Below are 57671 nucleotides of genomic sequence, written 5' to 3' on the forward strand. Positions count from 1 at the left end.
GCAGATCTCGCTGAAATGATGCAATGCCCTCCACAGGAACGAGATAATTTCTTTGAACGCCTGTTCTCTGGAAAGAGTAAAGATCAAAAAAGGAATAAAGACGAAAAGAAGAAAAAAGGATTCTTCAAACGTCTATTCGGTAAAAAAGAAAATGATAATTAAAACTCCTTATTAATTGCCATTCTTAATTTACGGGAATAATCCTCTTCCAGCCAGTCTCTGTAATTCTTAGTACTCTTACTTATACAGTAAGAATACTGGCGTATACGGGAAGATATATCATCCTTAAGCTCCTTGGCAAGTATCCTGGCGTCGAATACATCTTCGCTATTCTCTACACACATCTTGACGTGTTGCTCCATAGACCATTCTAAAACAGCCTTAGATTTAAGGCCTTTTTTGATGACTATATCATATGCTGCCTCTACATCAAAGGTAACATCTTCAGTCTTTGAGAATTGCTCACGAACTTCTGGTGGCATCTGGTATTGAAAATCTCTTTCAATTTCCTCGTCACTAAGTAGATTCTCGAAATAAAAGTCTGGTGATCTAAAGATCTGTTTCCAGTCTACAGGAGTACTCCAATGTCCAAACCTGGCCATGTTATTCCCTAGGTCTATTACATTGAATTCGCTTTTATCCTTAAGCACACGAGAACCACGACCAATCATCTGGAAGTAAAGGGTCAGGGACTTAGTAGCACGATTTAGGATTATAGTTTCTACTGTTGGTTCATCAAATCCAGTAGTTAAAATACTTACCGAAGTAACGATAGCATCTGGAGTATGCTTAAACCACTTTAGAATATCTTTACGATCTTGCTTACTTGTTGTATTATCTAAATGTCTAATTGGTAAACCTGCACTTTTAAAAGTGTGATAAACTTCTACGGACGTATTAATTCCATTATTGAATATCAGAGTTTTCTTCCCTCTGGATCTTTCATGATAGGCCAGCAGTAGTTTTTCCTGCATACTATAATTAGAGTAGAGCTCTTCAGAAGACTTTACTGTATAATCCCCATTCATACCTACTTTAAGATTAGTAAGCCCCACATTATAGCTGAAGATATTCGCTTTCGCAAGGAAGCCTTTATCTATTAGAGAATTGATGGAGTCACCTACAATTAGTTCCCTGTAATTATCCTTCATAGGAAGTTTAATATTGGAACTTAAAGGAGTAGCAGTAACTCCAAGAATAAAACATTTTTCGAAAAACTTGAATAATTTTCTAAAGGAATTATAATGAGCCTCATCGATAATGACAAGTCCTATATCTTTAATATCCAGTTTTTCATCGTTTAAACGATTATTCAGGGTCTCTACCATGGCAACGAAGCACATGTATTCATCCTGATCTGGTAGTTCCTTTACTTTACTATTAATGATCTTGTTACGAACACCAAAGCCTGATAGCATTTTAGACGTTTGCTTACATAGCTCTATCCTATGGGTTAGGATTAGCACTTTTTTATTGGTCCTCTGGATATATTCTCTCGTCATTTGAGAAAATATCACGGTTTTCCCACCTCCTGTAGGTAGCTGATAAAGAAGATTGTAGTTCTCGGGATGCTCTTCTATAACCCCGAAAATTTTATTTATGTCTTTCTGCTGATAGTCATATAACTTCTTGTCTACTTTCTTCTTTTCAATACCAAATGTTTCTAACGCCATAGATTCCTTTATAAGTAAGCAATTTTGCAAAAATAAGGCATTTGAAGCTTTACTCAAAAATTAATTAAGGAATAAGAAGCATTAAAAATAAATTAGTTTCCTTTAAAATATTGTAATTTTGAAATTATCATTTTTACTATTATAATTTTTTCAACTTCTGAAAAAATAGCTGTGTCACATATCCCCCGGTTTTTATTTTAATCCAAAAATCCCGGTGGTTTGATCCCTGCAGAAAACTTATTTTCCAAATACCAGTTGGCATTAAATAATTGCGAATTATTTAATGATCTAAGTGAAACCCAGTGGATTGAATTACTGGAAGATTTTCATGAAGAAAAATGGAGTAAGAATTCCTGTATCATCAATCATCAAAAATTTCTTTTTCATTTCTATATCATTACCTCTGGCAGGATCAAGATGTATAATGTGGACGAATTCAGTGAAAAGGAACATACTTTATTCCTTCTAAAAAAATCTGATGTTTTTGATCTTTTCTGTTTGTTTGATGGCTCTAAACATCGGGTATATTATGAGTGCCTGGATAATATTAATGTTCTGGCTATACCTATGGATAAACTACGGGAGTGGTTAAATAAAAATCCGCATCAATATCAACATTTCCTTTCTTATGCCGGTAAGATGATGCGAGCCTTAGAATCAAATGTCTCACAACTAATATTTACAAACATTTCTACACGTCTACTAAAACTGCTTCTGGAAAATGTGAATAGTAAATCTAAAAAACTGGAACTTATTAATGATTTACCTAACAAAGAGATAGCTAACCTTATTGGCTCCACCAGAGCCGTAGTTAATAGACATCTTCAAATACTTAAGCAGAGTGGATCAATCGATATGGCCCGAAATCAGCTTGAAATAAGGGATATATCACTATTAATTAAAGAATTAGAAAAACAAAACAGAAACAATAAATAACAATACTGTGCTACGTAAGTAGTTTGTGTTCAGTCTTTTAAGAAGTACATTGTAAGCTCATTCCAAAAATTTTCATTCATTTAATCTTAAAAGTCATGAGAAAAATCATCACATTAATTTTAGTACTAAGCTGGGTATTCACCGCTAACTCCCAGAATGTAATTCAACTAGAGGAAACTCAGGTAAATTTTGAACCCACCGGTGAAATTGTATTCGAAAACTATGCAAATGGGATTATCAAGGTAAAGGAAAATTACCAAAGGCAGTTTCAGTCTAATGCAATCGCCTTCATCCATGAAAATTTTGATTTAAACAGATTTCGAAAAGAGTCTGGAAACGAAGATGGTAATATACATATAACTGTTACCAGCTCAAACGGACAATTAAGTGCAGTTTACAATGAAGATAATGAACTAATGAAAACCTATCAAAAATTTCATAATGTGCCATTACCTTTTGATGTAAGAAATCAAGTCTATGCAGGTTATAAAGGTTGGACTATTACCAAAGATAAATATATCGCTTACGGTAAGGAATCTAATATAGATCACGAGAAGTATGTTGTTTATTTGGAAAAAGACAATAAACGTGAAAAAATTAAGATTACTCCTGCACGTAGTTCTGTAACCGGAGTAGCGACTATAGAGAAGTTTTAAATTTTGAGGCTGTACGAAACTTTAGCGCTGTCTAGATCTCATAAGACAGAATGTTAAAATGTAATAATAGTAGTTAATAAATGGTTGATCTCTCAGATCACTAAATCACACAGAGTTAACGCTAATCTTTCGAACAGCCTTTTTATTATTCAAATAATTCTGAAGACAGATACCGGTCTCCCCTATCACAAATAATACTTACTACCAGTCCAGATTCTAATTTATTACATAATCTAATCGCAGCAGCTGCAGCTCCTCCACTACTCATGCCGGCAAAGATACCTTCTTCTTCAGCAAGTCGTCTGCTCATTTTTATTGCTTCTTTCTCGCTAACTTCAATAACCTTATCAACTTTCTCAGGCTTAAAAATCTTTGGCAAATAAGCTTCTGGCCATTTTCTTATTCCTGGTATGCGAGAATCATCTGTAGGTTGCACCCCTACGATCTGGATATCCTTATTTTTCTCTTTTAAAAATGTACTTGTTCCCATTATAGTCCCGGTAGTTCCCATAGAAGAAACAAAATGGGTGATCTTTTTATCTGTATCATTCCAGATTTCGGGACCAGTAGTTTTGTAATGGGCTCTCCAGTTATCATCATTCCCGAATTGATTCAGCATAAAATAGTCCCCAGACTTCATTTTATCTTCAGCATAATCTCTGGATCCTTCTATTCCATCATCTGCACTGGTTAAGATAACCTTAGCTCCATAGGCTTTCATTGTTTGTACTCGTTCTATAGTAGAATTCTCTGGCATTACCAATTCTATATCAAGTCCAAAAATACCTGCGATCATAGCCAGGGCTATACCGGTATTACCACTAGTAGCTTCGATAAGTTTTGTTTTCTTATCTATATCACCACGGTCCAGCGCACTTTTAATCATATTATAGGCAGCCCTGTCTTTTACACTTCCTCCAGGATTCTGGCCTTCAAGTTTAAAGTATAGATCTACTCCTGGTTTATTAAATACTCGTGTTGCTTTAACCAGCGGAGTATTCCCTACTAAATCTAATATTGAATCGTTCATTTGTCTATGGCATTTTTGATACTTATTTGAGGCGTATGAGAAACCATGGAATTTTCAGGAACAGACTTTGTTAACCAGACGTTCCCGCCAATAACACTATTTTCTCCAATTATTGTTTCACCTCCTAGAATTGTAGCATTTGCGTAAATAGTAACATTGCTTTTAATAGTTGGGTGTCGCTTTATATTTCTCAATGTCCGGTTCACAGTTAGCGCTCCTAAAGTAACTCCCTGATATATTTTCACATTATCTTCTATCACCGCTGTTTCTCCTATCACCACTCCTGTTGCGTGATCTATAAAAAAGGAATTACCAATTGTTGCACCTGGATTTATATCTGTACCTGTTGTGCTATGAGCACATTCGGTCATAAGACGGGGCACAAGTGGTAAACCAAATTTATATAATTCATGGCTTAGCCTATATGTAGCAATAGCATAAAAACCAGGATACGATAGATACACTTCCTCTACAGAATTCGCTGCCGGGTCGCTCTTTGCGATAGCCTGTGCATCTAAATTAAGTTTTTCCAGAATACCTGGAAGCATTTGCAGATATTCACTCCAAATATCCTGACATGGTGAACCGGGTTCCCAGCAAACTAATTTTGCGAGAACTTCAAAATCCATTCCCAATTCCATGAGATTGTCCTTCACAGGAGTTTGTTTATCAAATAGGGTATAAAAAAGTTTGTGAGTAAATGCTTCGGTTTTACTTTTAATACTCAAATTGAGATTAGGAAGGGTCTTCTGATTCTCGATCTGAGCAATTATTTTTTCCATTTCCATTGCAACATAATTAGACCTTCAAATTTACTCATTTAGAATGAACCCAAAAATTCTATGACCACAGTTAAATAAAGGAATTCTCAACGATTAGTTTTTATAGTTAAAAATTTATTAAGGTGAAAATCAGCTGATGTTTTCTGAAGTAAATTAGTGTACTAAATCATTATAAAATGGCACAGGAAAAAAGTCCTAAAAAAGATTCAAAGAGCCCGCAAAAGCAAGCTCCAAAATCGAAACCACAAGCCAAACCAAAGAAGTAATTCTTGTTTAAAAACTGGTTTGTTTGCAGGCCATCTCTCAAGGATGGCTTTATTATTTAAAAGATTATCTAATTAAGCTGAAATGACCCGTTTTATCATTGAAACCTTTGATTTTAATTCGATACCAGTAATCATCAGCTGGTAGGTTCATTCCATTTAATCTGCCTTCCCAATTGAAACTGCTTCCTTCACCGGATTTTATAAGTTTGCCGTAGCGATTGAAGATCTGAATTTCTGAACTTTCGAAAAATTCAATTCCTTTTAGTTCAAACCTGTCATTATAACCATCATTGTTCGGGGTGATCATTTCTGGGATCACAACATGTGCAAATTCTAAGATGTCTATCTTGCAATCTTCAGAATCTTTGATATAAGCCAAATAAATTCCTCCAGGTACCGAAAAGAAAATTGGAGATTGCTGATAATTGATCCCATCCAGAGAATATTGAAAAACTCCTTCTGCCCTTGCCACTATTTCTACGTTACTGCCATTAGATACAACCTCTTCTATTTCTGCATTTTCAACCAAAGAAACAGTGAATTTTTTAGTTGCAATACAAGCCTGTTCTGAAATGACATCTACTGAATAATTGCCTGGTGAATTGATAGCAATAGTTTCTGTTGTTTCACCGCTACTCCATACATAATCATATCCATCTACACCAGCACTTAAATTCAAATTAGAATCTGGACAAATGCTTAAGTTTTCATCCTGTAGAGTAGGTATCCTATTTATAGTTAGTGTAACCGAAGTTCGAGGTCCAGGATTACAATTTAAGTCTGTATTCACAGCTTCGGCATAGTAAGTGCCGCCAACTTGCGGTAAATAAGTACTGCTGTTCTCTACAAGTAAATTACCCCCTGTCTCCTCATCATACCAGTTCACTGTTTCATTACTGGCAACGGTAACCCTTAGAACAGGCGCAGGATCATTCTGGCAAATTGTTAGATCTCCATTGCTTTGAGGTGCATCTGGAGTTTTAATAATATCAACCTTGAACGGTTCAGAAGCAGAGCTGCATACATTACTGGTAAGATTAATTACATCCTCAGCCACTTTCACTCTAAAATAAACTGATTCGTCTATTAGAGAAGTTTGATAGGTACTGGTATTGGCTCCTGGAATATCGTCCCAGTTCTCAGAATTCGTACTTATCTGCCACTGGTAAAATTGTTGATCATAGACAGAACTATCTGCATTAGCTTCTAATTCCAGTCTTATGGGGGTGTTCTCTTCACATACCTTAAAAATATTCCCTGAATTTCCCTCTGTGGAAATTGTTGTAAGATCTCCACAGGACCTGAATATAATATCATCTATAGCCAGATCATTTCCGCAGCCTCCATCACCATTGTTGAACATTTTTAGTATCACCGCACCCTGTCCTGGCTCAGATCTAAAAGTAAGGGCAAATTGTTTCCATTCTGGATTAGACGTAGACGGGATAGAAGGTGTGTCACCTTCTTTTATTAAAAATGAATCGGTTTCATCCCAAATTTCAAAACGAACATTATTTGGTATTCCTCCTCCTTCGCATACATTACTGTCGCGATCATATATATTCATTAAAAAGGCTGAAAACTCGTAGGTCGTGTTTTCGCAAAGGCCTGCAACCTCTTTCCTGTAAAATCTACCAGCTGTAAAATCGGCATTTACAATAAGTGCCTTTCCTCCGGAAATGTTAGTGGCTGGTAAATCTCGATGCCATGAAGTAATTTGATTTCCTATTGTATTAGAAATGGTATATTCACCATCATGCGGATCCTGCCTAACAAAATTATAATTAGTAATTCCTGGTGCAAGTTGGCTTCCGGTTCCAGAGCCCTGACCAAAATCCTCGTGAAAAATGGGATCTCCTTTACTTCCTTCACAAAAACCCAGTTGAGCATGAATGGAGCTAAAGAGAAAAAAGAATATCAAGGCAAAAAAATACTTCATTCTAAATTTTAAAGGAAACGGTCGTTTAATTGATCAAATTGATAAAAATTGCTCCACTTCTGTTCCTCTGTTTCCTCCGTAATTTTATGAATTCTGTTTATGAAATCGGCAGAAATTCCTTTATCAATCACGAAATTTACAGCCTGTTCAAAAGATTTAAAAATACTTTTTTGAAACGACTCCGTAATATTCTCTTTATCTCTGGAATAAGTTTGAGCTATCTCTATATTATAGAACATAACATCTGCCAGGGAATGAGATTCCACCTCTAACTTCAAAAAGTGTTTTATTAGCTTGTGAGCTACAGATCTTCTAGTTTTTGGTCTCCTATTGTTAGGAGGAAAATATTCCTTGGATATTTTAAATTTCGCTTCTTTAACCAGTTTGTCTTCATTAGGATTGAATACGAAGTTGTAGAAGGTCTTGACATCATCAAAACGGGTATAAAGATCCAGGATTTGCTCTTCCAGATCTTCCTTTTCTAAAGATCCTATATATTTCTTTAATGCTCGTTTACTCATTTACGGCTTATTTAATTTGCTCACATTTACCTGAAGTTTTTCAGATATATCCAGCAACCATTCCAGCTGTCCGCTAACCAGATGTGCTTCCTGTAACTTAAACCTCATATCTTTATCTATCTGATTTTTTCCTGCCTTTATCTCCAAATCCCTCTGCTGCGCAAGTTTATAAAATTTCTCATGAAGTGACTTAGCGGCCAGGGAAATTTCCTTAGATGTATTCTCAATCAATTCTTTATTTTCCAGAAGGTTAACGCAGTTTTGAAGATTTAAAATTATACCATTAGTATAAACCTCAAAATCATTTGATGCACTGGTGGTTGGATGAGTTCTAATATAAGTTCCCAAAGAGGCCAGAGCAGATAAAAATGTATGATTTAATCCTACGATCTCATAGATAAGCCCCAGTTGTTTTTGTTTGGATTTAGGTTCCTGGGTCATACGTTGAAAAGCACCACTCAAAGCTCCCATATCTAAAAATGCTTTTTTCCTGGATAGCTTATACGAAACTGGTAATGAATTCTTTTCATGGTAATAACTATCTATTTCTTCCAGGTAGTTAATATTTGCCTTGATTGATTCTGCTATAACATTTTTAAGGTTTTGAGATTCCCATTTTGGCCATAATAATAAATTTCCGAAGGCAGCTAAACCTGCTCCAATCAAAGTGTCTACGATCCTGAATTGAATCACGTTTAGGACTTCAGGTTGTAATAAGGCATAAATAAAAATGATACTTAGAGTAATAAATATGGCAGCGGTAGTGTAGTTCCTTTGGATCAATGAAAAAGCCAGGGTCAAGGACAAAATTCCTAAAACCGCATAAACGGTGGTGTTTTGTGTTATAAAAACAATACCAACTGCTATTGCACCGCCAATAAGAGTACCTACAATACGCTTCCTGGTGCGCTGTTTGGTTAAACCATAATTAGGTCTCATTATAACAACTATAGTCAGTAATATCCAGTATGAATTTTGAACAGAAAAATAGTTCCCAATGATATAACCAACTAGTACTACTATGGCCAGCCTTAATGAATGTCTGAAGATAGCAGATGCAGAATTCAGGTTATTGATGAGCGCTTTAAAGCTATATTCCTGCTGGGTGATAAATTTCTGAACCTCTTTTTCTTTTACAAAAAGTTTTCTTTTGCCCTCAATATTCCTTAAGATCCTATCGATATTATTGATCTTTTGAGCCTGTTTTGTCTGGTAATCGTAGAGATTTCGCAGCATGATCATTTCTTCACGCCTCTGCCCCATATTTATATTATTCCTAAAGTTCTTTAAAGCCTCATCTATAGAAGCGATAGCTTTTGGAATTTTGTTTTCAGGAATTTCTGAGTTCTTAAGTAGAGAAAGTGCAATAATTTCTAATTGAGACGCCATTTTTAAACTAAAATCTGCGAATACTTTTAAAACATCTTTATCCTCTTTAAAATTCGATTCCAGGTTTTTATGATCTATAGGGTTTGCCATGGCCAACTCAAGCATATCTACCAGATCGATAAAGATCAAAAGTCTCTTTCTTCCATATCCTGAGCTTCCAGAAGATTGTCTGGAAGAAATAAGTATCTCTCTTAAGCTTTCATGATGCTCATTTAGATCACTTTGCTTCTGAAAAAGTTCTTTCTGAATTTCCTTTACATCAGATTCAGGTTTAAATAATTGAACCCTAAGTCTGAGGTAATCTGCCGTTAACTCCATGGTTTCGGCAATTAATTGTTCGGTAGCTCTTTCAGGCTTTAGTAAATACCAGCCAATACTAACAATTAAATACCAGATTCCTCCTGCTCCAATTAATAAGGATTTTTGCCAGATCTCTAATTCAGAAGATAAATTCGCGAAACTCAGAACAACCGCAAGTAAACCTGAAAAAGTCACCAAAGAAGCCCTGAATCCATATACCGACAAGTATGAAATTGAAAACATCATTATACCCAACATAGGTATGATTGTCCATATACTTTTTTCAGAATACCCGGCTATACAAAATGAAACAGCTCCCAGTAGAGCCGCAGAAAGAATTCCATATATTTTATGCTTGAAGCTACCCGGCACATCGCTGGGAGAAGACAGTAAACAACCCATAGCCAGGCTAACCCCGATTTCAAGGGTTCCAAACTTTGAAAATATACCAATAGGAATAACGATCGCAATAGTTAACACGATGGCCTTTGAGAAATCTGTACTTCTCAAAAACTTTATAAAATCATTACGGTATTTGCCTAATTTAATTGTCAATTCGTGTTCGTTTCAGGCCTTGAAAATAAAGCTTTATGTCCAGATTAAGGTAGCATTCCTTCTATTATCAGGAGTTATAATAAATAAAAAAGGTCCGGAAAAGCCGGACCTTCAATTTTAGACATCAATTTTTTATTGTTGTTGCTCAGTTGGCATGATATAAACATCATTGATATTCGCTCTTTTTGGTTGAGACATAGAATAAAAAATAGCTTCCGCAATATCCTCAGCCTCTAGCGGTGTCATTTCTTTGAAGTTAGAAAGTAGTCCTTCCTTGATCTCCTCATCTGTGATCGTATCGGTAAGTGCCGTATCAACAAAACCGGGTTCTATAGAGGTCACATTTATATTGAAATTAGGAGCAAGTTCCTGTCTTAGGCCTTCAGAAAACATTCTCACCGCAGATTTTGTAGCACAATATACAGCGCCACCGGGATACATTTTTCTACCTGCACTAGAGGAAATATTTATAATATTACCACTCTTTTGTTCCATCATCGTTGGAAGAACTGCCGCAACTCCATTTAGCACACCTTTTATATTGACATCTACCATTTTATCCCATTCATCTGTATGTAGATTCTTTACATAAGATAATGGCATTAATCCTGCATTGTTCACTAGACCATCGATGCTACCAAATTCTTCCCTGGTTTTTTCAGCAACTTTTTTCAGATCTTCTTTTTTGGTTACATCAGCTGGAACTACAATCGCTTTACCACCATTTTCTTTTTCGATCTTCGACTGAAGTTTATTCAATTCATCTTCACTTCTTGCAGTAAGTACCACATTTGCACCTTCCTTTGCAAGTTTCATTGCGGTAGCTTCACCAATACCACTTGATGCGCCAGTAATAATTACCGTTTTCCCTTTCAAACTCATATCAATTTTATTTTTGGTTCAGCTCTAAAATACTCCAAAAACCTCTTAGAACGATAGCAGATAAAGGCTTTGTCATGAATTTAACCCTATTATAGCATAGCTGTTAATTTTTTAATTATTGTATAGAATAAAAAAAGCCGATCCATTACGAATCGGCCATCATTAATATAAAATTCAATTTTATTTCTTTGGAGGTTTTGAAGGTCTCACTTCAATTTTACTTGGAAGCGTTCTTGGATTCATTTTTAAAAGGTCTCCAACCAGTTCTCCAATATCCTCGATCTGGATCTTCCAGGCATCAGCTTCAGAAGGTTCGTGATCATTGAAATATGTTGCTACAGATCCCGGCATAATCGTACTCACTTTAACGCCTTTGTCTCTTAGGTCCAGCATAACAGCTTGAGTGAATCCAGTCACACCAAATTTACTCGCATTATAAGCTGCTCCACCAGCGAAGAAGTTTGTGCCCGCTAAACTGGAAATTGTAATGATATATCCTTCAGATTTCTTAAGAGCATCTACACTTGCTTTTATACTGAAAAATACCCCGGTTAAATTAGTATCTATTGTATCCTTCCATTCTTCAACAGTTAGATCTTCCACTGAACCGAAATTTCCAATACCGGCATTAGCCACTAGTACATCTAATTGACCCCACTTATCCAGTAGTTTATCCACTGCCTTCTTCTGGCTATCAAAACTTCTAACGTCTGCCTCCAGGCCAATAACCTCACCATGTCCTGATAATTTTTCGGCGGCCTTTTCAGCTGCACCAAGAGATCTACTTGTTACAGCAACTTTATAGCCCATCTGTAAAAGTGTTTTCGCTACACCATATCCTATACCTTTACTACCTCCGGTTACCAAAGCTGTTTTATTTTCTTTACTCATAATTATTTTTTTGATAATTAAAGCTACTAAAGACGCTTATACCTCTGAAATTAAAACCTGTAAGATTGTGTTAATTTTAAAGGTTAAATACTTTATAAAACCTTATAAAAGACTTTTATAGAATCGTAAAAAAACTAACTTTGTCAACGGAAAAAATTCTATGGTTTAGAATTGTAATTTCACAAAGTCAATACTAACATAAATTAATAAAGACACCTTGGAAAATATAAAAGCACAGAAGTTACTCAATAAAATTCAGCGCGATCTTATGCGTAATGGAATTATAACAAATACGCTAGTTGAGGACCTTAAGGAATTGAGGAAATTTGTGGTTGAGGAAAACATTCCATTGCTTGCCAAGGTAACCAGATTAACATATGAGCATGTTGGTGAACATGAAGATTTTCTTATAGCTATCCCAGATGATGAACCTATTGAGTTAGATGAGGACTCTGAAGAGACTGAAGAAACTACAACCCTGAAAACCGAGGAAGTAAAAGGTCAGGAAAGTTTGGAGTACATGTTATCACTTATGGCAGAGCATGATAACAAACTTAATGAAATGGAACTTCGTGAATATGTCAAGGCCTTAAAAGAGCACGCAGGGGAAGACTATTAATTTTTCCTGGTGCCCAACTACCCTACTTCCACAGAAGGATTTCTAAATTGCTATAAATAGAAAGGAAATTAATGAAAGAGAAAGCGAAATCTAAAAAGAAGTCGCGGATACGCTTGTTGCATCAATATTACAATTATACTGGCTTTTACTCTTTTGTATGGAAGAGTGTCAAGAAAGCCGTTTTGCCTATTGTACTTTTTATTGGAGCTTTATGGGCTGTAGATCATTATCTTCTGGATATTGAAGATATGCTGGTGACCATTACTGAGACTTACGCTCCTTTCGAAGTTCTTGCTATTTTCTTCCTATCTGAATCTCTTTTAGGACTGGTTCCTCCGGAATTGTTCATTGCCTGGGCGGGCAAATCTGCAAGTCCGTTTTTATATTTATCATTTTTGGCGACAGCCTCCTATCTTGGCGGAATTGTTTCATATTACATTGGTGTTGGGATCACTAAAATTCCAGCTGTACATGAAGCCATGGAGCTAAGAATGGCAAAACATATCAAGAACACCAGAAAATGGGGTGGCTTCTTGATCATCGTTGGAGCCTTACTCCCAATTCCATTTGCAATGACTAGTATTGCGGCAGGTATAATCAAGTTCCCTTTCTCCAGTTATCTTATTTTTGGATTATTGAGGTTCGCAAGATTTTATCTCTACGCCCTGGTGATCTTCGAAATGGTTTAACGCTTTCCTTATAATTACATTAAACTTTTCATAAGGCACAAGGTGTTCCCTATGGCACACCGTATCTTGGTTTAAAATTTAAATACCAGGGCTTTAGGCCTTCGTTTTTTTATAATTATTAACCAATTAAAATTAAAATATGTCTTTACTAACAATTATTTTAAACATTCTATTACCTCCATTAGCGGTATTTATGAAACATGGACTTGGAGTTACCTTTTTAATAAGTTTACTTTTAACCGCTCTTGGTTGGGTACCTGGAGTTATACATGCTTTTTTGGTTAACGGAACGAAATAATAGATGTTATACAATCAAAAAAAAGACCGGCAATTGCCGGTCTTTTTTTATTATAATTTATAAACTTATTTAATTCTCTTCCTCTTCTCTTTTCTCAACCACCTTCTGCCATTTCCAGGCGCTTTGTAGAGCATCATCTAAAGATCTGTTCGCTTTCCATCCTAGTTCTTCATTCGCCTTCGTGGTATCGGCATAGGCAGCTGTTATATCCCCTTCTCTTCTGTCTACTATTTTATAGGGTAAGTTTTGCTCAGATACTTTTTCAAAAGACCTGATCACTTCAAGAACAGAATTTCCTTTACCTGTCCCTAAATTGAAAACTTCATAATTATTTTTCTCCTTTCCATTGATCAGCCTTGATAAAGCAGTCACATGAGCTTCAGCAAGGTCCATCACGTGAATATAATCTCTTATTGCAGTACCATCATTTGTAGGATAATCATTACCAAAAACCGATAATTCCTCGCGTTTACCTATCGCTGTTTGAGTAATATATGGTATTAGGTTTTGAGGAGTTCCTATTGGCAATTCACCAATTTCGGCTGTAGGATGTGCCCCAATCGGATTAAAATATCTCAGTGCAATTGCTTTGAAATCTACATTGATTTTGCAGGTGTCATTAATGATCTCCTCTCCTATCTGTTTTGTGTTACCGTAAGGAGATTCAGCCTTCTTAACAGGAGCATTTTCTGTAATAGGCAATTCATCTGCCTGTCCATATACCGTACAGGATGAGCTGAAAATAAATTTTGCACTAGGTTTTTTATTCAATTCATGTAATATATAAACCAGGGTGGAGATATTATTCTCATAATAAAGCAAAGGATTTAAAACGCTTTCCCCAACAGCTTTTGAGGCTGCAAAGTGAATAACATCTTCTATGTCCTCATATTTTTCAAAAAAGTCCTTAACTGCTGTTTTATCTCGTAGATCTATATTTTCAAATTCCGGAGTATTACCGGTAATCTGAGTGATCCCTCCCAATACATCTAGAGAAGAATTAGAAAGGTTATCTATAATTACTACCTCGAATCCTTCCTGCTGAAGGGCGACTACCGTATGCGACCCAATAAATCCCAGGCCTCCGGTAACCAATACTCTTTTAGAACTCATAATTTTATTTTACGCCCGCAAATTAATAAAAATGAAATGAGGAATACCCCTCAAGAATATTAAAAACCTCCTAAAGGTTAAGTCAGCTTGTCAATGTCATGTCTAAGTAAACAATTATATTTGCAAAAGTTTAATATTTTATTATGTCCCTTAAAAATCAAGTGAAGCTATTTAAATGGATAAGCATTCTTGAAGGAATATCATTTCTTTTGCTTTTATTCATTGCGATGCCTTTAAAATATATTTTTGAAATGCCTGAGATGGTTAAACAGGTAGGCATGGCTCATGGTGTGCTTTTTATAGCTTATGTCCTGGGCGGAATATTGCTGATAAGGCCAATGAACTGGAGTCTGAGCCAGATAGGGATCATTCTTGGCTGCTCTGTGCTTCCTTTTGGTCCTTTTTATGTTGAAAAGAAATATCTTTAATACATGAATATTCAAGAAGGACTTGTTGACCTGATCTGCTTTTTTGAAGAGTTTTTCGTAGCACATGGAATGAACGCTACCTTTGCTCAATATCTAAATCTCCTAATTAATCTTGTGGTATTGACTCTGATCATCTTCGGAATCAATTATATGATCAAACATTTTATTATTGAAACCTTTAAACTCTTCACTAATAAAACAAAAACAACCTTCGATGATTTTCTTATCAAAAGTAATTTCCCTAGATATATAGGTAGGTTTTTGCCATTATTCGTGATCTACGAGCTCTTTCCTTTGATCTTTTCAGAATTTCCAGATGTTCTCAAAATATTTTATAGACTGGTAGACATATACATAATTATTCTTATCGTCTGGATTTGTAGAAGTATGCTGCGGTCTACAAGGAATTATCTCAATACTCGAACAGAATTTAACGATAAGCCTTTAGAAAGTTTCAGCCAGATCATCATGATCTTTATCTGGATCATAGGTTTCATGTTTATATTCTCTGAACTTACAGATAGATCTGTTATAGGATTTATATATACCCTTGGAGCAGCTTCTGCAGTGATCTTATTGATCTTTAAAGATACCATCCTGGGGCTGGTAGCATCTATCCAGGTTTCAGTAAATGATATTGTTAGAATAGGCGACTGGATTACTTTTGAAACTTATGGAGCAGATGGTACGGTTACCGAGATCAACCTGGCCACTGTAAGAGTGCAAAACTGGGACAACACTTATACTACTATCCCAACTTACAGCTTGATCTCAGATTCATTCCAGAACTGGAGAGGAATGCAGGAATCTCCCGGTAGAAGGATCAAAAGATCTGTTTTTATTAAGCAGAATTCGGTCAAGTTTCTTAGTCATGATGATATTGAGAAATTAAAAAAAATACATTTAATAGCTCCATATTTAGAAAATCGCCAGTCTGAAATTGATAAATTCAACGAAAGCAACAATATTGATAAGAGCTTATTGATAAATGGCCGAAATCAGACCAACTTAGGTATTTTTCGGAAATATGCCGATTCCTACCTACAGGAGCACTCGGCAGTACATAAGGAGATGTACTTAATGGTAAGACATCTTGCGCCTACTCCTAATGGAATTCCGCTGGAAATACTTTGTTTCAGTAGAGATAAACGCTGGGAAAATTATGAGTATATTTCGGCTGATATTTTTGACCATCTAATAGCGGCTATCCCCTATTTTGATCTTAAACTATTTGAAGCACCATCAGGTGATGATATTCGTAGTTTTCTGGGAGAGAAGTCAGAATCCTAACCAAATTAAACTATGAAATTAAAACCATTTCTACAGGGCTTCGGTATCCTGGCAATTGTAATCACTCTTATACCATTAATAGCCGCAGATTACTGGTGGATAAGAATGTTTGATTATCCGCATATTCAGTTGACCTTACTAACTTTAACTGCAATTGCAGCCTATTTCTTCAGGTTTGAAATAAAATCGTGGAGAGACTATACTTTTATGGCGGTACTCTTAGCCTGTTTTATTTATCAATTCGCGAAAATATACCCTTATACTCCTTTTGCTCCATACGATGTAGCTAAACCTACAGAAAATGTGAATAAGGAAACAGGTTTCATGCTTTTAACTTCGAATGTTTTACAGAAGAATAAGGAAACAGGTTTATTGATTGAAGAGATTAAAAAACTAAATCCAGATGTCGCAGTATTTACAGAAACCGATGTAAAATGGAATGATGCGATAAAATCTGGTTTGGGTTCAGATTACCCGTATAAGGTTGAAGTTCCATTAGATAACACTTACGGAATGATCCTTTACTCTAAGCTGAAATTGATCAAACCTCAGGTGAAATATATAGTTGATGACAGCATTCCTTCTATACATTCTGAAATTGAACTTAGGTCTGGAGATAAGATCCAATTACATGCTATTCATCCTACACCTCCAATGCCTCAGCATAATCCTTCCTCTTCAGACAGAGATGCAGAGATGATGAAAATCGCACTGGAATCTATGGACTCCGAGCTCCCGGTAGTAGTAATTGGAGATTTTAATGATGTTGCCTGGTCTAATACGGTAAGCATGATGCAATCTATTGGAGAACTTCTGGACGTAAGAAAAGGTAGAAGCTTTTACAACACCTTTAATGCGAAAAGCCTTATAATGAGGTGGTCTTTAGATCATATATTCGTTTCAGAAGAATTCAGGGTTGAAAATATAGACGTTGGCAATGATATAAAATCTGACCACTTTCCTTTTTATGCTCAACTATACCTTCAGCCAGAACTTGCCGAGGAACAAAAACCTGAACCTGCAAGTGAAGATGATATAAAAGATGCAAAAAAGCAGATCAAGGAAGAAGAACAGGAGAATACTGAGAAAGGCCAGAATGGCTCTAGTAATCAATAAATCCTAACATTTCCTTGTGACACTCTCACTTCTCTAATTTATATTTTTAGAGAAAAATTTAGAATGCAGGATTCAAAATTAGATGGAAATGAAACTCTAGCAGACTCATTTCAGGAATTCTATATAAATTTTATCGATCAACTTCCCGGCATAGGTCTAGGTTTACTTATCATAATTCTTGGAGTTCTAATTGGCATCTGGATGGGAAAATTTTTCACCAGAAGAATATCTGCGAGAACTTCAGATCCATTGATGAGTCGATTCCTGGGTAAGGCGATTAGATTTCTGGTTATCATAACCGCGATCATGCTAGCTCTTAAAGCTGCGGGTCTTGGAGGAGTTGCCACCGGAATTCTAACCGCGGCAGGTGCAAGTGCTGTTGTACTGGGTTTTGCCTTTAAAGATATTGGAGAGAATTTCATAGCCGGGATCATACTTGCCTTTAACAGGCCCTTCGATGTAAATGATACTGTAGAGATTGGTGAAAACTTCGGAAAAGTAAAAGCTCTTGAATTTCGATATACCAAATTAAAAACCTTCGATGGTAAAGATGTCTATATCCCGAACAGTGATGTACTCACAGAACCGGTAACGAATTACACCGAAGATGGCTTTTACAGGTGGAGTTTTATTATAGGTATTGCCTATGAAGATAATATAGATGGCGCCAAGAAAACAGTAATGGAAGCTTTAAGAAAAGACCCGATGGTTATTGAGGATGAGGATCATCAAAATTTTGTGATCGAAGATGAACTCGCTACAAGCACGGTGAATTTAAAAGTCTTTTTCTGGGTTGACACTAAAGATTTCCGGATGCAGGCTATGATTACAAAAGGTAACGTGGTAAGAGTTGTAAAAGAAGCTCTAGAAGATAATGGATATTATATGCCGGCAGACATACAGGAGATCAAATTATATGGAGGAGAAAAAGAATTTCCAGTAAGACTTGCTCCTAATACTGACACCTCTCCAAAAAATAATTAGAAATTATTTTAGCCTGTCCTTAACGAACTCGATTTCGGTCTTACCATGAGGTTTTGACTTTCCATTCTCATCCAGCGCAACCATTACGATCTTATCTATACTAATAATAGTTTCCCTGGTCATTTTATTTCGCACCTCGCATTTAAGCGTTAGTGAGGCTGTACCGAATTTCTCGACCTGAATACCAATTTCAACAATATCACCTTGATGAGCAGAGCTTTTAAAGTCTATCTCACTCATATATTTAGTTACCGTCTTCGGGTTTTCTAACTGAACGATACTATATAACGCACATTCTTCGTCTATCCATTCTAATAATCTACCTCCAAAGAGAGTTCCGTTTGGGTTTAGATCCTGAGGCTTTATCCATTTTCTAGTGTGAAATCTCATGTTTTTTATTTCGAATTTAAACAGAAATTCCCTGTAATTAAAAGCGCTTTCATAGATTTATTAAATTCTCAAAGAGAATAAATGAATTTGATCTAGTCGGAAATTTAAATAGTTTAAAATAAGATTATAAGAATTGCTGAGCTACGTTTATGATCTCGTCATGATCAAATGCAAGTTCCATATCCATGATTTTCTCCACGTCTATCCATTTGGCATCCTTCGCATCATCTGATGGGTCTAGCTCTTCTTCACAAAAGATCCTACTTAGAAAGGCAATCGAGATCGTATGACCTCTTGGATCTCTTCCTGGTTTCCCAAAGGCCTGGATCTGTTCCATTGTTTGCACTACTACCCCCGTCTCTTCTACGAGCTCTCGCTTTGCCGCGGTTTCCAGGTCTTCTCCTTCATTTACAAAACCCCCAGGTAGCGCCCACATATCCATGAAGGGCTCTTTCTTGCGCTGGATTAGTAGAACTTTGAACTTATTATCCAGTTTGCAGAATACTACACTATCTACCGTAACAGCTATCTTATTTCCCATATTTTTTAATTTTTAAAATATTCTAATTTCAATTTTTATTCATTTATTAATCGGACCGATGAAATAGATCACCTTATTTAAAGTATACAGTTTTCTTATTTACGAATTCTCGTATACCATCTGCTGAAAGTTCTCTCCCGTATCCTGATATTTTAGTACCACCAAACGGCAATCTTGGATCACTTTTAACCAGTTCATTTACGAATACGGCTCCATCTTCAAACTCAGGCACTATCTTTTCTGCGAAATCCATATTCTCAGTGAAAATAGATACTCCCAGGCCAAATTCTGATAGATTTACCAGCTCTATAGCTTCCTGATCTGTTTTAAAAGTAGTCACCCCTATGGCGGGTCCAAAGGTCTCTTCCCTGAACATACTCATTTCTGAAGTGACTCCAGTAAGCACAGTAGGTTCCAGGTAAGCTTTATCTCTCTTACCACCAAGAACGATCTTAGCGCCGGCCTTAACAGAATCCTGAATTTGTTTCTCCAGATCTTCAGCCAGATCTACTCTGGCCAGAGTTCCGATAAAGGTATCTTCGTCTAAAGGATCGCCGCTTTTTAATTCTCTTACTTTCTTTACAAATCCTTCTACAAATTCATCGACTATATTTTCATGAAGAATTAATCTTTTCCCGGCTATACAACTCTGTCCTGTATTCTGAAACCTAGCCATCACGCAGGTCTCAATACTTTCTTCGATATTCGCATCTTTAAAAACCACTAAAGCATTACTACCTCCTAATTCCAGCACCGACTTCTTAATTTCACTTCCTGCTGTAGAAGCTACTGCAGCACCTGCAGGTTTACTCCCCGTTAGTGTAACCGCTTTAATGCGCTTATCTTTTATGATATCTTCTATTTTACTACTTCCTAATACTAAATTTTGAAAACAGTCATCAGGAAATCCAGCGCGTTCAAAAACCTTCTGAATATTATTAGCAGATCGCATCACATTACTGGCATGTTTTAAAACTCCAATATTTCCCGCCATCAAAGCTGGAGCGGCAAATCTAAAGACTTGCCAGAATGGATAATTCCACGGCATTACTGCTAATACTACCCCGATAGGTTCGTAGGAAACGTAGCTTTTAGAAGCATCAGTTTTAATCTTTTTGGGAGCTAAATGATTTTCAGCATTTTCAGCATAATATTCACAAACCCAGGCGCACTTTTCAATTTCGGCAATGGCCTGGGTAATTGGTTTCCCCATTTCCAGACTAATATCTCTGGCGTATTCCTCTTTATTCTTTTTTAATTCCTGCGCAGCCTTATTCATAAGTTCAGCGCGCTCCTTAAAACTGGTTTTTCTCCATTTTTTAAACCTATTACTGGCCTTATCTAGTGCCTTATCTATTTCTGATTTGGTAAGTTCTTTAAACTTTTCAATCAACTCACCGGTATAAGGATTCTTAGATTCAATCATATATAATTTATCTTTAGCTTTTATTTTAAATATAATAAGATGAAAAGGAGATTAGAGACCGATTAAGACAGATTTAACTCGTTTTTGTTTATAACCGGTTTACAAGTCTAATTAAGGCACAGTAAATGCAGTTTAAATATTAATTATATTTAAGAAACAATACTTGCCATGAATCCACGAGACATTAACCTATTGGACCTCAGGCCTGAGATCCCTTCAGCAAGAATTACCGAAAACATGAGTCCAGACGAAAGATTTCAAAATGAAACTCTTCGTCCTATCGCGAAACTTCAGGATTCCCTCCTATTAGCAGCTTTTAGAAATTACATTACCAAGCACAAAAACAAATTCTACGAGCTTAAACTGGAGAAGAGACTGGAGTATATTGAAAATGCGATTCAAAGGGACATCAAGTTCAGAAACAGCTTAAAAGGAATGATCATAGGCCAGTTCACTCTTGATGAGTACGATAAGTATATCCAAAACTCTTCATCACTTAACAAAAGGATGATGAATATTGTAAAAGAAAGAATTCAAAGCAATATTCAACTTTTAGAATATGACATAGCGTACTAAAAAGCCAATTAGAATTGTAATGGTAAAGCTCATAAGAGTACCTATGAGCACATATTCGGTTTGCTTTCTGGCACCAGTTTCAGATTTATCACTAAAGCGCAGTATAGATTTTGCTGCGATAAGAAAACCTATTGCAGAAAAGTTAGTTGTTAGAATAAAGGTTAAAACCAGTATTCTTTCAAATATTCCAATATATCTACCTGCAGCATCCAGGCTATTTTTTTTCAGATCATCCTCTACTTCATTTTGCCATCTTTTAGTAGCTTTTCCAATAAGGAATCCTGTCGGAAAAATCACAAGGAGGTACCCAATGATAATCGCTAATGTAATTTCTGAAGTAATTAATTCTGAAAAGAACGGTAGGACCTCAGAAAAATTTGCAGTTAAGTATAACCAGGCGATGAGGATTACTAATAAATGTAAAGCCTGGTCTGAAACAAACATTTTCAGGTTATCTTTTTTATACTGAAGTTTCCAAAGATCTATGAAGAAATGAGTGACCCCTATGAAGACTGCTATATACCACCATTCAAGTCGCAATAAGAATACAAAAGTTAGAAAACCTGCAATAAATGCATGTACATATAAATATGTAGATCTAACCTTATTCTCTCGTTTATGATTCACCCATTTAGTAGGCTGTATCACAAAATCTGTAATTATATGTGCTAATAATAACTGAAGTAGAATAAGGAGGCTATTTTCCATTGGAGAAATGTTCAGAGATGACTTTTTGATAACGTAACAATAAAACTTCGATTGCATCCCATCCTGCTGCTTTTTTTCTTTGATTTACTGCAGACTGACTTATATCCAACTCATTTGCTATATCGGTTTCCTTATAACCTTTTAATAGATAATATATAACTTCAGCTGAAGCTGTACTCCATTTATCTGAAAGAGTATCGAATAAGAAGAAAGAGGTATTGAATTCTTCATCAATATTATCGATAGATGTCTTTAATTTTAATTTACGGCCCTCTTTTTTCATCTCATCTAGCGTCCTGCCTGAAAACTGAAACGCTTCCCCGTTAGATTCTAAAATCGATTCTCTTTTAAAATCATATGTTCCAATTCCAATAGACATCCTAAGGTCTGCTACTCGTTTAAAAGCTCTGTTTGTATCGCTTTCATTCAAATGCAACCTGTTTATTGCCGTCTTAAACTGAAGAGCTAATAATAGCGCTCCAGAAGGATCATGTACCACTCCTTGAAAACTATCTCCTCTGAAGATCTTGAACCCAGCATCTAATTTTGATCTTTTCTGAAAAATTTCGAACTCCCGGTTTAAGGTACTGAGAACCTTCTCAAGCAAAGCCTTTGGGTAGCCAGAGGATGAAAGTAAATCTGCTGATAATACTGCAATCATATTCAAATATATAAAAAATAAGCTTAAAAGCTTATAAAATCATAAAATAAGGTTATAAACTTATACAAATAGATTATAAGGTTAGAGGCTAGAACTGGATTTTGATATTAAATATTTCCTAAATCTTCGATCAGGAATTAAAGCTTACCTAATTTTAGGTTTATTAAAAAATAAAATATCATGGTAGCTAATAAAGAAGAATTATTCTATAAGTGTCTTGATACGGTAAACCGCCAGATCGAGAAATATCAGAAAGAGATGGATCAGATCAGAGAATCCATGGAAAATAATGATGCGCATACAGATTATGACGAGGATGACACTAAGGGTCAGTTATTAGGAGATTTTGAGAAATATGCAGAATACCTAGATAATTCCCGTAAGATGAAGGAAAAACTAAGTCGAATAGATAAAAAGCATTATACAGAGCAAATAGACTTTGGTAGTATCGTAGAAACCTCTGAAAGTTATTATTTTATCTCGGCCGCATTGGGGAAAATAGTTCTTGAAGAAGGGAGCAGTGTTTACGCAATTTCAACAGAGGCTCCTATATACCAGGAAATGAAAGGCAAGAAAGCTGGCGATAGCTTTAGTTTTAATGGCACAGATCATAAAATCCTGAATGTTCATTAGTCATTCAGGATACTCTATACGCAGATGGTAAATATTCTTAAGTTTTCGCTTAAGAATTTTTTTCACCATCTGTATTTCCTTGAATGTAATATTAGAATTTAAAAACTGCCCCTCCTCCATTTGTTTATTAATGATCTTCTCAACGAAATTATCTATCAATACAGATGTTGGTTCCTTTAAACTTTTACTGGCCGCTTCAACACTATCACACATCATTAGAATAGCGGTTTCCTTGCTAAAAGGAATTGGCCCTGGATATCTAAAATCTTCTGGTGAAGTATTCTCATTTGCCTCTTTCTCTTTCTTAAAGAAATAATACACTGTACTGGTCCCGTGATGAGTCCTAATGAAATCTATCACCCTATCTGGAAGATTGTTCTTTTTAGCGATCTCTATACCTTTGATCACATGCTCGATAATAATTTGTGCACTTTCTCTGGGTGATAATTCATCATGGGAATTAACTGAGGTCGTTTGATTTTCGGTAAAATAAGTAGGGTTATGCATTTTACCAATATCATGATATAGAGCTCCCACCCTGGCTAACATGGCATTTGCATTAATTTCATTTGCAGCTGCTTCAGCCAGGTTGGCCACATTTAAACTATGATGAAAAGTACCCGGAGCCTTTTCCGCCAGCTCTTTTAATAATTTCGAATTAGTATCAGATAACTCTAAAAGAGACATATCACTAACCATCCCGAAGATCTTTTCATATACATAGATCAAAGGCTGTACAAACAATGTTGCCAGACCTCCAAGTAAAAAGGTTAGAAATACTTCAGGCTTCATATCATCTATATTCCCTTCCTGAATTACTGTGAAAGCGAAATAAGCAATTATATATACTAGAGTAATCTGGCCTACCGAAATAAATAAGTTTGCCCTTTTATAAAGCTCACTTACAGTTAGTATAGTAACGATCCCGGCAATGATCTGTAAAAACATATATTCGTAGCTATTAGGTACTATAAAACCTAACAACAGAACCGTAATTACGTGGGTAAACAAACCAAGCCTGGCATCGAAAAAAGCTTTTAAAGTTAGTGGAAGTATACATAATGGAACCACGTAAACATAATCGATATTGAAATTAACCACTAACGTAGTTAACATTACCATAAAGATGATATTGAAGAAAATGAAGGTGACTTTTACATTATTCTCGAAAATCGCAATCCGGTATTTACGCATGAAAAGCAATAGCATAAGTAACGCTAAAGCCACAAGACCACTGTACCCCACAATGATCCAGTTATAATTAGACTGGCTCCAAACCTGAGACTCATATTCGGCCTTTAGAGATCTTAGAATATTGTATTTATTCCCCTCTACAACTTCCCCTTTGGCAATGATCCTACTGCCCTGTTCGATAATTCCGCGGGTATAAGAGATATTATTAAGCTTACTCTGCAGTTCCTTCTGAGTAAGATCATTATTAAAAGTGACGTTGGGTTCAATAGAATTAAAGAAAACCTCAAGTAATTCTGTTTTGAATGAAGAAAATCCACCATTGGATATCTCATCGCTGATAAAGCTTCTTATTTCACCCTGCTTTAGAATACGTCTGTATGCAATTTCAGAAGCTTCATTTCCTTTTAAAAGATAGACTGATTGATCTGATCCTAACCGCTCACTTTCCTGCAGCAATCCAAATTCATAAACCCTGTCTACTGTTTCACCTACAAAATCATCTATGATAGTTTCATAAACATTAAGTGTGGTATCTGGAAAGACATTCTGAACTTCCTGCAAAGCATCCTCCTTAATATTTTCAGGTTTTTCAGTATTAAAATTATAATAAGGGATATGAGATCTCGTTATATCCTGGCGTTCGGCGGCAATCTCCTCATCGGTTTTGAGAATAGCAAAATCAAAAGGAGCATATAAGTTTTCATATTGCCATGGCTTTCCTTTGGGGATATCGTATTTGAATTTACCACCTTTTGGAAGAAGGTAAACGATTAATACAGAGGTAAGCACAAACAGGAAAACTTTATAAAAAAGCGCCTGATTTTTGTACAGCTTATTAATGAAATCGCTCATATATATTCAGGTAATGCTCAAATGTAGTAAAAATAGGTCTGAATAAGCTTAGGTTATTTAATTCCTTATAAAATCACTAACTTCGCAACACTTGAATTAATTAAAATTAAAACATGAATAAAGAAGTAGTTATAGTAAGCGCTGCGAGAACTCCAATAGGAAGTTTTCTTGGTAGTTTATCCAGCATTCCCGCAACAAAATTAGGTTCCATAGCTATAAAAGGCGCCCTGGAAAAGATCAATCTTAAATCAGAATTGGTACAGGAAGTTTTGATGGGTAATGTAGTTCAGGCTGGCGTAGGACAGGCTCCGGCGAGACAAGCTTCTCTAGGTGCCGGGATACCAGATTCTGTTCCGTGTACTACAGTAAATAAAGTATGTGCCAGCGGAATGAAAGCTGTAATGCAGGGCGCTCAATCTATTATGCTAGGAGATACAGATATAGTGGTTGCAGGTGGAATGGAAAACATGAGCCTTATCCCACATTATGTGCATATGAGAAACGGGAAAAAATTTGGTCCTGCAACCCTGGAAGACGGGATGCAAAAAGATGGTCTTGTAGATGCTTATGACCATAATGCTATGGGAGTTTGTGCAGACCTTTGCGCAACTGAACATGGTTTCTCAAGAGAAGATCAGGATAAATTTGCTGTACAGTCTTATGAAAGATCTGCACAGGCGTGGAAAGATGGTAAGTTCGATAATGAGGTGGTCCCTGTGGAAGTTCCGCAAAGAAAAGGAGATCCCTTAGTAGTTAAAGAAGATGAAGAATTCAAGAATGTTCGGATGGACAGGATATCTTCACTTAGACCCGCTTTCTCAAAAGAAGGAACTGTAACCGCTGCGAATGCATCCACTATTAATGATGGTGCCGGTGCCGTAGTTTTAATGAGTAAAGAAAAAGCAGATGAATTAGGTTTAAAACCATTAGCAACCATAAAAAGTTTTGCTGATGCTGCGACAGAACCAAAGTGGTTTACTACTGCCCCATCTAAAGCACTACCAAAGGCGATAGACAAGGCAGGAATAAAAATGGATGAAGTAGATTTCTTTGAATTCAATGAAGCTTTCTCTGTGGTTGGTCTTGCCAATATGAAGATTTTAGGATTAAATGATAAAAATACAAATGTAAATGGTGGAGCCGTTTCTTTAGGACATCCTCTGGGATGTAGTGGTGTTAGAATTCTAATTACATTACTTAGTGTACTAGAACAAAACAACGCTAAGATTGGAGCTGCAGCTATCTGTAATGGTGGCGGTGGTGCTTCAGCAATGGTAATTGAACGTAATTCCTAAAATTGAACAAGATTAATTAATGCAATACGGTATTTGCCATTTAAGTATTGTACCGCTTAGGGCTTCTGCATCTCATGAAAGCGAAATGGTATCCCAGTTATTATATGGGGAGCATTTCAAGATCCTTGAAGAAAGGGTTCATTGGAGCAAAATAAGAAATTCATTTGATGGATTTGAAGCCTGGATAGATAGAAAGCAGTACATGAAAATTGAAGAAGCTGATTATTATTCTCTGGAAGAGAATGATCTTCAGCTTTCATCTGATCTCATTGAATATATTACAGATGAAAGCGGTTTACTTATGCCGGTTGCTCTAGGATCTGTTTTGAATTTTGCTGATAATTTAGGTCATTCCTATGAAGGTGAAAGAACAAAACTTTCAATTTCGAAAAAAGAAAATCTTATCAACACTGCACTTCTCTATTTGAATTCTCCTCATTTATGGGGAGGAAAAAGTCCATTTGGTATAGACTGTAGTGGTTTCACACAAACAGTATACAAGTTAAATGGATTCAAAATTAAGAGGAATGCTGCAGAACAAGCGAAACAAGGTGAAGCTCTAAGTTTTATTGAAGAAAGTGAACCTGGTGATCTGGCTTTTTTTGATGATAATGACGGTGTTATTAACCATGTAGGCTTAATGATGAAGGATAATTATATTATCCACGTTGAGGGTAAAGTTCGGGTTGACCGTATAGATCATTCAGGAATATTTAATGCTGAATTAAGGAGACATACTCACAAACTTAGAGTCATTAAAAAGATAATTTAGGTAATACCTTAAAAATAACGCATAAAAAAACCCACTGAAATTCAGTGGGTTTTTTTTATATGAAGAACTAACTTCTTACATCTTAGCTTTTAACTCAGCAACCTTTTCTTCATTACCAAGGTTTGAATAAAGATTCATTGCAGTTTGAATAATGTCTTTATTTTCTGGATCTACTTCCATCGCTTTTTCAAGATCTGGTAGCACTTCCTTATAAAGTTCTTTTCTCTGAGCATCTAATTCATCATAACGTTCGCTATCTTTTTTACTCATTCCAAGACCATTCATTTCATCAATGATCACTTTTTCCGCAGCTAATTTAGCCGCGATCTTATTAACTCTGGCTTCATTGAATTCAGAATCGATCTCTAAAGCTTTGTTGTAAAATTCAATTGCTTTTTCGTTGTCCTCAATTTCAGCATACATCAATCCAATATTATTGAATGTAGCAGGATCTGAAGGATCTTTATCAGCAACTTCTTCTAGAATTTCTCTGGCTTTATCCTTTTCACCCATCTGGTAGTACATATTCGCTTCAGCTTGAAGTAATCCAATATCATCTGGATTAGTAGCTTTTGCTTTATCCATAGCAGCGATAGCTTTATCATACTGTTGCTGACTGATATAGATTCTTGCAATCAATTGCGCGATATCTCCTTTTTTAGATGGTATTTCCTCCACCTCAGGTTCCTTATACTGATCTGTTTTGATCATTAGATCCAACTCTTGTTTAGATCCAAGATTTTCTCTTTCACCAGTTTCAACATTTACTGCTGTATATGCTTTACCAGATCCATCATAATCTAATTCATTAAGTATTTCCAGGTATTCAACAGCTTTATCATAATCTTTCGCCTGTACCATATTGTTGGCAGCGTAATAAAGGTAAATAGTATCTGTTTTACTTAGCTCATAGCTAGTGTACAACTTATCTGCTGCAGAAGCAAAATCTTCTTTGTTCTGATCTGAGATCGCACTCTGGATAAGGTTATTCTTCAAAGCACTTAGGGCTTCATTAGCTTCATCACTTCCCATTTCAGAAGCTTTTAAGAATGCATTAGCCGCAGTTTTTAAATCTTCACTAGAGGCACTAGTACCATCGCCCATATATGCTTTACCTTTATATAGGTAAAAATTCTCCTGCCATTTATCGTTTAGTTCACTTAGATTAGGCTCCGCAACTTTCAACTGAGCTTTCGCTTCAGCATAATTTCCGTCTTCAAGAGCATCTTCAGCATCTTTTACCTGATCTTTTTGTGCGACTGCTGTCATGGTTAGAAATGACACTGCCGCCGCTGTCAAAATATTAGTTTTCATTGTTGTTTTGGTTTTTAATTTTTATTCTTCACTATCATCTGCAATAGTTGTGCCATTCGCCGATTCTTCACCACCCACAGGCTTTTCAGCGTCTTCCATGTTCTCTACATCATCTTCATCATGAAGCACTTTAGCCACAGCAGCAATAGCATCATTCCCTTTCAGGTTTATAAGCCTTACTCCCTGTGTAGCACGACCCATAACGCGTAGATCCTCTACAGCCATTCTAATCACGATCCCAGATTTATTAATGATCATAAGATCATCTATATCTGAAACATTCTTAATTGCGACAAGTTGTCCGGTCTTTTCGGTAACAGAAATGGTCTTAACTCCTTTTCCGCCCCTGTTTGTGATTCGGTAATCCTCAAGGCTGGATCTTTTTCCATATCCGTTTTCTGATACAACCAAAATATCAGAATCAAAATCATTCACAGAAACCATCCCTACTACTTCGTCATTTTCATCTGCTAAAGTAATACCTCTAACTCCAGATGCATTTCTTCCCATTGGCCTGGTTTTACTTTCTTCAAACCTAATAGCCTTTCCACTCTTTAATCCAAGCATCACCTGGCTATTCCCGGTAGTAAGCTTAGCTTCTAATAATTCATCACCTTCTTTAATAGTAATCGCATTGATACCATTAGTTCTAGGACGAGAATATTTCTCTAATCTTGTTTTCTTAACCTGACCTTTTTTAGTAGCCATGATCACAAAATGATCATTAATATACTTTTCATCTTTAAGATCCTGGGTACAGATAAATGCATTGACCTTATCTTCAGGTTCAATATTTATAAGGTTTTGTATCGCTCTTCCTTTAGAGGCTTTACTACCTTCCGGAATTTCATAAACTCTCATCCAGTAACATTTACCGTTCTGAGTGAAGAACAACATGTACTGGTGATTAGTTCCTACAAAGAGATATTCTAAGAAATCTTCATTTCTGGTATTAGATCCTTTTTGCCCGACTCCTCCTCTATTCTGAGTCTTGTATTCTGTAAGCGAGGTTCTTTTAATATAACCTGCATGAGAGATAGTGATCACTACACTCTCATCTGGAATCATATCTTCTATACTAAGATCACCACCTGCATATTCTATTTGAGAACGTCTTTCGTCACCATACTTCTCTTTAATTTCATATAGCTCATCCTTGATAACTTCCATTCTACGCTCTTCACGCGCAAGAATATCTTCGAGATCTTCTATAGTCTTTAATATTTCGTCATATTCAGCTCTTAGCTTATCCTGTTCAAGACCAGTAAGCTGTCTAAGCCTCATTTCTACAATTGCCTTTGCCTGAACTTCTGATAGCTCAAATCGCTCCATCAACTTAGTACGGGCTTCATCGGCATTTGAACAAGCTCTAATTAAAGCGATAACTTCATCGATGTTATCTGAGGCGATAATTAATCCTTCCAGGATATGAGCACGCTCCTTGGCTTTTCTTAATTCAAATTCAGTTCTACGAACAACAACATCATGTCTGTGTTCAACGAAATGATAAATAAGGTCTTTAAGATTCAGCATTTCTGGTCTACCATTTACAAGTGCAATATTATTTACACTAAATGAAGACTGTAATGCTGTATGTTTAAATAAGGTATTAAGCACGATATTAGGAATCGCATCTCGCTTAAGCTGGTAAACGATACGCATACCATTACGGTCTGATTCATCCCTGATCAAACTAATACCTTCAATTTTCTTGTCATTTACTAGGTCGGCCGTCTTCTTGATCATATCGGCCTTATTCACCTGGTAAGGAATTTCAGTAACCACAAGGTATTCCCTGCCGCCGATTTCTTCCATATGAGACTTGGCGCGCATCACTACTCTACCACGGCCAGTCTTAAATGCTTCCTTAACCCCATCATAACCATAAATAATACCACCGGTAGGAAAATCTGGAGCTTTAATGTACTGGATAAGCTCATCGATCTCAATATCGCGGTTATCTATATAGGCTATAGTTCCATCAATAACTTCAGTAAGGTTGTGAGGTGGCATATTGGTCGCCATACCTACGGCAATACCACTGGCTCCGTTTACCAAAAGGTTTGGAACTCTGGTTGGCATAACTACTGGCTCACTTAAAGAGTCATCAAAGTTAAGTTGGGTATCTACTGTTTCTTTATCTAAATCAGCAAGCATATCTTCACTGATCTTACGCATACGCGCTTCAGTATAACGCATCGCTGCAGGACTATCACCATCAACAGAACCAAAGTTACCCTGACCATCTACAAGCATGTATCTCATGCTCCAGTGCTGGGCCATTCTAACCATGGTATCATACACAGATGAATCACCGTGAGGGTGATACTTACCAAGTACTTCCCCTACGATTCTCGCAGATTTTTTATAGGCTCTGTTTGAAAGAACTCCAAGCTCGTACATACCGTACAATACTCTTCTGTGAACTGGTTTTAATCCATCACGCACATCTGGTAACGCACGTGACACAATGACCGACATCGAGTAATCGATGTAGGCTGATTTCATTTCATCTTCAATGTTGATAGGAATTAGCTTTTCTCCTTCAGCCATACTTAAAAATTTAATTTATCTCAAAAAATCTAAGGGGCAATTTACATATTTTATCCATCTTTAATGGGTAACAACCACTGCGAACACCTTCTTTTTATTAACAAATTTTTATTGTGTTTTGGTTAATAAGTTCACTATTTTACACTTTGATAATTGAAAGTAATTTTGTCAATTAGCTACTAACTCCCTATTAGGTACAGTTTTTGTCCTATTTCGAGTGAAAATAAATTTTGAGAAAGGAAGATAAAATGGATGATAATTTTTCACCAAGAGTAAAAGATGTCATTGCTTACAGTAAAGAGGAAGCATTAAGACTAGGCCACGATTTCATCGGGACAGAACATCTTATGCTTGGTTTATTGAGAGACGGTGACGGTAAGGCCATAGATATATTGAACGCATTAGACGTAGACCTAAGTCATTTAAGGCGTAAGGTTGAAATATTGAGCCCTGCTAATCCAAATACTGTTACAATTAGTAACGAAAAACGAAATTTACATTTAACCAGGCAGGCAGAGCGAGCATTGAAAACAACCTTTTTGGAGGCTAAGTTATTCCAGAGTTCTAATATTAATACTGCACACCTGCTATTATGTATTTTGAGAAACGAAAATGATCCCACAACTAAACTCTTAAACAAATTGAAAATAGATTACGACGGAGTAAAAGATCAGTTTAAATATATGATCGCCAGCGATGAAGATGATTACTCTGACAGCCCGTCTGCAGAATCTTTTTCAGATGATGACGGTGGTGATGAGACAACCAGAGAAAACCCATTTAGCGGAGGTGGAAACACAGGTAAAACTTCTAAAAAATCTAAGACTCCTGTTTTAGATAACTTCGGAAGAGACCTTACGGCATTAGCCGAAGCTGATAAATTAGACCCTGTGGTAGGCCGTGAAAAAGAAATCGAGCGTGTATCACAGATCTTAAGTAGAAGAAAAAAGAACAACCCTTTATTAATAGGAGAACCTGGTGTTGGTAAATCTGCCATAGCTGAAGGTCTTGCTTTGCGTATTGTTAAACGTAAAGTATCCAGAATTCTATTTGATAAAAGAGTAGTTACTCTCGATCTGGCAAGTTTAGTAGCTGGAACAAAGTATCGCGGTCAGTTTGAGGAACGTATGAAGGCGGTAATGAATGAGCTTGAAAAGAATGATGATATCATACTTTTCATAGATGAGATCCATACCATTGTTGGTGCCGGTGGCGCAACAGGTAGTCTTGATGCCAGCAATATGTTCAAACCGGCGTTAGCAAGAGGAGAAATACAATGTATTGGTGCCACTACCCTGGATGAATACAGACAGTACATTGAAAAGGACGGTGCCCTGGAAAGAAGATTTCAGAAGGTTATTGTTGAACCTACAACCGTAGAAGAAACAATAGAGATCCTTAACAATATTAAAGACAAGTATGAAGAGCATCATAACGTTCAATATACAGATGAGGCGATTCAAGCTTGTGTGAAGCTCACCAATAGATATATGACCGAAAGATTCTTACCAGATAAGGCTATTGACGCCCTGGATGAAGCAGGGTCCAGAGTTCATATTACTAATATTGATGTACCTAAACAGATCCTGGAATTAGAAAGAAAACTGGAGGAGGTTAGAGAAAGTAAGAATTCTGTTGTTAAAAAACAGAAATACGAAGAAGCAGCCAAGTTGCGAGACGATGAGAAAAATCTTGAAAAGGAACTTGGAATTGCTCAGGAGAAATGGGAAGAAGAATCAAAAAAGCACAAGGAAATAGTTTCTGAAGATAGTGTAGCCGATGTGGTTTCTATGATGACAGGAATTCCCGTTAATAGAATTGCTCAAACTGAAAGCAATAAACTTGTGGAGCTTCCAAAGGAGATCAAAGGAAAGGTTATTGGTCAGGACGAAGCTGTTGGGAAAGTTGTAAAAGCTATTCAGCGTAATCGCGCCGGACTTAAAGATCCTAACAAACCAATTGGATCATTTATTTTCTTAGGTCAGACCGGAGTTGGTAAAACTCAGTTAGCTAAAGTTTTAGCCCGTGAGTTATTTGATAATGACGATGCGCTAATTCGTATAGACATGAGTGAGTACATGGAAAAATTTGCTGTGTCTCGTTTAATCGGTGCACCTCCAGGATATGTAGGATATGAAGAAGGAGGCCAATTAACTGAAAAAGTTAGAAGAAAGCCTTACGCAGTAATTTTACTGGACGAGGTAGAAAAAGCCCATCCAGATGTATTCAATATGCTGCTACAGGTTCTTGATGATGGTTATTTAACTGATAGTCTTGGTAGAAAAATTGACTTCAGAAATACAATTATCATTATGACCTCTAATATTGGAGCCAGGAAACTTAAAGATTTTGGTCAGGGAGTTGGATTTGGAACTTCTGCTCAAAAATCGCAAGTAGATGATAATGCAAGAAGCGTGATAGAAAACGCGTTGAAAAAAGCATTTGCTCCTGAATTTCTGAATAGAATCGACGATGTTGTAATCTTCAACAGTCTAGAAAGAGAAGACATTCATAAGATCATTGATATCGAACTTGAGAAACTGTTTGATAGAATACATGGTCTTGGTTATGACCTTAATCTTTCAGATAAAGCCAAGGATTTTATTGCTGAAAAAGGATTTGACAAGCAATATGGTGCACGTCCATTAAATAGAGCGATTCAAAAATATATTGAAGATGCCCTGGCTGAAGAAATCATAAGTTCAAAACTTAAAGAGGGAGATAAGATCATAATGGACCTTGATGAGGAGAAAAGTGAATTGACCATAGATATTCAGAAATCGGTTAAAGAAACCGAATCTTAAAATTCAGGATTTATACTATTTAAAGCCACTTCCGTTGAAGTGGCTTTTTTATTTATTTTATTATTTTCACAATTCATATTTTGTGTTAAATTAGCCCAAAAAGCCCCTACTCACCATGCAACCTAAAGAGATAAGTTTAGAATTCGGGACGGTATATATTCATGAAAATATACTAATCGCCAAGCTTAATGAAGGTATTCTCTTCGATCTAGAATCAAACCAGAAACTACTGGATATTGGCTCAGAAGTTTTTCAAAACGAAAATTACGCTTACATATCTCACCGGGTGAATTCTTATGCTGTAGATCCTATGGTGTACATTGAATCTGCAAGTGCGAAAAACCTTAAGGCTATTGCGGTAGTAAGCGAGAATGAAATGACCAGACGCAATGCTGAAGAAGTTGAAAAGAAATTTTATAAGGATAATAATTGCTTTGAAGCATTTCAAACTTTAGAAGAAGCTGTTAGATGGATCGAAACCAGGATCTAGTCTAGAAATTCTTCAATCTCCATATTCTCTAAAAACTGCTTTGCTTTTTTTATGTAAGGAGCCATAGTTCTGTCTTCAGTAAGTACTGGAACTTCCTTTCTAAAATTCGCAATGACTTCCTCTAACTTAACAGATGTTTTAGCTGGTTCTCTAAAATGTATTCCCTGGGAAGCATTGAAAAGCTCAATCGCCAGAACAGTATTTAAATTTTCAACAACCTTAAGCAATTTAGTAGCACTGTTTGCCCCCATGCTTACATGATCTTCCTGACCATTCGAAGAAACAATGGAATCTACAGAAGCAGGAGTAGATAATTGCTTATTCTGACTTACAATACTTGCTGCGGTATACTGCGGGATCATAAATCCGCTATTCAAACCTGGGTTTTCAACCAGGAAATTTGGTAAACCTCTTAAACCTGAAACCAATTGATAGGTTCTTCTTTCAGATATATTAGCTAATTCAGAAAGGGCAATCGCCAGATAATCCAATCCTAAAGCTAATGGCTGACCGTGAAAGTTTCCACCTGAAATGATCTTATCTGCTTCAATAAATATATTAGGATTATCTGTAACCGAATTAATTTCAGTCTTTACCGTTTTGCGCACAAATGCTAAAGTATCTTTTGATGCACCATGTACTTGAGGAATACATCTAAATGAATAAGGATCCTGTACATTATTTTTCTCAGATGCGGCGATCTTACTTCCTTCCAGAAACTGTCTGATTCGTTCAGCTGTTTTAATCTGCCCCCTATGTGGACGCACTAAATGCACCAATTCATCATATGGAGATAGATTACAGTCGAATGCATCTACAGAAATCGCACCGATAAGATCTGCCAGATATGAAAGTTTATACGCTTTTAATAAAGCATACACCCCATGAGCACTCATAAACTGAGTTCCATTTAACAGAGCAAGACCTTCCTTACTTTGTAATTTTACCGGTTCCCAATTCATTTTTTTCAGAAGCTCCTCACCTTGAATAACCGAACCCTCAAAATAAACTTCACCGTCCCCTATTAAAGGAAGAGCCAAATGCGCTAAAGGCGCAAGATCTCCCGAAGCACCAAGCGAACCCTGCTCATAAATTACCGGTAAAATATCATGGTTGTATAACTCAATAAGGCGTTCTACTGTCTCCAGAGCAACGCCGGAGTTTCCATAGCTTAAAGATTGAATTTTCAATAGAAGCATCAATCTAATTACCGGCTTAGATACAGCATCTCCTGTCCCACAAGCATGCGACCTTACCAGGTTCTCCTGTAACTCAGTAAGCTTTTCAGAAGTAATCTTTACATTACATAAAGCTCCAAAACCAGTATTAATTCCATAAACAGGTACATCACTCTGTTTAATCTTGTTATTTAGATAATCTCTGGACTTCTGGATATTTAACCTTGACTCATCACTTAAAGACAGTTTTTTCTTATTTATAAGAATATCATGAATTACTTCAAGATCTAAAACTGCTGAACTTATATAATGATGATCTGGCATATTGTTGAAATGATTTTATGGAGTGCAAAAATCTTACTTCAGAGATAAGATTCCAAATAAATAGAGCTTTAAATAAAGATTATATCAACAATTCTTAAAATTATTCTGAATTCTTTAGTTTTCTACTAAAAAGACCCTGTATAGCTTTTCCAATATTCTTAGCAATATCCCCTGCTAAAACACTCTCGTAACCCAAATTTTCTGCTGCTATATCTCCTGCCCTCCCATGTAGAAAAACTCCAAGTACAGCCGCTGTTACCGGTTCATAAGACTGACCCATGAAAGAAGTGATCACCCCGGAAAGCACGTCTCCACTTCCTGCCGTAGCCATTCCGGGATTTCCGGAGTTATTTACATAAATATCATTACCATCTATCACAAAAGTATGAGCCCCCTTAATGACTATGATCAACTTATATTTTTTGCTAAACGATCTTACCAGCTCCAGTTTATGAAAATCATCCTTCCATTCACCTACCAATCTTTTTAATTCTCCTGGATGAGGTGTTAAGACTGAATTTTCAGGTAAAAGATCCAGCAATTCTTTATTTTCTGACAAGATATTCAGGCCATCAGCATCTATTAAAACAGGCGTTTTTACCGTATTCAGCATATTTTTTAAAGCTTCTCTGGTTTTATTAGCCGTACCCGCTCCCATTCCAAAACATACAACATCGGCCTTGAAATCTTCCGGATACCCACTTAATAGATCATCCTCGACATCTGTCACTACCATAGCTTCAGGCAAGCCAGTTTGGACGGCATGATATCCACATTTAGGAATGTAAAGACTGCATAATCCACTGCCAGTTTTTAATGCCGCGGTAGCCGTTAATAATACACTCCCAATTTTGCCATAACTGCCACCAACGATAAGTGCATGACCATAATCACCTTTATGAGAATTGGCTTTTCTTGGCTTATACAAACTAACTGCCTCTTCTTCTCCAATTAAATGATTTCCAGATTGTAATTTCCCTAAAAATTCTTTATCCAGGCCAATATCCAGGATCTGAAGGTCTCCAACATAGTCCATCGTATCTGGTAAAAAGAAAACCAACTTCGGCGCCTGGAAACTTAAAGTGAAATTTGCTTCTATTACGGCTGCATCCTCAGCCGGTATCTTATCTGAAAATAATCCACTAGGCATATCGATTGCTAGTATAAATGCCTGAGATTTATTGATCAATTTGACCAGATTTGCAACCCAACCTTCAATAGGCCGGTTTAGGCCGATACCAAACATCGCATCAATGATAAAATCACCAATATTGATCTCAGGAAAATTATCCTCGTTTTTTATTAATTGTGGCCAGTCATTGGTTACATCTTTCAGTTTTTCATAATTAGCCAGAAAATCATCAGATCTTTTGTCGCTATAATTAACCACGTAAACTGTCACATGGTATCCATGCTGAATCAAATGCCTGGCAATCACTAATCCGTCACCTCCATTATTTCCAATTCCACAGAAAATTTTGATAGGAATTGGAGCTCCCTGTAAGCGATTATTAATTTCATTAAAAACTAATGTTGCTGCACGCTCCATCAATTCTTCTGAAGTTATTTGCTGCTTTTCGATAGTAATTTTATCCCCTTCTGAAAGCTGTTCAGCAGTGAGTATTTTCATAAAACTGAATTTTGTGGTCTAATCTTTTATAAACTTAAGAATTCATAATTAATATAATTCTATAAAAAGCCCGAATAAATATTGTATTCTATCCGAATTGAATAAATTTGCCCAAATTTTTGAAAATAATGAAAGAAATAGCCCTGTCTGAAAAACATAGAGAATTGAACGCTAAAATGGTTCCGTTTGCTGGATTCAATATGCCTGTATCTTATGAAGGAGTCAATGCTGAGCATGAAACGGTAAGGAAAGACCTCGGTGTTTTTGACGTTTCTCATATGGGTGAGTTTCTAATTTCAGGAGAAAATGCTCTGGAATTAATTCAGAAAATAAGTTCTAACGATGCTTCAAAACTTGTAGACGGTAAAGCACAGTATTCCTGTATGCCTAACGAAGATGGAGGTATTGTTGATGATCTAATTATTTATAGGATAGATTCAGAAAAATATCTATTAGTAGTAAATGCATCGAATATAGAGAAAGACTGGAACTGGATCGCACATCATAATACCATGGATGCTACCATGAGAGATATGAGTGATGAAATGTCTCTACTTGCTATTCAAGGCCCTAAGGCTTCTGAAGCTATGCAATCACTTACAGATATAGATCTTGCGAATATGAAATTCTACACTTTTGAAGTAGGAACTTTCGCAGATGTAGATAAGGTGATCGTATCTGCAACCGGATATACAGGTAGTGGTGGTTTTGAGATCTATTTTAGAAACGAAGATGCTGAGAAGATCTGGGATGCAGTTATGGAAGCCGGGAAAGATTATGGAATTAAACCGATTGGCTTAGCAGCCAGAGATACTTTACGTCTTGAAATGGGTTATTGCCTTTATGGTTACGACATAGATGATACCACTTCACCTATAGAAGCAGGGCTTGGGTGGATCACTAAATTCACTAAAGACTTCATTAATAGTGAAGAATTAAAGGCACAGAAAGAAAATGGCCCTAAGCGCAAACTGGTCGCTTTTGAACTGGATGAAAGAGGAATTCCTCGTCAGGGATACGATATCGTAGACGAGAATGGTAAGAAAATTGGATTGGTTACTTCGGGCACCATGTCCCCTTCCATGGAAAAAGGAATAGGACTGGGATATGTACCTACTGAAATTGCAGGCGCAGGGAAAAAGATATCTATCCAAATACGCAAAAAAGCCGTCACTGCAACTCAGGTAAAACTGCCCTTTTATAAAGGCTAATTTATTTGAAACGAATACTCATTTTAGGAGCTAGCGGATTTATAGGCAATGCCCTGTATAAAGAGCTGTGCTCCTATTTTGATACTCACGGCACCTACCATACCGCCAATGATTTTTTCGAGAGTAATCATCAGTTTCATCATTTTGATATGGAAACTGAGAATATTGAGATCCTTCTCGAAAATTTAAGACCAGATGTCATCATTTCATCATTACGAGGAGATTTTGACGCACAGATCGTCACCCATTTTTCAATAATCAACCATATAATTAAACACGATTCCAAGCTAATTTTCATAAGCTCAGCTAATGTGTTTGATGCCTTTACCAACTACCCTTCCTACGAATACGACAAGACTTTAAGCCAGAGTATTTATGGCAGGTTTAAGATAAAAATAGAGAATGCTTTACTAAGATTGCCAAACCACCAATATAATATAGTAAGGCTACCTATGGTCTTTGGTAAAACCTCACCCCGGATCAAGCAAATAAAAACTATAATAGATCTTGGAGAGCCATTAGAAGTATTCCCGAATGTGGTTATTAACGCTACAGAAATATTAAAAGTCACCCAGCAAATACATTATATAATAAATCGTAACCGGCAGGGAGTTTTTCATCTTGGAAGTACAGACCTTGTACATCAAAGGGATTTTATTGCAGATGTATGTGAAGAAATGGGTTATGAAAATCCATTATTCAAAAATGTTTACGATTCTAATTACGATAGATTCCTGGCTGTACTTCCCAAAGACAATAAACTTCCTAAGAATTTGCAAATAACCATTAGTCAGGTTGTGGAGGCTTCCACAAAGGCTTAGCTGTTAATCTTATAATAAAGAAAAGGATTCTCCTTTCATTTCGATGCTTAATTTCTAACTTTAAGTAAAACCAAAAGATTTAAGCAATGAAAAAACTAACTGACGAAGAGATTCAAGACAGAATAAAAGATTATGATGGTTGGACCTATGCCAAGGGTGCCATTCATACTTCCTTTCAATTTGAAAATTTTAAAGAAGCCTTTACGGTAATGACCCGTATTGCCTTTGAAGCTGAAGATCAGCAACATCATCCCAATTGGGGAAATGTTTATAACCAGCTGGAAATTTCACTATCCACTCACGATGCAGATGGAGTTACCGAAAAAGACTTTAAACTAGCGCGAACTATAGAAGATATTATAGAAGCAACAGGATAATAAAATCTATACAAAACGATCAGCTCCTGATTTTACAATGTGAATTAGGAGCTTTTTTTATATTTTTGCCCGAATCTAATTAAAATCTACGATGGGAAGAGCATTCGAATTTCGCAAAGCACGTAAAATGAAACGTTGGTCTGCAATGTCTAAAGCATTTACCAGAATTGGTAAAGATATAGTAATGGCAGTTAAAGAAGGTGGGCCAGATCCAGACACTAATGCCAAATTGCGTGCGGTTATTCAAAATGCGAAAAGCGTGAATATGCCTAAAGATAATGTTGAACGCGCCATAAAACGCGCTTCAGACAAATCTCAGGGAGATTATAAGATCGTTCTTTTTGAAGGCTACGCTCCACATGGTATTGCTGTCCTGGTAGAAACTGCAACAGATAATAATAACAGAACCGTAGCGAATATACGGTCTCATTTTAATAAGTGCGATGGGAATCTTGGAACTTCCGGTTCTGTAGAATTCATGTTTGATCATACCTGTAATTTTACAATCAATGCTGAAGGTCTGGATCCTGAAGAACTTGAATTGGAATTAATTGATTTTGGTGCAGAAGAAATATTTAAGGATGAAGATGGAATTCACATCTATGCTCCATTTGAATATTTTGGCGCTATACAGAAAGAACTTGAAAATCGTGAAATAGAGATCCTGTCTTCTGGTTTTGAAAGAATCCCACAGGTTACTAAAACTCTGAATGCTGAGCAAACAGCTGATGTAGAGAAATTATTGGAAAAACTTGAAGAAGATGATGATGTACAGAATGTATATCATACTATGGAATCTTCTGAAGAAGAAACGGAAAAATAATTAGAAATTCTCAGGGATCTTTCCCTGAACTCCATCATAATAACTGAAAATTTCAGAATAATCTTTATTAAAATCTCCGGTTGGCCAGTAAGCGTCGGAGATTTTTACTTTTTTAGCAGCATAGTCAAAGGAAACCCTGATAATTGGCACTTCAGCTTTGATAGCGATATAGTAAAATCCAGTTTTCCACTTATCGGTTTTCTGCCTTGTTCCTTCCGGGGACATGGCTAATCTAAAGACTTCTTTTTCCTGAAATATCTTAGCGATAGCATCAACCTTCTTTAGCTTTCCGGTCCTGTCTATAGGTGAACCTCCAACCATTTTAAAATACCATCCAAAAGGAGGTTTGAACAGTTCTTTCTTTCCCACGAAATTGATCTGGACATTCATGATCTTCCTTACCAGTAAACCTATTAGAAAGTCGAAAGAACTGGTATGTGGAGCGACAATTACCACACATCGTTTTATAGCCGGATCAAAATTATTTTCCAGTTTCCAGCCTAGAACTTTAAAAAATATAAATTTAGCCAGTCCCCGCATGTTTTTTATTCGCGGTGGTGTTTTGTAGACTTATCTCCTCTACGTCTTTTCTTTTCTTCTCTTAACAATGAAAGCTCTCTACCGGTCTGGCCTTTTACAGAGGTGTTTTCCTGAGCTCTTCTTAATAGATAAGGCACGACATCTCGAACTGGACCAAATGGCACAAGTTTAACTGCATTATAGCCTTTACGTGCCAGATTATAACTAATATGGTCACTCATCCCGTAAAGCTGGCTGAACCAGATTCGGCTATCTTCCAGAGACAAACCTTTATCCTCCATGATCTGAAGGGCCAGATAGCTACTAACTTCATTATGCGTCCCTATAAATACCGAAATATCTTCAAGATGATTCAGACAGAAAGATAGTGTACTATTAAAATTAACGTCGGTTGCTTCTTTGCTTTCACAAATAGGTGAAGGATATCCCAACTTCTTAGCACGGGCATTTTCCTTTTCCATATAAGCACCACGAACTATTTTAGCACCAATTTTAAAACCATCCTTTTTTCCTTTCTCATGAAGTTGTTTTAAATAATCCAGCCTGTCCCATCTGTAACACTGCAGCGTATTATAAATCAAGACTTTGTCACCGGTGTTATATTTTCTCATCATTTCTTCCATGAGATCATCAGCAGCAGTTTGCATCCAGGTTTCCTCACCATCGGCATATAATCGCACATTTAACTCATGAGCTTTGCTGCAAAGAGTGTTTACTCTATCCTTTACTCGTTCCCATTCTTCCTTTTCATCTTCAGATAAACTGATCTTTTCACTTACTTTTTCCCAAATTTCGAATCTACCAATCCCGGTTGGTTTAAACATCGCAAATGAGATCTCTTCACTTTTACTAGCATATTCAATAAGACTTAGCTTTTTTCTCATCGCCGCATCAAATTCTTCCTCAGTTTCCTTCCCTTCTACCGAATAATCCAGTATGCTATGTAGATTCTCATCATACATTTCATTGGTTACCGGCTTACAGTCTTCTTCGGTAACTCCACCACAAAATTGCTCGAAAATTGTTTTCTTGATAAGGGTCTCTACGGGTAAATGTAGTTTTAATGAAAATTTAGTAAGAGCTGAACCGGCTTTAACTAAAGATGAATAATTCATCATACTGAATAAAAATATCGCTCTATCCAATTCAGAATTAGACTTTAATTTAAATGCAGATTTAGTATTATTGAATATCTTTTTTCTAATCATTTCGAGTTATTAAACGCGCAAATATAATTATTGAAGTTGATTTAATTCATAAATTCTCTTTAATTTCCCCCGCATAAATGCTAATAAAATGAACGATTTAACCGTCCCTTTAAATCCTGTTTTTTACTCTAAAAATGGTTTTGAGAAAATAAATGAATTCCTGAAGGAGGAATCACCTTCAAAAATTTTTATTCTGGTAGATAGTAATACACATACTTATTGCCTTTCTAAATTTCTTCAGAAAATAGAAAGTGATTTTACTACCGAAGTAATTGAAATAGAAGCAGGTGAAGAATATAAAAACCTTCAAACTTGCGAAGGAGTATGGAATGTTCTCTCTGAGCTTGAAGCAGATCGTAAAAGCCTGATGATAAATCTTGGTGGTGGCGTGGTTACTGATCTTGGTGGCTTTGTGGCCTCCACTTTTAAGAGAGGCATCAAATTTATTAATGTCCCTACTACCTTATTATCTATGGTAGATGCTTCGGTAGGGGGAAAAACTGGAGTAGACCTTGGTAACCTTAAAAATCAGATAGGAATTATAATTCAGCCAGAAATGGTGGTTATAGAATCAAATTTTCTAGAAACCCTTTCTGCACAGGAGATGAGAAGCGGCCTGGCAGAAATTCTTAAACACGGGCTCATCGCCAGTGAGGACTACTGGAAAAAAGTAACTAATCTGGCAAATCTTGACCTTACCGACCTCGATGAGATAATTAAGGAATCGGTTAACATAAAAGCTGACATAGTTAAAAAAGATCCTTTTGAAAAAAATATTCGAAAAACCTTAAATTATGGTCATACCCTGGGTCACGCAATCGAGTCTTATTGTCTTACTCATCCTGTAAGAAATAAATTGCTTCACGGTGAAGCCATTGCTGCAGGAATGATCCTGGAAACTTACGTCTCTCAGGAAATAGAGAATTTCCCAAAAGAAAAACTTCAGTATGTAAATGAGACTATAAAAAAGATGTACGGGAAAGAAACTTTTAGTGAAGCTGATATCGTACAAATAAAGGACCTAATGAAATTCGACAAAAAGAATGAAAGAGGCAATATCAATTTTGTTCTACTAAAAGATATAGGAGAGCCTGTTATAGATATTATAGTGCCAGACGCCATAGTAGACAAAGCTTTTGAATTCTATTTAAATAATTGATTTTTAATCATTTAATATTATGAATATTTAAGTATTATGTTTTGCGTGTAATTTGATTTTTTATTTATACTTGCATAAACCAATTACACTATGAAAAGGATAATCGTAGATTATAAAAAACTTACTCCCGAAATTTTGGGCATGTTAGTAGAAAAGTATCCTGATGGCTATGATGATGATCAGGTCATTTCATTCAAGAACGCCAAAAACGAAACTGTAGACGCCGTAGAAGTGCGTACCGAGGATACCGTTTACCTGGTAAAGGTTAGTACTCGCCTGGAAAACACTATGGCCAATTTTGATGAAGACGATTATGAAGATTCAGAATTTAACGATCCTATCGTAGATATTCCAGAAAAGGAAGAGGATACAGAAGAGGATGAAGATAAATAGATTATAAAATGAAATAAAAAGGAGCGCTGATGCGCTCCTTTTTATTTTTAGCAATTTTTAAACTTGTCTTAAGCATGCTGTAAGTCATGCTTACCTTCTTTGATTTCTTCGATCATTTTAGCATTGAATGCTGGCAGATCATCAGGATTTCTACTCGTAACAAATGCTTCATCAACTACAACCTCTTCGTCTACCCATAGAGCTCCTGCGTTTTCAACATCTTTTCTAATAGAATTAAAAGAAGTCATTGTTCTCCCCTTAACTACCTCTGCATTTATTAAAGTCCATGCTGCATGGCATATTGCACCAACCGGCTTGCTTTGTTTAAAAAAGTCTCTAACAAATATTAGAGCCGACTCTTCACGACGCAATTTATCAGGATTAATTACTCCTCCTGGTAATACTAGGGCATTATAATCTTTGGCTGAAACTTCATCAAGACTATAATCCACTTCAAAATCTTTTCCCCAGTTGTCTACGTCCCAGGATTTTATTTTTCCTTTTTCAAGACTAACAATATCAACTTTAAAACCTTCTTTCTCCATTGCACTTTTTGGAGAGGCCAACTCGCTTTCTTCAAATCCGTTTGTGGCCAAAATTGCAATTCTCTTTTCCATAATAAATTTTAATTTTTGGTTCACTCAAAGATAGCAAGCGACCAGGAGAAAAAGTATTAAGAGCCTACTAAAACTGGGGCTCGCTTCGTTAAAGCTTTATTAAGTCTTAGATTTATCTTCTTCTAATTTCTGCTTTTCATCCAGATCCAGGTGAGATTTAAGTTTATCCAGAACTCGTTTCTCATCTTTAATTTCCATTTTACGCTGCTCCAGTTTTTCCAGTTCCTGATAGATCGCAGGTTCTCCAAACCTGTTGGGAACTACTTTCTCCTTTCTAAGCAAGGCATATTGTACGGTGAATTCAGCCCCAAAAAATAAAATGAGGCAGGTAAAATATACCCATAATAAGATTAGAACTACCGAGGATGCTCCGCCATAAACTGAACCCGGAGAGCTTTGGCCAAAATAAAAACCGATTAGCGACTCCCCTATCAAAAATAAAACAGAAGTTAAGGCTGCCCCTACGTAGGTGGTCCTGATCCTGATCTTGATATCTGGAAGTAATTTGAATATTGCAGCAAATAGCGTGGTTATAAAAAGGAAAGAAAGCAGGTAGTTAGCTACTATCACCACAAAATCGGTCACATTTGGAAAGATGTTACCAACCTGACCCGCAATCATTTTTAATAAGGTAGAAACCACCATCGCAATGAGTAAGAGTAAGCCTATTACGAATATCATTCCTAAAGAAATCACCCTATCAAGGACCAACCTCAGGAAATTAGTCTTTTTCGCCGCTACATTCCAGATATTATTCATAGCTATCTTTAACTGAAAGAACACTCCGGTAGCACCGAAAATAAGCATGGAAAGCCCAAATATCACGGTTAAAGTTGAATCCTGATTAAGAGCCGCATTCTCTATCATGGATTCCACAGCATTTGCGGTATCTTTACCAATAAATTCGTCTATTTCAACTGTAATTCGGCCTTGTACAGCTTCCCGCCCATAAAAATACCCTGCAATGCTGACTACTATAATAAGTAAGGAAGGCAGAGAGAACAATGCGTAATAGGCTATGGTGGCGCTTCTAGCATAGGCGCCATTTTTCTCCCAGCTGAAATAGGCTTTTTTTAAAAGCTTGAAGAATATTTTAATGGTATTCCACATTAAAGGTACCTGTTACTTATGATATCCTTATGATGCTTTGCGTGTCCTATCATAATAAAACCAATAGCTCTGGCAGAAGTATTTACATCATTCATGTTCCCAATAATTTTGAGCATCAAATCGGTAAAACTTTTATATAGAAATATGCCAGATTGCCTTACAATTTTAAATTCTTCAATAAGCTCTGAGCCAGGGCGATTATCACCTCCAGAATTCAGAACGTAAAGGTCATGATCAAAACCAGGTAATGGATTTTGCTCATTTCTGGCAAAACATAAGGCACGATATTGAAAGATTCTTTCTGTATCGATTATATGCTGAACCATTTCCTTAATGCTCCATTTCTCAGGTTTATACCTGAAATTCCATTTTTCAGAAGGAATGCCTTTTAAGAACTCAACCATTTCAGAAGTGTTATTCTCAAGACTTGCAATAAGTTCTGCCTCGTCATCTAATCTATCGATATAACCTGAATAAAATTCACCGAATTCACCCTTAGTTAATTGCGCCTTCTTCATTTATGCTGAATTTCTACTGGCGTTAATATTTCCATAAAGTGACCTGGTAACGATCTTCTCATATATTTCCAGCTTCTCTTCTACTCCAGAACCTTTTTTATTAAGCTCCTGAATAGTACGCAAAGCATGTTGCTGAATTGTTAGAAGTGGCAATACTATACGCTCTCTTGCTTCAATAGAGGCCTTACCTGCTGGCTGATTCTGCATTAACTTTTCATAGCCCGTCACTTTAAGTAACATTTTCTTGGTGCGCTCAAATTCTTCGTGAATTATCTGCCAGAACTCTCCAAACTCTTCATCATTCTTCATATATGCAGTTAAAGGAAAAAATGATTTGGTAAGACTCATCATGCTATTTTCCAGTAAGGTTCTAAAGAATTCAGAATTGTCATACAATTCCTTAACCTTATCAAACTGACCATCTTTTTCCAGTTTTTCCATAGCTGTCCCAACACCAAAAAATCCGGGTACATTCTGTTTTAACTGACTCCAGCTACCAACAAAAGGGATAGCACGAAGATCTGAAAGATTCAATTCTGCAGATTTATTACGTTTAGAAGGTCTACTTCCTATATTTGTTTTCGCATAATACTTTAGAGTACTCATTTTCTCGAGATATGGAATAAAACGAGGATGCTTTTTGAAATCTGTATAGGTCTTATAACTAATCTCGGCAAGCTCGGTCATAGTTTCTCTATCCTTGTCGTTCAGGACATTTTTACCATTACTAAAGATCTCATTAGATACTCCTGAACTTAATAATTGTTCCAGGTTATAGGTACATGAATCTTTAGTTCCGAAATTAGAACTTATAGTTTGTCCCTGAACCGTTAACTGGATTTCCTCATTCTCTATGGTAGGACCCAATGAAGCATAGAACTGGTGTGTTTTACCACCTCCTCTGGCAGGCGGTCCTCCTCTACCATCAAAGAAAACAACCTTGATCCCATATTCCCTCGAGACCTTGGTTAATGCTTCTTTCGCTTTAAAGATACTCCAGTTCGCCATAAGGTAACCTCCATCTTTAGTACCATCACTAAAACCAAGCATTATAGTTTGCTTATTACCTCTTCTCTCTAAATGTTCTTTATAAACAGGATGGGTATATAACTTTTCCATTACATTGTGCGCCTCCTGTAGATCTGGAACGGTTTCAAAAAGCGGAATAACATCTACACTAGGTTTTTCCCAGCCAGTCATTCTTATGAAAGCGAAAGGCTGAAGCACACCCTGCACACTGCCGCAGTTACTAATAATATAACGGTTAGCACCTGGCTCTCCACTCTTTTCCTGAATTTCCTGCATTGCATAAATTGAAGATATTGTGGCTTTAGCCATACCTTCTTCAAAATCTTCAGGATCTATTTTTGCCTGAACGCTGCTTAATATTTCAATTTGCTTTTCATCATCCAGTTCATTGAAATCAGCAGGAATTAGCTCAGGCTTCACTTTTATTAGTTCATCTATAACCTCCTGATGTTTACTGGAATCCTGTCTTATATCCAAAGTTGCAAAATGATAACCAAAAAGATTAACCTTATTGATCATATCATCTAACTCATCTATAAATAAAGATTGATGTTTTTCAGAAAGTATCTTCTTGATATTATATAGTTTATGCTTTAAATCTTCAAGTGGAAGTTTAATGGTTCCAGAACGGGAAATAGCAGAATCATAAAGACCTTTTTCAATCTCAGTCATTAGCTCATGAACCTCTCTAAAAGTCAATCTCCGCTTCAATTCACGAATATCACGGTAATAATTAAGCAACACGGTTCTTCTTAACCTCTTTGCTACCCTTAAAGTAATATCTGTCGTTACGAAAGGATTTCCGTCACGATCACCTCCAGGCCAGAAACCTAGATTTATCACCTGATTTCCTACATCTTCTCCGTCAAAAATATTTTGCTGAATATAATTATGAATTCTACTTGCACTTTGGTAGAAAACATTTTCAAAGTACCAGATCAAATTAACCGCTTCATCATAAGGAGTTGGTTTCTCCTTTTTAAAGAATGGCGTCTTACCTAATTGAGCCAGCAACTGCTTGATTTTCACAAGGTCATTTGCACGAATGGCGTTGTCCAGATCTGTAATGATCCCTAGAACGGTACCAGGATAGAATTGTGTTGGATGCGCAGTTAAAGTTGGCCTAACTTTAAAGCGTTTTAGATACTCCTTCAGCTCTTCTACCTTTTGCTTGGCTTCTGCTTCTTCCTTGACACTTCTTAAAGTACCACGGCCATCCATATTATTTACTATAGAAAATGAGGCGTCTTCGATGGCATCAAAAAGAACAACCTGTCTCTCTATATATTGAATAAACCTGAAAAGAAGATCTACTTTTTCTTCCTCTGAAGGGTTTTCTCCATATTTATCAAAAAAGCGGTCTACAATCTCGGTAGGGTTTTTATTCTCTTTAAAACCAGTTTCACAAATTTCCTGAAACAAAGGCAGTAAAGCGCCTGTTTTTTTTATCTCGTCGTATGGCAGGGTTAAAAATATACTATTATAAACCTGATACTTAGCAAGCACGTTATCATTAAATCTATCTAATCTTGGTTCTCTGTGCATAATCAAATTTTAGGGTGGTCAATTGTTTTAAATTTATAAAAAAACCCTTTAAACAAAACAGTCTAAAGGGTCTTTAATATAAGTTTAGGACTGTTTACATATCTTTAAAAATAGAATGCATCAGCCTCTTTTTATCATTAATGCTCTCCTCTAGAGAAATCATAGTTTCTGTTCTATAAACACCTTCGATATCATCTAACTGAAAAATGATCTCTTTTGCATGTTGTGTATTCTTCGCACGAATCTTACAAAACACATTGAATTTGCCTGTGGTAACATGGGCTACAGTTACAAATGGGATTTCATTGATTCTCTCAAGCACAAATTTTGTTTGAGAAGTATTTTTCAGAAAAACACCTACATATGCGATAAAAGCATATCCTAGTTTTTTATAATCCAGGGTTAAGGAAGAACCTATAATTATACCGGCCTCTTCCATTTTTTTTACTCTAACATGGACAGTCCCGGCAGAGATCAATAATTTCTTAGCAATATCGGTAAATGGAGTTCTCGTATTCTCGATTAACATATCGAGGATCTGATGATCTGTTTCGTCTAATTTAAACTTGGCCATTTTCAACGTCTTTTTTTAATGAACTTCAAAATTAATACAAAATCATTGAATTATTGACAATTTTTTTGACAATTACACGTATTTAACCTCTAATTCTGTACCATTTATGACAATTTTATTAACTATAACGTTTTCGCCAAGTTTTGCTTTTTCTGGCAAACTAACCTCCTGTCCAGACGCATCTATTTCTCTATGAGCGAATTTTGATATTTTTTCCTGAATTTTCTCCACCACTGGAATAAATTCTATCGATTCCCCCTTTAAAATTTCTTTAAACTGAATACTAATTTCACACTCCTTTCCATTCAATCTGCCATTCCTGATTATTACATCATTAAATAATTTCTGATTTTCCGGGATATCGAAGTACTTCCTGTAGCCAGCTACATCACCATCGAATTCAGAAATTTGATACAAGCAGGAAACGAGAGCCTGGAACACAAATTTTCTAGTCTCCTCTCTTTGGTAATCTCCCGGGAAGTGCCCGGCCTCAAATAATATAGTTGGAGTATTTAAAAATTGAAAAGTATCCCCGGCACAGTTAATATTGAAAGCATCATCATACCTGCCAATCCTGCCTTTTAAGTCCTCATAGAGATCCTCTGCCATTCCTGCGATCAAAGACATACTTTGCTTTCTAAATTCATCAATGTTGCGCTCCTGGTCTTTAGAAGGAGTCAAAAATGAGAGTGTTGCAGGTTCATTGTTTTCTCCGGCACTAAAAATAGTTCGTTGATCATGAAGATTTAAACAATAATGAGGTTGGATCCTTTTATATTGATCCATCAGGATCCTACTCTCTGGTTGAGACAGATCCTGCATATCGCGATTTAAATCCACTCCATGGAAATTTACCCGGGTATAAGCCTTTGCTCCATCTGGGTTTAAAACAGGAATCACGAAGAGCGTACAGCGTTCTAAAATATCAGATAATATTAATTCATCATCTTTTTGTGTAAAGGCATTCAGCAAATCAAAAACGGCATTCGTAGTGGTTCCTTCATTTCCATGCATTTGAGACCAGGCCAGGATTTTAATTTTTCCGCTACCTAAAATGATCATACTGATAGGTCTTTCCTGAACGGAATTTCCTATTACGTCTATTCTAAATTTATCTGAAAGATCATTTTTAAACAGATCCAGATCCAGATTTGTAACATATCTACCGGTTACTTTTTGAAATTTTATTCGGGAATAATAAGCTTCCTGAAAAAGATTTTTAAGCACTTGATTCTTCATGTTTACAAAATTAAACATTGTATATTTTACAATTGTAAACAACCAAAATTAACTCAATTGTAAACATTTGTAAACAACGGAAGAATACCAGTAAACATGAGCCTTGGAAAAAATCCTATTAAATTAAACATACAATTTAAACTATTGTTTTTTAGTTAGTTAAACTATTTTAATTAAAGTATGTATTCATCAATAATATTAATGTTTACATGTGTAACATTGTATATTTGTAAATATTATTTACATTTGTAAATGTAGTTCACATCTCATTTATGTTACAATGGTAAACACAGAAAAGTTCGCTTCACGATTGAATAAAATCCTGGATTTTTATGACTTATCGGCTGCTTCTTTTGCAGATAAAATTGAAGTTGGCCGCTCTTCTATTTCCCATATTTTATCCGGGAGAAATAAACCTAGTCTGGATTTTGTAATGAAAGTGGTGAAGAATTTTCCGGAAGTTGAGTTGTACTGGTTGCTAAATGGAAAAGGGAAATTTCCTGCCGATTCAGATTCTCCTGCCGAAACAGGAATTAGTATGAAGGACGATAGATCTACTCCTTCTAACTCGATTCAGCAGCCAATTAAAAATAGTTCGCCTGAACCACCAACGTCATTTCCAGCTGGAAAACCTGGAAAAGAAATTCAGAAGATCGTAATATTTTATAAGGACGGAAGTTTTGAGGCCTTCGAAAATTGATTATTCCGTTTAAATTGAATTATTTTGCAGTATGAATAGAATTGCTGCATTATTAAGTCTTTTCCTGATATCTTCCTGTTTCAATCCTGAAAGGAACTGTAAAGACTTTAAAACCGGTACCTATGAATTTGAAAGCTTCATCAACGGCGAACTGGTAACCTCAAGGTTTATTCGTAATGATAGTATAGAGATCGAAAAGTTCATGGGTAATACCGATACCTCTTCCGTTAGATGGATCAATGAATGCGAGTATATCCTGAAGAATATGAATCCAGACGGTATGGCCGAAGAAAAGGCGATTCACATCAAAATACTTTCAACCACGAAGAATGGCTATACCTTTGAATACGGCCAGGTGGGTGATGCAAAGAAAGTAAAAGGAAAGGTTCAGAAAGTTTCGAAAAACTAACTTTGTTTCTCTCGCAACAATTTATTCTGTTCCTCCATTTTATCATTTAAACTGGATAACAGCTCAATATCTTTAGGGGTAACCACCTTGGTATTCTTGGGATCCTGGGCTTTATTACGAAAGCGGTTCATAAATTTCACCACAAGAAACACCACGAAACCAATTACCAGAAAATCTATAAGCGTTTCTATCAAAAGACCATAGCCCACAGAAACCTCTTCCATATAATTTGCCTCTCCTGGAATTCCTGAGGCATCCTGAAGAATAACTTTTCTATCAGCGTAATTAACACCGTTAGTAAGCATACTTAATGGCGGCATAATGATCTGTTTCACCAGCACATCAACCACTTTATTAAAGGCGGTACCAATGATGATACCCACCGCCATATCTATCATATTGCCTTTTACAGCAAATTCTTTGAACTCCTTAAATATTCCCATTATTCATCAAATAATGATGGTTGTTCATCTGAGTTCTTATTTTTCTCAGGAGATTTAATTTCTCCCGACTGGATGTCTTCTCCAGATATTTCCTGTTTTCCTGCAGATTCTTTTTGTTCGTCTTCACTCTCTACTTCCTGAGCCTCATACGGAATTGGGTCTAGCGGATTTATCTGATTAACCTTTTCTGAAGTAAGTTGATTACCCTGAGCTTTTATACCTTTTACAGATATAAATTCTGCGATATTAATTTCTTCATTCTCTCTTCGCTCTTTCCCTTTAGGCTTGGTATAAACGATCTCAGCCATTGGATAATAATCTGTAGAAACCATCTCGAGGAACGAATCTTCATGGTCTGAAATAAATTTCTCTTCTTTATCTGGATGTTCGATAAGGAAACGCTTTACATAATAACGTTCTTTTTCCGGCTCCCAATAAATTGCGGAAACTGGCTTATCCTTGGACCATTTCTCCAGAACTATGATCTCATTATCAAATCTGGTAGTTAGTTCAGGTTTAATAGTTTTTGCAATTCCATCCTGGGTAACTATCAGTAATCGGTCTTCTCCCTTGAATTCACCTAGCAGCTCCCCTCTTTCGTCTACATTCAGTCTTTTCACAGTTTCGTCAAACCAGATCCTTCGAGGTTTAAGAGTAGAAACTCCTTCTTCCTTCATCTCGATCCGTTTTACTGAATACTTGGTAACTATATTTCCTTTTACATTCCGGCCTTTGATCAATACGTCAGCAAAATCCAGATCGAATTTCACTTTTCTTATGCTTCCTACCTGGCGTAGCAATACGTTGATCACTTCTGCCTCACCGTTAGGGTTAGCTGAGAAATAAAGAACTTTTGAATCTTTTTTACCCTGACTAAGATCGTATTCACGGTCCCTGGTAACTGAAGTTACGGAGAAGCGCTTCACATAAGTGTTACCTGCTTTACCGTCACGATAAACCATATTATAGATGGTTCTCTTATCCTTTTTCTTGAATATAGCAACGTGGATAATATCCTTACCTATAAAAGTTTTGGAGTCCACCTTGGTAACCATCATCTTACCATCAGCAGTAAAACAGATCACATCATCAATATCTGAACATTCTGTTACATACTCATCTTTTTTAAGGGAAGTACCAACGAAGCCTTCTGCTCTATTTACATAGAGTTTGGTATTTCTAATCACAACCTTGGTTGCTTCTATATCTTCAAAAAGTCTAAGTTCAGTCTTTCTTTCTTTTCCTGTACCGTAATCTTTTTTAAGCTTTTTGAAATAGTCTACTGCAAAATCAACAATATTATCAAGGTGATGTTTCACCTGAGCGATCTCACCTTCCAGTGCATCGATCTTTTGCTGAGCTTTATCGATATCAAATTTTGAAATCCTTTTAATTCGAATTTCAGTTAATCTAACTATATCTTCTTCAGTAACCGCACGCTTAAGATGCTTTGTAAAAGGCTTTAAACCTCTATCTATGGCCTGGATAACTCCATCCCAGGTTTCCTCCTCTTCAATATCCCGGTAAATACGATTTTCAATAAAAATTCTTTCTAAAGAAGCAAAATGCCAGCTTTCTTCGAGTTCATCCAGTTTTATCTCCAGTTCACGTTTCAGCAAATGCAAAGTATGATCTGTAGATCTCCGTAAAACTTCTGAAACACCAAGAAAAATTGGCTTATGATCTATGATCACACAGCCAAGCGGCGCCAGGGAATTTTCACATTGAGTAAAGGCATAAAGCGCATCAATGGTCCTGTCTGGCGACATATTATTTGGTAAATGAATAAGGATCTCGACTTCGGCAGCAGTGTTATCTTCGATCTTCTTGATCTTGATCTTTCCTTTTTCGTTGGCCTTTAATATAGAATCAATAAGACTGGACGTATTAGTACCATAAGGGATCTCATTGATCACCAGGGTATTTTTATCCTGCTGATTTATCTTGGCTCTAATTCTCACACGTCCGCCTCGTTTCCCATCATTATAATTAGAAACATCAGCAATACCACCCGTTGGAAAATCAGGAAAGAGCTTAAAGCTTTTTCCCCTTAAATGATTAATAGAAGCATCTATTAACTCATTAAAGTTATGCGGAAGAAACCTTGTGCTTAAACCAACTGCAATACCTTCGGCTCCCTGAGCCAAAAGCATCGGGAATTTCACTGGAAGGTTTACCGGCTCCTGTTTTCTACCATCATAAGAAAGCTGCCATTCAGTCAATTTTGGGCTAAAAAGTACTTCCAGGGCAAACTTAGAAAGCCTGGCCTCAATATAACGAGGTGCAGCCGCCCGGTCTCCGGTAAGTATATTTCCCCAGTTTCCCTGAGTATCTATCAATATATCTTTCTGACCAATTTGAACCATGGCATCACCAATACTCGCATCACCGTGAGGGTGATACTGCATGGTGTGTCCAACAATATTGGCAACCTTATTGTAACGACCATCATCCAGATCTTTCATGGAATGCATGATACGGCGTTGTACTGGTTTAAATCCGTCTTCTATTGCAGGTACCGCCCGTTCCAGGATTACATATGAAGCATAATCCAGGAACCAGTCTTTGTACATGCCGGTTACCTTTATAAGTTCTTCTTTATTCTCAAACTGCTCTTCCTGAGCTCCTTCTTGGTTTTCTTCCATTAGGCAGTAACTTTAGGAGTGGTTTCTAACACTTTATTCAAAGAGTCCACCATTCCCTTTTTCTTTTTTCGGGTTAAAAATGTTGTATTGAAAGTATATTTTCTATAGCCTCTTTTCCTTTTAGAGCTTATATAAATGGTTAATGCTGAATAGAATCCTAAATCAACAAAATTGAATTTCCCCAACTTTCGTTTTGGAAATTCAGCTTTCTTCACGCGGTACTCCATGAATTTTGAAAAGAAGACTCCGTTATTCTTAAAATTTAAGGTTTCTCCGTCACTATCAAAATCAAATGTCTGTCCTATTCTATGCACATACAAACCTATAAGCAAAGTAATAATATTCGGCAGAAAATGGCTAAAGGTTAGATCTTGTTCATTATCTGAAGACATCATGATCTCTATATTCACAAAAATATTAGTGACAAACACTGCTACAAGAACAATGTAAATAGAAGGAATTATCTTGACCTCGGTTTTATTGGTAAATCTCATATTCCAAGTTCTTCAACCAGGTCTAATTCATATTTCAGGTTTTCGATAATAAATTCCTGACGATCTGGAGTGTTTTTACCCATATAGAAACTTAGCATTTCTTCGATAGATTTATCCTTGTCCAGCATCACCGGGTCTAAACGAATATTCTCACCAATAAAATGCACAAATTCATCTGGAGAAATCTCCCCCAAACCTTTAAATCGGGTGATCTCAGGTTTTCCTGAAAGCTTCTCTATGGCCTGCTTACGCTCCATTTCACTATAACAATAGATCGTTTCTTTCTTATTACGCACCCTGAATAGAGGAGTTTGAAGAATATATAAATGATTTTCCTTGATCAATTCAGGAAAGAACTGAAGGAAAAATGTGATCAATAATAGCCTAATATGCATTCCATCAACATCGGCATCTGTCGCGATCACAATATTATGATATCTAAGATCTTCAAGAGATTCTTCAATATTCAATGCGGCCTGTAGTAGATTGAATTCCTCATTTTCGTAAACGATCTTTTTCGAAAGTCCGTAACTATTTAGAGGTTTTCCTTTTAAACTAAAAACCGCCTGGGTAACCACGTCCCTACTTTTGGTAATAGATCCACTCGCCGAGTCACCCTCGGTAATGAATAATGTAGTTTCCAGGCAACGTTCATGTTTACTATCACCAAGATGAACCCGGCAATCTCTTAATTTTTTATTATGAAGACTGGCTTTTTTGGCTCTGTCTTTAGCTAATTTTCTAATTCCTGAAAGATCTTTACGTTCCCTTTCCGCCTGAAGGATCTTACGCTGAAGACTTTCAGCCGTTTCCTGGTTCTTATGCAGGTAATTATCCAGATTTCTTTTTACAAAATCATTAATATGGGTTCTAACGGTAGGCAATTTTCCGCCCATATCGGTGGAACCAAGCTTAGTCTTCGTCTGACTTTCAAAAACCGGTTCCATCACTTTAATACTAATGGCAGCTACAATTGATTTTCTAATATCACTGGCTTCGTAATTCTTACCATAATACTCCCGGATAGTTTTAACAACCGCTTCTCTGAATGCGGCAAGATGCGTTCCACCCTGAGAAGTATTCTGCCCATTCACAAAAGAGTGATATTCTTCGCTATATTGAGATTTACTATGAGTAATAGCAACTTCAATATCTTCACCTTTTAGATGAACAATTGGATATAGCATATCATCTTCATGAATACTATCTCCAAGAAGATCTTTAAGTCCGTTTTCAGAATAGAACTTCTCACCATTAAAAACTATGGTCAATCCCGGGTTGAGATAGACATAGTTCTTGAGCATTTTCTCTATATATTCATTTCTGAACTTATAGTTCTTGAAAATAACCTCATCTGGAACAAAAGTAATCTTGGTTCCTCTTCTGCGTGAAGTTTCATCAAGATGCTCCTCATCCATCAAATTTCCCTGCTCGAATTCTGCAGCGTGACTTTTAGAATCCCTGGAAGATTCTACACGAAAATATGACGAAAGTGCATTTACAGCTTTTGTACCGACACCGTTAAGACCAACAGATTTTTTGAAAGCACGGGTATCATACTTACCACCGGTATTCATCTTGGAAACAACATCTACTACTTTCCCAAGAGGTATTCCCCTACCAAAATCACGTACGATGACACGCTGGTTCTGCACAGAGATCTCTATAATTTTCCCTGCGCCCATCACGAACTCATCAATACTGTTATCTATAACTTCCTTTAACAGGATATATATCCCATCATCCTGACTGGAACCATCTCCAAGTTTCCCGATATACATCCCGGGACGCATACGAATATGTTCCTTCCAGTCTAATGACCGAATATTATCTTCGGTATATTTAGTATTCTCGCTCATAGGTAGTAATGGAGTTATGGCCTAAAGATAAGGCAATAGGTAAAAAACCAAAATAGTTATGCCGTAAAGTAATTAACAAAGATTTTAGAAGAAATGTTAATTACAACCAGATATGAGAGTTATGTAAAAAGATCTTAGAAAAAAATGGATCATCCCCACTTCCTCTATCTAAAATCTGAAGTCTAAACCTCTTTAGACATTAAAACGGAAATGCATTACATCGCCATCTTTAACGATGTATTCTTTACCTTCCACTCGC

56 protein-coding genes (2 of these 56 running past the window's edge) are annotated in these 57671 nt (G+C 36.4%); 24 read left to right on the plus strand and 32 right to left on the minus strand.

The window, feature by feature from the left end; all coding sequences use genetic code 11:
• On the plus strand, positions 1 to 162 hold the 3' portion of the coding sequence (locus tag G530_RS0110080) for a penicillin-binding protein 1A (protein ID WP_026934416.1). 2136 nt of this gene lie to the left of the window's left edge; 162 of the gene's 2298 nt are visible here — the last part of the coding sequence; its start codon lies beyond the left edge, outside the window; the stop codon is at positions 160 to 162.
• Here G530_RS0110080 and G530_RS0110085 read toward each other — a convergent pair.
• A complete protein-coding gene (locus G530_RS0110085; RefSeq protein WP_026934417.1) occupies positions 159 to 1673 on the minus strand; it encodes a DEAD/DEAH box helicase in 1515 nt (504 codons plus the stop codon). The genes G530_RS0110080 and G530_RS0110085 overlap by 4 nt on opposite strands.
• Before the next feature lie 255 nt (positions 1674 to 1928).
• Between G530_RS0110085 and G530_RS0110090 the strand changes: the two genes are divergently transcribed.
• Together G530_RS0110090 and G530_RS0110095 are read left to right on the plus strand one after the other, a co-directional pair.
• Positions 1929 to 2609: a Crp/Fnr family transcriptional regulator gene (locus tag G530_RS0110090; RefSeq protein ID WP_240472147.1), complete on the plus strand. Its 681-nt coding sequence runs from the start codon at positions 1929 to 1931 to the stop codon at positions 2607 to 2609.
• Between the two features lie 95 nt (positions 2610 to 2704).
• Positions 2705 to 3265 carry a hypothetical protein gene (locus G530_RS0110095; protein ID WP_026934419.1) on the plus strand — a complete coding sequence of 187 codons (561 nt, stop codon included), beginning with the start codon at positions 2705 to 2707 and terminating at the stop codon, positions 3263 to 3265.
• Between the two features lie 145 nt (positions 3266 to 3410).
• Here G530_RS0110095 and cysM read toward each other — a convergent pair whose 3' ends face one another.
• The 7 genes from cysM to G530_RS0110135 form a co-directional block, all read right to left on the minus strand.
• Positions 3411 to 4295 carry a cysteine synthase CysM gene (cysM, locus tag G530_RS0110100; protein WP_026934420.1) on the minus strand — a complete coding sequence of 295 codons (885 nt, stop codon included), beginning with the start codon at positions 4293 to 4295 and terminating at the stop codon, positions 3411 to 3413.
• Positions 4292 to 5083, minus strand: coding sequence for a serine O-acetyltransferase EpsC (epsC, locus tag G530_RS0110105; RefSeq protein WP_026934421.1), 792 nt, complete (start codon positions 5081 to 5083; stop codon positions 4292 to 4294). Before epsC ends, cysM begins: the two co-directional genes overlap by 4 nt.
• 324 nt (positions 5084 to 5407) lie before the next feature.
• Positions 5408 to 7282: a T9SS type B sorting domain-containing protein gene (locus G530_RS0110115; RefSeq protein ID WP_026934422.1), complete on the minus strand. Its 1875-nt coding sequence runs from the start codon at positions 7280 to 7282 to the stop codon at positions 5408 to 5410.
• 8 nt (positions 7283 to 7290) lie between these two features.
• Positions 7291 to 7803, minus strand: a complete 513-nt coding sequence (locus G530_RS0110120) for a DUF6155 family protein (RefSeq protein ID WP_026934423.1) — start codon at positions 7801 to 7803, stop codon at positions 7291 to 7293.
• On the minus strand, positions 7804 to 10047 hold the full coding sequence (locus G530_RS0110125) for an FUSC family protein (RefSeq protein ID WP_240472148.1): 2244 nt from the start codon (positions 10045 to 10047) through the stop codon (positions 7804 to 7806).
• A gap of 132 nt (positions 10048 to 10179) precedes the next feature.
• A complete protein-coding gene (locus G530_RS0110130) occupies positions 10180 to 10929 on the minus strand; it encodes an SDR family oxidoreductase (protein WP_026934425.1) in 750 nt (249 codons plus the stop codon).
• Positions 10930 to 11109: 180 nt separating this feature from the next.
• Positions 11110 to 11820 carry an SDR family oxidoreductase gene (locus tag G530_RS0110135; protein ID WP_035716217.1) on the minus strand — a complete coding sequence of 237 codons (711 nt, stop codon included), beginning with the start codon at positions 11818 to 11820 and terminating at the stop codon, positions 11110 to 11112.
• 217 nt (positions 11821 to 12037) lie between these two features.
• Here G530_RS0110135 and G530_RS0110140 point away from each other — a divergent pair, with 217 nt between their 5' ends.
• The 3 genes from G530_RS0110140 (at position 12038) to G530_RS0110150 (ending at position 13426) form a co-directional block, all read left to right on the plus strand.
• Positions 12038 to 12439 carry a hypothetical protein gene (locus G530_RS0110140; protein ID WP_026934427.1) on the plus strand — a complete coding sequence of 134 codons (402 nt, stop codon included), beginning with the start codon at positions 12038 to 12040 and terminating at the stop codon, positions 12437 to 12439.
• A gap of 71 nt (positions 12440 to 12510) precedes the next feature.
• Positions 12511 to 13128, plus strand: coding sequence for a YqaA family protein (locus G530_RS0110145; RefSeq protein ID WP_026934428.1), 618 nt, complete (start codon positions 12511 to 12513; stop codon positions 13126 to 13128).
• A 139-nt stretch (positions 13129 to 13267) separates the two neighbouring features.
• The gene (locus tag G530_RS0110150; protein ID WP_026934429.1) at positions 13268 to 13426 is read left to right on the plus strand and encodes a YqaE/Pmp3 family membrane protein; all 159 of its coding nucleotides are present in this window, start codon (positions 13268 to 13270) and stop codon (positions 13424 to 13426) included.
• Positions 13427 to 13495: 69 nt separating this feature from the next.
• Here the strand turns inward: G530_RS0110150 and galE are convergent, their stop codons facing one another.
• Positions 13496 to 14539 (minus strand): UDP-glucose 4-epimerase GalE, encoded by a 1044-nt coding sequence (gene galE / locus G530_RS0110155; RefSeq protein WP_026934430.1) that lies wholly within the window; start codon positions 14537 to 14539, stop codon positions 13496 to 13498.
• Positions 14540 to 14682: 143 nt separating this feature from the next.
• Between galE and G530_RS0110160 the strand changes: the two genes are divergently transcribed.
• The 4 genes from G530_RS0110160 (at position 14683) to G530_RS0110175 (ending at position 18357) form a co-directional block, all read left to right on the plus strand.
• Positions 14683 to 14967: a DUF3817 domain-containing protein gene (locus tag G530_RS0110160; RefSeq protein WP_026934431.1), complete on the plus strand. Its 285-nt coding sequence runs from the start codon at positions 14683 to 14685 to the stop codon at positions 14965 to 14967.
• Between the two features lie 3 nt (positions 14968 to 14970).
• A complete protein-coding gene (locus G530_RS0110165) occupies positions 14971 to 16257 on the plus strand; it encodes a mechanosensitive ion channel family protein (RefSeq protein ID WP_026934432.1) in 1287 nt (428 codons plus the stop codon).
• 12 nt (positions 16258 to 16269) lie between these two features.
• Positions 16270 to 17373 carry an endonuclease/exonuclease/phosphatase family protein gene (locus G530_RS0110170; RefSeq protein WP_026934433.1) on the plus strand — a complete coding sequence of 368 codons (1104 nt, stop codon included), beginning with the start codon at positions 16270 to 16272 and terminating at the stop codon, positions 17371 to 17373.
• Between the two features lie 63 nt (positions 17374 to 17436).
• Entirely contained in the window at positions 17437 to 18357 is a 921-nt protein-coding gene (locus G530_RS0110175) for a mechanosensitive ion channel family protein (RefSeq protein ID WP_026934434.1), read from the plus strand.
• 3 nt (positions 18358 to 18360) lie between these two features.
• On the opposite strand, the gene G530_RS0110180 is transcribed toward G530_RS0110175, so the two are convergent.
• From G530_RS0110180 to G530_RS0110190, 3 genes are all read right to left on the minus strand, one after another.
• Positions 18361 to 18747, minus strand: a complete 387-nt coding sequence (locus G530_RS0110180) for an acyl-CoA thioesterase (protein ID WP_026934435.1) — start codon at positions 18745 to 18747, stop codon at positions 18361 to 18363.
• A gap of 124 nt (positions 18748 to 18871) precedes the next feature.
• Positions 18872 to 19288, minus strand: a complete 417-nt coding sequence (locus G530_RS0110185; RefSeq protein WP_026934436.1) for an NUDIX domain-containing protein — start codon at positions 19286 to 19288, stop codon at positions 18872 to 18874.
• Between the two features lie 73 nt (positions 19289 to 19361).
• Complete coding sequence (locus G530_RS0110190; protein WP_026934437.1) at positions 19362 to 20714, minus strand: NAD-dependent succinate-semialdehyde dehydrogenase; 1353 nt, start codon at positions 20712 to 20714, stop codon at positions 19362 to 19364.
• Positions 20715 to 20882: 168 nt separating this feature from the next.
• Here G530_RS0110190 and G530_RS0110195 point away from each other — a divergent pair, with 168 nt between their 5' ends.
• A complete protein-coding gene (locus G530_RS0110195; protein WP_026934438.1) occupies positions 20883 to 21290 on the plus strand; it encodes a hypothetical protein in 408 nt (135 codons plus the stop codon).
• On the opposite strand, the gene G530_RS0110200 is transcribed toward G530_RS0110195, so the two are convergent.
• Both G530_RS0110200 and G530_RS0110205 read right to left on the minus strand, forming a co-directional pair.
• Positions 21267 to 21998 carry a DUF3307 domain-containing protein gene (locus tag G530_RS0110200; protein ID WP_026934439.1) on the minus strand — a complete coding sequence of 244 codons (732 nt, stop codon included), beginning with the start codon at positions 21996 to 21998 and terminating at the stop codon, positions 21267 to 21269. The genes G530_RS0110195 and G530_RS0110200 overlap by 24 nt on opposite strands.
• A complete protein-coding gene (locus tag G530_RS0110205; RefSeq protein ID WP_026934440.1) occupies positions 21988 to 22659 on the minus strand; it encodes a hypothetical protein in 672 nt (223 codons plus the stop codon). The genes G530_RS0110200 and G530_RS0110205 overlap by 11 nt, the downstream gene beginning before the upstream one ends.
• Before the next feature lie 180 nt (positions 22660 to 22839).
• On the opposite strand from G530_RS0110205, the gene G530_RS0110210 reads away from it, so the two are divergent.
• On the plus strand, positions 22840 to 23292 hold the full coding sequence (locus G530_RS0110210) for a hypothetical protein (protein WP_026934441.1): 453 nt from the start codon (positions 22840 to 22842) through the stop codon (positions 23290 to 23292).
• Here G530_RS0110210 and G530_RS0110215 read toward each other — a convergent pair whose 3' ends face one another.
• Positions 23293 to 25338: an HD family phosphohydrolase gene (locus G530_RS0110215; RefSeq protein WP_026934442.1), complete on the minus strand. Its 2046-nt coding sequence runs from the start codon at positions 25336 to 25338 to the stop codon at positions 23293 to 23295. It lies immediately after the preceding gene.
• Positions 25339 to 25451: 113 nt separating this feature from the next.
• On the opposite strand from G530_RS0110215, the gene G530_RS0110220 reads away from it, so the two are divergent.
• Positions 25452 to 26633: an acetyl-CoA C-acyltransferase gene (locus G530_RS0110220; RefSeq protein WP_026934443.1), complete on the plus strand. Its 1182-nt coding sequence runs from the start codon at positions 25452 to 25454 to the stop codon at positions 26631 to 26633.
• A gap of 19 nt (positions 26634 to 26652) precedes the next feature.
• Positions 26653 to 27405, plus strand: coding sequence for a C40 family peptidase (locus tag G530_RS0110225; protein ID WP_026934444.1), 753 nt, complete (start codon positions 26653 to 26655; stop codon positions 27403 to 27405).
• A gap of 75 nt (positions 27406 to 27480) precedes the next feature.
• Here the strand turns inward: G530_RS0110225 and G530_RS0110230 are convergent, their stop codons facing one another.
• Positions 27481 to 28719 carry a tetratricopeptide repeat protein gene (locus G530_RS0110230; protein WP_026934445.1) on the minus strand — a complete coding sequence of 413 codons (1239 nt, stop codon included), beginning with the start codon at positions 28717 to 28719 and terminating at the stop codon, positions 27481 to 27483.
• A 21-nt stretch (positions 28720 to 28740) separates the two neighbouring features.
• Positions 28741 to 31272, minus strand: coding sequence for a DNA gyrase subunit A (gene gyrA / locus G530_RS0110235; RefSeq protein ID WP_026934446.1), 2532 nt, complete (start codon positions 31270 to 31272; stop codon positions 28741 to 28743).
• Between the two features lie 248 nt (positions 31273 to 31520).
• Between gyrA and G530_RS0110240 the strand changes: the two genes are divergently transcribed.
• Together G530_RS0110240 and G530_RS0110250 are read left to right on the plus strand one after the other, a co-directional pair.
• Complete coding sequence (locus G530_RS0110240) at positions 31521 to 34076, plus strand: ATP-dependent Clp protease ATP-binding subunit (protein WP_026934447.1); 2556 nt, start codon at positions 31521 to 31523, stop codon at positions 34074 to 34076.
• A 115-nt stretch (positions 34077 to 34191) separates the two neighbouring features.
• Positions 34192 to 34566: a DUF7793 family protein gene (locus G530_RS0110250; protein WP_026934448.1), complete on the plus strand. Its 375-nt coding sequence runs from the start codon at positions 34192 to 34194 to the stop codon at positions 34564 to 34566.
• Here the strand turns inward: G530_RS0110250 and hutH are convergent.
• Positions 34563 to 36068: a histidine ammonia-lyase gene (hutH, locus tag G530_RS0110255; RefSeq protein ID WP_026934449.1), complete on the minus strand. Its 1506-nt coding sequence runs from the start codon at positions 36066 to 36068 to the stop codon at positions 34563 to 34565. The genes G530_RS0110250 and hutH overlap by 4 nt on opposite strands.
• Before the next feature lie 100 nt (positions 36069 to 36168).
• Complete coding sequence (locus tag G530_RS0110260) at positions 36169 to 37698, minus strand: NAD(P)H-hydrate dehydratase (RefSeq protein WP_026934450.1); 1530 nt, start codon at positions 37696 to 37698, stop codon at positions 36169 to 36171.
• A 128-nt stretch (positions 37699 to 37826) separates the two neighbouring features.
• Between G530_RS0110260 and gcvT the strand changes: the two genes are divergently transcribed.
• The 4 genes from gcvT to G530_RS0110280 all read left to right on the plus strand — a co-directional run bounded on the left by gcvT (position 37827) and on the right by G530_RS0110280 (position 40930).
• Positions 37827 to 38909, plus strand: a complete 1083-nt coding sequence (gcvT, locus tag G530_RS0110265) for a glycine cleavage system aminomethyltransferase GcvT (RefSeq protein WP_026934451.1) — start codon at positions 37827 to 37829, stop codon at positions 38907 to 38909.
• Between the two features lie 5 nt (positions 38910 to 38914).
• Positions 38915 to 39730 carry a sugar nucleotide-binding protein gene (locus G530_RS0110270; RefSeq protein ID WP_026934452.1) on the plus strand — a complete coding sequence of 272 codons (816 nt, stop codon included), beginning with the start codon at positions 38915 to 38917 and terminating at the stop codon, positions 39728 to 39730.
• A gap of 86 nt (positions 39731 to 39816) precedes the next feature.
• Positions 39817 to 40107, plus strand: coding sequence for a 4a-hydroxytetrahydrobiopterin dehydratase (locus G530_RS0110275; protein WP_026934453.1), 291 nt, complete (start codon positions 39817 to 39819; stop codon positions 40105 to 40107).
• A 91-nt stretch (positions 40108 to 40198) separates the two neighbouring features.
• Positions 40199 to 40930, plus strand: a complete 732-nt coding sequence (locus G530_RS0110280) for a YebC/PmpR family DNA-binding transcriptional regulator (protein WP_026934454.1) — start codon at positions 40199 to 40201, stop codon at positions 40928 to 40930.
• Here the strand turns inward: G530_RS0110280 and G530_RS0110285 are convergent, their stop codons facing one another.
• Positions 40931 to 41470, minus strand: a complete 540-nt coding sequence (locus tag G530_RS0110285; protein ID WP_026934455.1) for a 1-acyl-sn-glycerol-3-phosphate acyltransferase — start codon at positions 41468 to 41470, stop codon at positions 40931 to 40933.
• A gap of 5 nt (positions 41471 to 41475) precedes the next feature.
• Entirely contained in the window at positions 41476 to 42678 is a 1203-nt protein-coding gene (locus tag G530_RS0110290; RefSeq protein WP_026934456.1) for a proline dehydrogenase family protein, read from the minus strand.
• Positions 42679 to 42766: 88 nt separating this feature from the next.
• Between G530_RS0110290 and aroB the strand changes: the two genes are divergently transcribed.
• Together aroB and G530_RS0110300 are read left to right on the plus strand one after the other, a co-directional pair.
• Positions 42767 to 43837 (plus strand): 3-dehydroquinate synthase, encoded by a 1071-nt coding sequence (gene aroB / locus G530_RS0110295; protein ID WP_026934457.1) that lies wholly within the window; start codon positions 42767 to 42769, stop codon positions 43835 to 43837.
• A gap of 90 nt (positions 43838 to 43927) precedes the next feature.
• Complete coding sequence (locus G530_RS0110300; protein ID WP_026934458.1) at positions 43928 to 44230, plus strand: hypothetical protein; 303 nt, start codon at positions 43928 to 43930, stop codon at positions 44228 to 44230.
• A 68-nt stretch (positions 44231 to 44298) separates the two neighbouring features.
• Here the strand turns inward: G530_RS0110300 and G530_RS0110305 are convergent, their stop codons facing one another.
• The 6 genes from G530_RS0110305 to G530_RS0110330 all read right to left on the minus strand — a co-directional run bounded on the left by G530_RS0110305 (position 44299) and on the right by G530_RS0110330 (position 50862).
• The gene (locus G530_RS0110305) at positions 44299 to 44847 is read right to left on the minus strand and encodes a type 1 glutamine amidotransferase domain-containing protein (RefSeq protein ID WP_026934459.1); all 549 of its coding nucleotides are present in this window, start codon (positions 44845 to 44847) and stop codon (positions 44299 to 44301) included.
• A gap of 99 nt (positions 44848 to 44946) precedes the next feature.
• A complete protein-coding gene (locus G530_RS0110310) occupies positions 44947 to 45957 on the minus strand; it encodes a YihY/virulence factor BrkB family protein (RefSeq protein WP_026934460.1) in 1011 nt (336 codons plus the stop codon).
• A complete protein-coding gene (locus tag G530_RS0110315) occupies positions 45957 to 46475 on the minus strand; it encodes a DinB family protein (protein ID WP_026934461.1) in 519 nt (172 codons plus the stop codon). The genes G530_RS0110310 and G530_RS0110315 overlap by 1 nt, the downstream gene beginning before the upstream one ends.
• Positions 46476 to 49049 carry a phosphoenolpyruvate carboxylase gene (locus G530_RS0110320; RefSeq protein ID WP_026934462.1) on the minus strand — a complete coding sequence of 858 codons (2574 nt, stop codon included), beginning with the start codon at positions 49047 to 49049 and terminating at the stop codon, positions 46476 to 46478.
• A 94-nt stretch (positions 49050 to 49143) separates the two neighbouring features.
• Positions 49144 to 49623, minus strand: coding sequence for an Lrp/AsnC family transcriptional regulator (locus G530_RS0110325; RefSeq protein ID WP_026934463.1), 480 nt, complete (start codon positions 49621 to 49623; stop codon positions 49144 to 49146).
• Positions 49624 to 49695: 72 nt separating this feature from the next.
• Entirely contained in the window at positions 49696 to 50862 is a 1167-nt protein-coding gene (locus G530_RS0110330) for a M14 family zinc carboxypeptidase (protein ID WP_026934464.1), read from the minus strand.
• A 280-nt stretch (positions 50863 to 51142) separates the two neighbouring features.
• Between G530_RS0110330 and G530_RS0110335 the strand changes: the two genes are divergently transcribed.
• Positions 51143 to 51562 (plus strand): helix-turn-helix domain-containing protein, encoded by a 420-nt coding sequence (locus tag G530_RS0110335; protein WP_026934465.1) that lies wholly within the window; start codon positions 51143 to 51145, stop codon positions 51560 to 51562.
• Positions 51563 to 51593: 31 nt separating this feature from the next.
• Positions 51594 to 51971, plus strand: coding sequence for a hypothetical protein (locus tag G530_RS0110340; protein ID WP_026934466.1), 378 nt, complete (start codon positions 51594 to 51596; stop codon positions 51969 to 51971).
• Here G530_RS0110340 and mscL read toward each other — a convergent pair.
• The 5 genes from mscL to ychF all read right to left on the minus strand — a co-directional run.
• Positions 51968 to 52414 carry a large conductance mechanosensitive channel protein MscL gene (gene mscL / locus G530_RS0110345; protein WP_026934467.1) on the minus strand — a complete coding sequence of 149 codons (447 nt, stop codon included), beginning with the start codon at positions 52412 to 52414 and terminating at the stop codon, positions 51968 to 51970. The two genes, G530_RS0110340 and mscL, sit on opposite strands and share 4 nt — an antisense overlap.
• Complete coding sequence (locus tag G530_RS0110350; RefSeq protein ID WP_026934468.1) at positions 52414 to 55059, minus strand: DNA gyrase/topoisomerase IV subunit A; 2646 nt, start codon at positions 55057 to 55059, stop codon at positions 52414 to 52416. Before G530_RS0110350 ends, mscL begins: the two co-directional genes overlap by 1 nt.
• Positions 55059 to 55553 carry a hypothetical protein gene (locus G530_RS0110355; RefSeq protein WP_026934469.1) on the minus strand — a complete coding sequence of 165 codons (495 nt, stop codon included), beginning with the start codon at positions 55551 to 55553 and terminating at the stop codon, positions 55059 to 55061. The genes G530_RS0110350 and G530_RS0110355 overlap by 1 nt, the downstream gene beginning before the upstream one ends.
• A complete protein-coding gene (locus tag G530_RS0110360; RefSeq protein WP_026934470.1) occupies positions 55550 to 57412 on the minus strand; it encodes a DNA topoisomerase IV subunit B in 1863 nt (620 codons plus the stop codon). Before G530_RS0110360 ends, G530_RS0110355 begins: the two co-directional genes overlap by 4 nt.
• A 192-nt stretch (positions 57413 to 57604) precedes the next feature.
• Positions 57605 to 57671, minus strand: the end of a protein-coding gene (gene ychF / locus G530_RS0110365) for a redox-regulated ATPase YchF (RefSeq protein ID WP_026934471.1). It continues 1028 nt past the right edge of the window; only the last 67 of its 1095 coding nucleotides appear in the window; the start codon falls outside the window, past its right edge; the stop codon is at positions 57605 to 57607.

This window comes from Christiangramia echinicola DSM 19838 (genome assembly GCF_000423065.1).
Lineage (GTDB): Bacteria > Bacteroidota > Bacteroidia > Flavobacteriales > Flavobacteriaceae > Christiangramia > Christiangramia echinicola.

What these genes read in the sequence shown, in the direction of transcription:
- G530_RS0110205 (WP_026934440.1), bottom strand. Translation starts at nt 22,659, where the DNA reads ATGATTGCAGTATTATCAGCAGATTTACTTTCATCCTCTGGCTACCCA.
- G530_RS0110180 (WP_026934435.1), bottom strand. Translation starts at nt 18,747, where the DNA reads ATGAGATTTCACACTAGAAAATGGATAAAGCCTCAGGATCTAAACCCA.
- aroB (WP_026934457.1), top strand. Translation starts at nt 42,767, where the DNA reads ATGAACGATTTAACCGTCCCTTTAAATCCTGTTTTTTACTCTAAAAAT.
- cysM (WP_026934420.1), bottom strand. Translation starts at nt 4,295, where the DNA reads ATGAACGATTCAATATTAGATTTAGTAGGGAATACTCCGCTGGTTAAA.
- G530_RS0110240 (WP_026934447.1), top strand. Translation starts at nt 31,521, where the DNA reads ATGGATGATAATTTTTCACCAAGAGTAAAAGATGTCATTGCTTACAGT.
- gyrA (WP_026934446.1), bottom strand. Translation starts at nt 31,272, where the DNA reads ATGGCTGAAGGAGAAAAGCTAATTCCTATCAACATTGAAGATGAAATG.
- G530_RS0110115 (WP_026934422.1), bottom strand. Translation starts at nt 7,282, where the DNA reads ATGAAGTATTTTTTTGCCTTGATATTCTTTTTTCTCTTTAGCTCCATT.
- gcvT (WP_026934451.1), top strand. Translation starts at nt 37,827, where the DNA reads ATGAAAGAAATAGCCCTGTCTGAAAAACATAGAGAATTGAACGCTAAA.
- G530_RS0110275 (WP_026934453.1), top strand. Translation starts at nt 39,817, where the DNA reads ATGAAAAAACTAACTGACGAAGAGATTCAAGACAGAATAAAAGATTAT.
- galE (WP_026934430.1), bottom strand. Translation starts at nt 14,539, where the DNA reads ATGAGTTCTAAAAGAGTATTGGTTACCGGAGGCCTGGGATTTATTGGG.
- G530_RS0110350 (WP_026934468.1), bottom strand. Translation starts at nt 55,059, where the DNA reads ATGGAAGAAAACCAAGAAGGAGCTCAGGAAGAGCAGTTTGAGAATAAA.
- G530_RS0110305 (WP_026934459.1), bottom strand. Translation starts at nt 44,847, where the DNA reads ATGGAAAAGAGAATTGCAATTTTGGCCACAAACGGATTTGAAGAAAGC.
- G530_RS0110290 (WP_026934456.1), bottom strand. Translation starts at nt 42,678, where the DNA reads ATGATTAGAAAAAAGATATTCAATAATACTAAATCTGCATTTAAATTA.
- G530_RS0110175 (WP_026934434.1), top strand. Translation starts at nt 17,437, where the DNA reads ATGCAGGATTCAAAATTAGATGGAAATGAAACTCTAGCAGACTCATTT.
- G530_RS0110130 (WP_026934425.1), bottom strand. Translation starts at nt 10,929, where the DNA reads ATGAGTTTGAAAGGGAAAACGGTAATTATTACTGGCGCATCAAGTGGT.
- G530_RS0110185 (WP_026934436.1), bottom strand. Translation starts at nt 19,288, where the DNA reads ATGGGAAATAAGATAGCTGTTACGGTAGATAGTGTAGTATTCTGCAAA.
- epsC (WP_026934421.1), bottom strand. Translation starts at nt 5,083, where the DNA reads ATGGAAATGGAAAAAATAATTGCTCAGATCGAGAATCAGAAGACCCTT.
- G530_RS0110230 (WP_026934445.1), bottom strand. Translation starts at nt 28,719, where the DNA reads ATGAAAACTAATATTTTGACAGCGGCGGCAGTGTCATTTCTAACCATG.
- G530_RS0110170 (WP_026934433.1), top strand. Translation starts at nt 16,270, where the DNA reads ATGAAATTAAAACCATTTCTACAGGGCTTCGGTATCCTGGCAATTGTA.
- G530_RS0110160 (WP_026934431.1), top strand. Translation starts at nt 14,683, where the DNA reads ATGTCCCTTAAAAATCAAGTGAAGCTATTTAAATGGATAAGCATTCTT.
- G530_RS0110285 (WP_026934455.1), bottom strand. Translation starts at nt 41,470, where the DNA reads ATGCGGGGACTGGCTAAATTTATATTTTTTAAAGTTCTAGGCTGGAAA.
- G530_RS0110280 (WP_026934454.1), top strand. Translation starts at nt 40,199, where the DNA reads ATGGGAAGAGCATTCGAATTTCGCAAAGCACGTAAAATGAAACGTTGG.
- G530_RS0110315 (WP_026934461.1), bottom strand. Translation starts at nt 46,475, where the DNA reads ATGAAGAAGGCGCAATTAACTAAGGGTGAATTCGGTGAATTTTATTCA.
- G530_RS0110225 (WP_026934444.1), top strand. Translation starts at nt 26,653, where the DNA reads ATGCAATACGGTATTTGCCATTTAAGTATTGTACCGCTTAGGGCTTCT.
- G530_RS0110085 (WP_026934417.1), bottom strand. Translation starts at nt 1,673, where the DNA reads ATGGCGTTAGAAACATTTGGTATTGAAAAGAAGAAAGTAGACAAGAAG.
- G530_RS0110215 (WP_026934442.1), bottom strand. Translation starts at nt 25,338, where the DNA reads ATGAGCGATTTCATTAATAAGCTGTACAAAAATCAGGCGCTTTTTTAT.
- G530_RS0110150 (WP_026934429.1), top strand. Translation starts at nt 13,268, where the DNA reads ATGTCTTTACTAACAATTATTTTAAACATTCTATTACCTCCATTAGCG.
- G530_RS0110120 (WP_026934423.1), bottom strand. Translation starts at nt 7,803, where the DNA reads ATGAGTAAACGAGCATTAAAGAAATATATAGGATCTTTAGAAAAGGAA.
- G530_RS0110320 (WP_026934462.1), bottom strand. Translation starts at nt 49,049, where the DNA reads ATGCACAGAGAACCAAGATTAGATAGATTTAATGATAACGTGCTTGCT.
- hutH (WP_026934449.1), bottom strand. Translation starts at nt 36,068, where the DNA reads ATGCCAGATCATCATTATATAAGTTCAGCAGTTTTAGATCTTGAAGTA.
- G530_RS0110095 (WP_026934419.1), top strand. Translation starts at nt 2,705, where the DNA reads ATGAGAAAAATCATCACATTAATTTTAGTACTAAGCTGGGTATTCACC.
- G530_RS0110335 (WP_026934465.1), top strand. Translation starts at nt 51,143, where the DNA reads ATGGTAAACACAGAAAAGTTCGCTTCACGATTGAATAAAATCCTGGAT.
- G530_RS0110355 (WP_026934469.1), bottom strand. Translation starts at nt 55,553, where the DNA reads ATGAGATTTACCAATAAAACCGAGGTCAAGATAATTCCTTCTATTTAC.
- G530_RS0110250 (WP_026934448.1), top strand. Translation starts at nt 34,192, where the DNA reads ATGCAACCTAAAGAGATAAGTTTAGAATTCGGGACGGTATATATTCAT.
- G530_RS0110360 (WP_026934470.1), bottom strand. Translation starts at nt 57,412, where the DNA reads ATGAGCGAGAATACTAAATATACCGAAGATAATATTCGGTCATTAGAC.
- G530_RS0110135 (WP_035716217.1), bottom strand. Translation starts at nt 11,820, where the DNA reads ATGAGTAAAGAAAATAAAACAGCTTTGGTAACCGGAGGTAGTAAAGGT.
- G530_RS0110260 (WP_026934450.1), bottom strand. Translation starts at nt 37,698, where the DNA reads ATGAAAATACTCACTGCTGAACAGCTTTCAGAAGGGGATAAAATTACT.
- G530_RS0110220 (WP_026934443.1), top strand. Translation starts at nt 25,452, where the DNA reads ATGAATAAAGAAGTAGTTATAGTAAGCGCTGCGAGAACTCCAATAGGA.
- G530_RS0110210 (WP_026934441.1), top strand. Translation starts at nt 22,840, where the DNA reads ATGGTAGCTAATAAAGAAGAATTATTCTATAAGTGTCTTGATACGGTA.
- G530_RS0110340 (WP_026934466.1), top strand. Translation starts at nt 51,594, where the DNA reads ATGAATAGAATTGCTGCATTATTAAGTCTTTTCCTGATATCTTCCTGT.
- mscL (WP_026934467.1), bottom strand. Translation starts at nt 52,414, where the DNA reads ATGGGAATATTTAAGGAGTTCAAAGAATTTGCTGTAAAAGGCAATATG.
- G530_RS0110165 (WP_026934432.1), top strand. Translation starts at nt 14,971, where the DNA reads ATGAATATTCAAGAAGGACTTGTTGACCTGATCTGCTTTTTTGAAGAG.
- G530_RS0110195 (WP_026934438.1), top strand. Translation starts at nt 20,883, where the DNA reads ATGAATCCACGAGACATTAACCTATTGGACCTCAGGCCTGAGATCCCT.
- G530_RS0110330 (WP_026934464.1), bottom strand. Translation starts at nt 50,862, where the DNA reads ATGAAGAATCAAGTGCTTAAAAATCTTTTTCAGGAAGCTTATTATTCC.
- G530_RS0110325 (WP_026934463.1), bottom strand. Translation starts at nt 49,623, where the DNA reads ATGGCCAAGTTTAAATTAGACGAAACAGATCATCAGATCCTCGATATG.
- G530_RS0110300 (WP_026934458.1), top strand. Translation starts at nt 43,928, where the DNA reads ATGAAAAGGATAATCGTAGATTATAAAAAACTTACTCCCGAAATTTTG.
- G530_RS0110310 (WP_026934460.1), bottom strand. Translation starts at nt 45,957, where the DNA reads ATGTGGAATACCATTAAAATATTCTTCAAGCTTTTAAAAAAAGCCTAT.
- G530_RS0110200 (WP_026934439.1), bottom strand. Translation starts at nt 21,998, where the DNA reads ATGGAAAATAGCCTCCTTATTCTACTTCAGTTATTATTAGCACATATA.
- G530_RS0110145 (WP_026934428.1), top strand. Translation starts at nt 12,511, where the DNA reads ATGAAAGAGAAAGCGAAATCTAAAAAGAAGTCGCGGATACGCTTGTTG.
- G530_RS0110190 (WP_026934437.1), bottom strand. Translation starts at nt 20,714, where the DNA reads ATGATTGAATCTAAGAATCCTTATACCGGTGAGTTGATTGAAAAGTTT.